This window comes from Neobacillus sp., from assembly GCF_031988165.1.
In the GTDB taxonomy this organism is placed as follows: Bacteria; Bacillota; Bacilli; order Bacillales; family Cytobacillaceae; genus Neobacillus; species Neobacillus rhizosphaerae.
On sequence record NZ_DALZYO010000035.1, the window covers coordinates 1 to 57671 of the forward strand.

At 40.1% G+C, this 57671-nt stretch carries 56 protein-coding genes, 1 other RNA gene and 1 other annotated feature (1 of these 58 running past the window's edge); of the genes, 7 read left to right on the plus strand and 50 right to left on the minus strand.

What is annotated here, in order from left to right; genetic code table 11:
• Window positions 1-579: 579 nt before the first annotated feature.
• Together RTR43_RS18950 and RTR43_RS18955 are read right to left on the minus strand one after the other, a co-directional pair.
• Window positions 580-1554, minus strand: a complete 975-nt coding sequence (locus tag RTR43_RS18950; RefSeq protein WP_312473907.1) for a F510_1955 family glycosylhydrolase — start codon at window positions 1552-1554, stop codon at window positions 580-582.
• A 43-nt stretch (window positions 1555-1597) separates the two neighbouring features.
• Window positions 1598-2278: a response regulator transcription factor gene (locus RTR43_RS18955; RefSeq protein WP_312473909.1), complete on the minus strand. Its 681-nt coding sequence runs from the start codon at window positions 2276-2278 to the stop codon at window positions 1598-1600.
• Between the two features lie 165 nt (window positions 2279-2443).
• On the opposite strand from RTR43_RS18955, the gene RTR43_RS18960 reads away from it, so the two are divergent.
• Both RTR43_RS18960 and RTR43_RS18965 read left to right on the plus strand, forming a co-directional pair.
• Window positions 2444-2605, plus strand: coding sequence for a hypothetical protein (locus tag RTR43_RS18960; protein WP_312473912.1), 162 nt, complete (start codon window positions 2444-2446; stop codon window positions 2603-2605).
• Window positions 2606-2728: 123 nt separating this feature from the next.
• Window positions 2729-4528 (plus strand): M3 family oligoendopeptidase, encoded by a 1800-nt coding sequence (locus RTR43_RS18965; protein ID WP_312473915.1) that lies wholly within the window; start codon window positions 2729-2731, stop codon window positions 4526-4528.
• A 481-nt stretch (window positions 4529-5009) separates the two neighbouring features.
• Here the strand turns inward: RTR43_RS18965 and RTR43_RS18970 are convergent, their stop codons facing one another.
• From RTR43_RS18970 to RTR43_RS19010, 9 genes are all read right to left on the minus strand, one after another.
• Entirely contained in the window at window positions 5010-5150 is a 141-nt protein-coding gene (locus tag RTR43_RS18970) for a YrzI family small protein (RefSeq protein ID WP_248735754.1), read from the minus strand.
• Between the two features lie 29 nt (window positions 5151-5179).
• Window positions 5180-5320 carry a YrzI family small protein gene (locus RTR43_RS18975; RefSeq protein ID WP_312473918.1) on the minus strand — a complete coding sequence of 47 codons (141 nt, stop codon included), beginning with the start codon at window positions 5318-5320 and terminating at the stop codon, window positions 5180-5182.
• Between the two features lie 30 nt (window positions 5321-5350).
• Window positions 5351-5491: a YrzI family small protein gene (locus RTR43_RS18980; RefSeq protein ID WP_312473920.1), complete on the minus strand. Its 141-nt coding sequence runs from the start codon at window positions 5489-5491 to the stop codon at window positions 5351-5353.
• A 30-nt stretch (window positions 5492-5521) separates the two neighbouring features.
• Window positions 5522-5662: a YrzI family small protein gene (locus tag RTR43_RS18985; protein WP_312473922.1), complete on the minus strand. Its 141-nt coding sequence runs from the start codon at window positions 5660-5662 to the stop codon at window positions 5522-5524.
• A 434-nt stretch (window positions 5663-6096) separates the two neighbouring features.
• Window positions 6097-6357 carry a YrhC family protein gene (locus RTR43_RS18990; RefSeq protein WP_312473924.1) on the minus strand — a complete coding sequence of 87 codons (261 nt, stop codon included), beginning with the start codon at window positions 6355-6357 and terminating at the stop codon, window positions 6097-6099.
• Between the two features lie 134 nt (window positions 6358-6491).
• Window positions 6492-7625 carry a bifunctional cystathionine gamma-lyase/homocysteine desulfhydrase gene (locus tag RTR43_RS18995; RefSeq protein WP_312473926.1) on the minus strand — a complete coding sequence of 378 codons (1134 nt, stop codon included), beginning with the start codon at window positions 7623-7625 and terminating at the stop codon, window positions 6492-6494.
• A gap of 1 nt (window position 7626) precedes the next feature.
• A complete protein-coding gene (locus RTR43_RS19000) occupies window positions 7627-8550 on the minus strand; it encodes a PLP-dependent cysteine synthase family protein (protein ID WP_312473928.1) in 924 nt (307 codons plus the stop codon).
• An 18-nt stretch (window positions 8551-8568) separates the two neighbouring features.
• Entirely contained in the window at window positions 8569-9264 is a 696-nt protein-coding gene (gene mtnN / locus RTR43_RS19005; protein ID WP_312473931.1) for a 5'-methylthioadenosine/S-adenosylhomocysteine nucleosidase, read from the minus strand.
• 203 nt (window positions 9265-9467) lie between these two features.
• A complete protein-coding gene (locus RTR43_RS19010) occupies window positions 9468-10106 on the minus strand; it encodes a class I SAM-dependent DNA methyltransferase (RefSeq protein WP_312474019.1) in 639 nt (212 codons plus the stop codon).
• 151 nt (window positions 10107-10257) lie between these two features.
• On the opposite strand from RTR43_RS19010, the gene RTR43_RS19015 reads away from it, so the two are divergent.
• Window positions 10258-10461, plus strand: a complete 204-nt coding sequence (locus RTR43_RS19015; protein ID WP_312473933.1) for a DUF2536 family protein — start codon at window positions 10258-10260, stop codon at window positions 10459-10461.
• Between the two features lie 101 nt (window positions 10462-10562).
• Here RTR43_RS19015 and RTR43_RS19020 read toward each other — a convergent pair whose 3' ends face one another.
• From RTR43_RS19020 to cymR, 21 genes are all read right to left on the minus strand, one after another.
• Window positions 10563-11228, minus strand: a complete 666-nt coding sequence (locus RTR43_RS19020) for a YrrS family protein (RefSeq protein WP_396954598.1) — start codon at window positions 11226-11228, stop codon at window positions 10563-10565.
• 206 nt (window positions 11229-11434) lie between these two features.
• Complete coding sequence (locus RTR43_RS19025; RefSeq protein WP_312473938.1) at window positions 11435-13198, minus strand: peptidoglycan D,D-transpeptidase FtsI family protein; 1764 nt, start codon at window positions 13196-13198, stop codon at window positions 11435-11437.
• A 76-nt stretch (window positions 13199-13274) separates the two neighbouring features.
• Window positions 13275-13751: a transcription elongation factor GreA gene (greA, locus tag RTR43_RS19030; protein WP_248737463.1), complete on the minus strand. Its 477-nt coding sequence runs from the start codon at window positions 13749-13751 to the stop codon at window positions 13275-13277.
• Window positions 13752-13907: 156 nt separating this feature from the next.
• Window positions 13908-14540: a uridine kinase gene (gene udk, locus RTR43_RS19035; RefSeq protein WP_248737462.1), complete on the minus strand. Its 633-nt coding sequence runs from the start codon at window positions 14538-14540 to the stop codon at window positions 13908-13910.
• Between the two features lie 4 nt (window positions 14541-14544).
• Window positions 14545-15786 carry a peptidase U32 family protein gene (locus RTR43_RS19040; protein WP_312474021.1) on the minus strand — a complete coding sequence of 414 codons (1242 nt, stop codon included), beginning with the start codon at window positions 15784-15786 and terminating at the stop codon, window positions 14545-14547.
• Window positions 15787-15833: 47 nt separating this feature from the next.
• A complete protein-coding gene (locus RTR43_RS19045; protein ID WP_312473941.1) occupies window positions 15834-16763 on the minus strand; it encodes a peptidase U32 family protein in 930 nt (309 codons plus the stop codon).
• The gene (locus RTR43_RS19050) at window positions 16760-17410 is read right to left on the minus strand and encodes an O-methyltransferase (RefSeq protein ID WP_312473943.1); all 651 of its coding nucleotides are present in this window, start codon (window positions 17408-17410) and stop codon (window positions 16760-16762) included. Before RTR43_RS19050 ends, RTR43_RS19045 begins: the two co-directional genes overlap by 4 nt.
• A 420-nt stretch (window positions 17411-17830) precedes the next feature.
• Window positions 17831-18967, minus strand: coding sequence for an endolytic transglycosylase MltG (gene mltG, locus RTR43_RS19055; protein ID WP_312473945.1), 1137 nt, complete (start codon window positions 18965-18967; stop codon window positions 17831-17833).
• A 196-nt stretch (window positions 18968-19163) separates the two neighbouring features.
• Window positions 19164-19469, minus strand: a complete 306-nt coding sequence (locus RTR43_RS19060) for a DUF1292 domain-containing protein (protein ID WP_248737457.1) — start codon at window positions 19467-19469, stop codon at window positions 19164-19166.
• Window positions 19470-19481: 12 nt separating this feature from the next.
• Window positions 19482-19898, minus strand: a complete 417-nt coding sequence (ruvX, locus tag RTR43_RS19065; protein WP_312473948.1) for a Holliday junction resolvase RuvX — start codon at window positions 19896-19898, stop codon at window positions 19482-19484.
• A 3-nt stretch (window positions 19899-19901) separates the two neighbouring features.
• The gene (locus RTR43_RS19070; RefSeq protein WP_248737455.1) at window positions 19902-20168 is read right to left on the minus strand and encodes an IreB family regulatory phosphoprotein; all 267 of its coding nucleotides are present in this window, start codon (window positions 20166-20168) and stop codon (window positions 19902-19904) included.
• 201 nt (window positions 20169-20369) lie between these two features.
• Entirely contained in the window at window positions 20370-23006 is a 2637-nt protein-coding gene (alaS, locus tag RTR43_RS19075) for an alanine--tRNA ligase (RefSeq protein WP_312473950.1), read from the minus strand.
• Between the two features lie 337 nt (window positions 23007-23343).
• Window positions 23344-24423, minus strand: a complete 1080-nt coding sequence (locus RTR43_RS19080; RefSeq protein ID WP_312473952.1) for an AI-2E family transporter — start codon at window positions 24421-24423, stop codon at window positions 23344-23346.
• 108 nt (window positions 24424-24531) lie between these two features.
• A complete protein-coding gene (locus RTR43_RS19085) occupies window positions 24532-24666 on the minus strand; it encodes a YrzQ family protein (protein WP_312473954.1) in 135 nt (44 codons plus the stop codon).
• Window positions 24667-24723: 57 nt separating this feature from the next.
• Entirely contained in the window at window positions 24724-24915 is a 192-nt protein-coding gene (locus RTR43_RS19090) for a hypothetical protein (protein ID WP_024029972.1), read from the minus strand.
• Between the two features lie 78 nt (window positions 24916-24993).
• Window positions 24994-25506 carry a PRC-barrel domain-containing protein gene (locus RTR43_RS19095; protein WP_312473956.1) on the minus strand — a complete coding sequence of 171 codons (513 nt, stop codon included), beginning with the start codon at window positions 25504-25506 and terminating at the stop codon, window positions 24994-24996.
• A 32-nt stretch (window positions 25507-25538) separates the two neighbouring features.
• On the minus strand, window positions 25539-27953 hold the full coding sequence (gene recD2, locus RTR43_RS19100) for an SF1B family DNA helicase RecD2 (RefSeq protein WP_312473958.1): 2415 nt from the start codon (window positions 27951-27953) through the stop codon (window positions 25539-25541).
• 33 nt (window positions 27954-27986) lie between these two features.
• Window positions 27987-28640, minus strand: a complete 654-nt coding sequence (locus RTR43_RS19105; protein WP_312473960.1) for a tetratricopeptide repeat protein — start codon at window positions 28638-28640, stop codon at window positions 27987-27989.
• 192 nt (window positions 28641-28832) lie between these two features.
• A complete protein-coding gene (gene mnmA, locus RTR43_RS19110; protein ID WP_312473962.1) occupies window positions 28833-29951 on the minus strand; it encodes a tRNA 2-thiouridine(34) synthase MnmA in 1119 nt (372 codons plus the stop codon).
• 39 nt (window positions 29952-29990) lie between these two features.
• Window positions 29991-31133 carry a cysteine desulfurase family protein gene (locus tag RTR43_RS19115; protein ID WP_312474023.1) on the minus strand — a complete coding sequence of 381 codons (1143 nt, stop codon included), beginning with the start codon at window positions 31131-31133 and terminating at the stop codon, window positions 29991-29993.
• A gap of 45 nt (window positions 31134-31178) precedes the next feature.
• Window positions 31179-31598, minus strand: coding sequence for a cysteine metabolism transcriptional regulator CymR (cymR, locus tag RTR43_RS19120; RefSeq protein ID WP_248737446.1), 420 nt, complete (start codon window positions 31596-31598; stop codon window positions 31179-31181).
• Between the two features lie 146 nt (window positions 31599-31744).
• On the opposite strand from cymR, the gene RTR43_RS19125 reads away from it, so the two are divergent.
• The gene (locus RTR43_RS19125) at window positions 31745-33019 is read left to right on the plus strand and encodes a replication-associated recombination protein A (protein ID WP_312473969.1); all 1275 of its coding nucleotides are present in this window, start codon (window positions 31745-31747) and stop codon (window positions 33017-33019) included.
• Window positions 33020-33089: 70 nt separating this feature from the next.
• Here RTR43_RS19125 and RTR43_RS19130 read toward each other — a convergent pair whose 3' ends face one another.
• The 7 genes from RTR43_RS19130 to RTR43_RS19160 form a co-directional block, all read right to left on the minus strand.
• The gene (locus RTR43_RS19130) at window positions 33090-34034 is read right to left on the minus strand and encodes an ABC transporter permease (protein ID WP_312473971.1); all 945 of its coding nucleotides are present in this window, start codon (window positions 34032-34034) and stop codon (window positions 33090-33092) included.
• Window positions 34027-34953 (minus strand): ABC transporter ATP-binding protein, encoded by a 927-nt coding sequence (locus RTR43_RS19135; RefSeq protein ID WP_312473973.1) that lies wholly within the window; start codon window positions 34951-34953, stop codon window positions 34027-34029. The genes RTR43_RS19130 and RTR43_RS19135 overlap by 8 nt, the downstream gene beginning before the upstream one ends.
• Before the next feature lie 290 nt (window positions 34954-35243).
• Window positions 35244-36011 carry a tRNA threonylcarbamoyladenosine dehydratase gene (locus RTR43_RS19140; RefSeq protein ID WP_248737442.1) on the minus strand — a complete coding sequence of 256 codons (768 nt, stop codon included), beginning with the start codon at window positions 36009-36011 and terminating at the stop codon, window positions 35244-35246.
• Between the two features lie 161 nt (window positions 36012-36172).
• Window positions 36173-36370: non-coding RNA, 6S RNA (gene ssrS / locus RTR43_RS19145), on the minus strand.
• A gap of 67 nt (window positions 36371-36437) precedes the next feature.
• Window positions 36438-38207, minus strand: a complete 1770-nt coding sequence (gene aspS, locus RTR43_RS19150) for an aspartate--tRNA ligase (RefSeq protein WP_312473976.1) — start codon at window positions 38205-38207, stop codon at window positions 36438-36440.
• A gap of 12 nt (window positions 38208-38219) precedes the next feature.
• Window positions 38220-39491: a histidine--tRNA ligase gene (gene hisS / locus RTR43_RS19155; protein WP_312473978.1), complete on the minus strand. Its 1272-nt coding sequence runs from the start codon at window positions 39489-39491 to the stop codon at window positions 38220-38222.
• An 80-nt stretch (window positions 39492-39571) separates the two neighbouring features.
• Window positions 39572-39816: a binding site (T-box leader), on the minus strand.
• 160 nt (window positions 39817-39976) lie between these two features.
• Window positions 39977-40153 (minus strand): hypothetical protein, encoded by a 177-nt coding sequence (locus RTR43_RS19160; protein WP_312473980.1) that lies wholly within the window; start codon window positions 40151-40153, stop codon window positions 39977-39979.
• 171 nt (window positions 40154-40324) lie between these two features.
• On the opposite strand from RTR43_RS19160, the gene RTR43_RS19165 reads away from it, so the two are divergent.
• Window positions 40325-42091 (plus strand): N-acetylmuramoyl-L-alanine amidase family protein, encoded by a 1767-nt coding sequence (locus RTR43_RS19165; protein ID WP_312473982.1) that lies wholly within the window; start codon window positions 40325-40327, stop codon window positions 42089-42091.
• Window positions 42092-42516: 425 nt separating this feature from the next.
• On the opposite strand, the gene dtd is transcribed toward RTR43_RS19165, so the two are convergent.
• From dtd to RTR43_RS19195, 6 genes are all read right to left on the minus strand, one after another.
• Entirely contained in the window at window positions 42517-42960 is a 444-nt protein-coding gene (dtd, locus tag RTR43_RS19170) for a D-aminoacyl-tRNA deacylase (protein ID WP_312473984.1), read from the minus strand.
• Window positions 42961-42971: 11 nt separating this feature from the next.
• Entirely contained in the window at window positions 42972-45167 is a 2196-nt protein-coding gene (locus RTR43_RS19175) for a RelA/SpoT family protein (protein ID WP_312473986.1), read from the minus strand.
• Between the two features lie 436 nt (window positions 45168-45603).
• Complete coding sequence (locus RTR43_RS19180) at window positions 45604-46116, minus strand: adenine phosphoribosyltransferase (RefSeq protein ID WP_312473988.1); 513 nt, start codon at window positions 46114-46116, stop codon at window positions 45604-45606.
• Entirely contained in the window at window positions 46107-48470 is a 2364-nt protein-coding gene (recJ, locus tag RTR43_RS19185; RefSeq protein ID WP_312473990.1) for a single-stranded-DNA-specific exonuclease RecJ, read from the minus strand. Before recJ ends, RTR43_RS19180 begins: the two co-directional genes overlap by 10 nt.
• A 95-nt stretch (window positions 48471-48565) precedes the next feature.
• Window positions 48566-50827 (minus strand): protein translocase subunit SecDF, encoded by a 2262-nt coding sequence (secDF, locus tag RTR43_RS19190; protein WP_312473992.1) that lies wholly within the window; start codon window positions 50825-50827, stop codon window positions 48566-48568.
• A 148-nt stretch (window positions 50828-50975) separates the two neighbouring features.
• A complete protein-coding gene (locus tag RTR43_RS19195) occupies window positions 50976-51272 on the minus strand; it encodes a post-transcriptional regulator (RefSeq protein ID WP_312473994.1) in 297 nt (98 codons plus the stop codon).
• Between the two features lie 139 nt (window positions 51273-51411).
• Here RTR43_RS19195 and spoVB point away from each other — a divergent pair, with 139 nt between their 5' ends.
• Window positions 51412-52956 (plus strand): stage V sporulation protein B, encoded by a 1545-nt coding sequence (spoVB, locus tag RTR43_RS19200; protein ID WP_312473996.1) that lies wholly within the window; start codon window positions 51412-51414, stop codon window positions 52954-52956.
• Between the two features lie 213 nt (window positions 52957-53169).
• Here the strand turns inward: spoVB and RTR43_RS19205 are convergent, their stop codons facing one another.
• Window positions 53170-53835, minus strand: a complete 666-nt coding sequence (locus RTR43_RS19205; protein ID WP_312473998.1) for a DUF421 domain-containing protein — start codon at window positions 53833-53835, stop codon at window positions 53170-53172.
• A gap of 230 nt (window positions 53836-54065) precedes the next feature.
• On the opposite strand from RTR43_RS19205, the gene RTR43_RS19210 reads away from it, so the two are divergent.
• Window positions 54066-54428, plus strand: a complete 363-nt coding sequence (locus RTR43_RS19210) for a TIGR04086 family membrane protein (protein WP_312474000.1) — start codon at window positions 54066-54068, stop codon at window positions 54426-54428.
• Between the two features lie 48 nt (window positions 54429-54476).
• Here the strand turns inward: RTR43_RS19210 and yajC are convergent, their stop codons facing one another.
• The 4 genes from yajC to ruvB all read right to left on the minus strand — a co-directional run.
• Window positions 54477-54767, minus strand: a complete 291-nt coding sequence (yajC, locus tag RTR43_RS19215; RefSeq protein ID WP_312474002.1) for a preprotein translocase subunit YajC — start codon at window positions 54765-54767, stop codon at window positions 54477-54479.
• A gap of 29 nt (window positions 54768-54796) precedes the next feature.
• Window positions 54797-55936 carry a tRNA guanosine(34) transglycosylase Tgt gene (tgt, locus tag RTR43_RS19220; protein WP_312474004.1) on the minus strand — a complete coding sequence of 380 codons (1140 nt, stop codon included), beginning with the start codon at window positions 55934-55936 and terminating at the stop codon, window positions 54797-54799.
• Window positions 55937-55964: 28 nt separating this feature from the next.
• Window positions 55965-56993, minus strand: coding sequence for a tRNA preQ1(34) S-adenosylmethionine ribosyltransferase-isomerase QueA (queA, locus tag RTR43_RS19225; protein ID WP_312474006.1), 1029 nt, complete (start codon window positions 56991-56993; stop codon window positions 55965-55967).
• 222 nt (window positions 56994-57215) lie between these two features.
• Window positions 57216-57671, minus strand: partial view of a Holliday junction branch migration DNA helicase RuvB gene (ruvB, locus tag RTR43_RS19230; RefSeq protein ID WP_312474008.1) — the 3' end only. The gene runs 546 nt beyond the window's last position; 456 of the gene's 1002 nt are visible here — the last part of the coding sequence; its start codon lies beyond the right edge, outside the window; it ends in the stop codon at window positions 57216-57218.

Genomic DNA, 57671 nt, shown 5'->3' on the forward strand with positions numbered 1-57671 from the left:
CAGTATTGACACTTCCTAACCATTTTCATTCTCTGTGGTGCAGCACTGATTTTGTAATACATGGATGGGTAACGGGTGCAATAGTTGAAGATCCAGCTTTCATTTAGGCGGCTTTTCTTATTGAAGTAACGGGGCAGATTACTTTAATCAGGATTATATTTAATTGGCTGGAAATTATTTTATGGAATATAATGCAAGTGAAAGAGGGTGTTTGTTTGACTGTAACTTGGTTTTTTATTATTTTTATTCTCGGCATTTTGGGATTTACTTTAATAATCGACTTAAGGCGTAAGAAAATCAATAACAACCCCCATATTCCAACCAATCCAAATTCTAAGCCTAGGGACAGTTCAAACTACATGATGGGTGATAATAGATATACTAATGGTGGGCAATAGTAACTATAGCTTTATTGAAGTAACAGGGGCTAGTCTTGAGGATGGAGTTGCAGCTGACAACTCCTTTTTTCGTTGTTCAACTAAAAGGGTAAGTTCAAACAAAAAGCACCGCAGGTTTGCGGTGCTTTTTGATAAGTTGTAAATTAACGTTTGGCTATAAGAAACGGAACCCGTTAAAAAATTATTTCATCTCTTTTTTTCCGTCTTTCATTAGGTTGTTCCAATTAGTACCACCATCAATTGATTCAAATAAATCATTTTTATAGGTGGTAAACGCTATTTGCTTGTCATTTTTCGGATTAATGGCTAAATACGTAATTGGATTATCATAATCCAAGAAGGGAAAAGTAATGTTCGTTTGTTCACCCGATGCAGGATTTAACGTCTTTAAAACTATTTGATCATTTTCAACACTTGAATATAAAATGGAATCCCCAGTAAACGTTAATGCTGTTACCATAAATGGATCAGTTATCAGCTTCATTGTATTCCCGTTATCGGTTGAATAATATATCCCTGACCTAGTAGACATTGCCATAATAGCACCGTTTTTCGGGTGGACAGCTATCATTCCAAGCGAGTCTGCATTAAAATCCTTGAACGCACTTTTTTTCCAAGTGCCTCCTCCATCTGTCGAGTAGTTCACGCCTAAACTTAAAGCATCATTCGGCTGTTCACTAATCACATATAACCCCTCGCCTGAAAAACTGGCTGCCGTGAAATGAAAATTCACTTTCCCATAGAAAGCTAATTTTTGAAGGGTTTCCCCTTTATCAACACTTTGCACCAACCCAAGCGGGTCCGTTAAGCCTGTCCCTTTTTGCGGATGCCCACTAGATAGAAAACCAGATTGTACCGCTTGAAATCCAATATAATCATGTTGATTCGTTGTTGTTTTGTACCACTTTCCATCTTTGTACATTTTTATGCCATCATTTGCAGCCACATAAAGGGCATTATCATTACCTGGATAGCCAATCCCACGAATATTTTTTACTTTAAAGGATTTTGCTTCCACTATCTCATATTTTGCTTTTGTTTCAGCCTGATTTTTAAGGTTGGTCTTTTTTGTATCCTCACTTTTGTTTGTGCAGCCTGAGACTACAAATAATATTCCTGTAAGAATAGCAAAAATCACTTTCATTTGAAGCTTCACTTTTTTTCCTCCTGAAACATTATCTAAATCTATTAGTATTCGTTTATGAATCCTTATCCATCCACTTATACCCCAGTCCCCATACGGTTGTCAAATATTCATCAACTGGAAAACCTGTTTTTCGCAATTTATCTCGTAGATTGCGTACATGTGAATCAATAGTGCGATCTTCTGTACCAACAGAATAACCCCAAATCGTCGTCAGTAGCTGATCCCTGGTAAATACCTTGTTCCTATTTAGTAGGAATAAGTTTAATAAGGAAAACTCCTTCGGGGTTACAGGCACTTGCTGATGGTTGTATGAAACATTAAAGGATTCTTCATTGAGGGAAAGACCATGAAATCCAATCGTTCCTCCATTTCCTTTTTTCCTTCTTAACATGGCTTCAATTCGAGCAATTAGCTCCTCTTCGTCAAAGGGCTTTGAAATGTAATCATCCGCACCTATCTTCAGCCCTCTTACGACATCCATTTTTTCGCTACGCGCTGTAAGCATGATAATCGGAATATCCCAATTTTTCCGGATTTCCTTGCAAGTCTCCCAACCGTCCATTTCCGGCATCATAACATCTAACAGAATAAGATCCGCTTTATCCTCTTCTAAAAAACGGATGGCTTCAAGAGCAGATGTCTTTTTAATACAGTTATACCCTTTCGGTGCTAAATAGAGGGAAAGTAAATCTAACATTCTTAGTTCATCGTCCACTAACAGAATTTTTTTCAATTGTTTTCCACTCCCGATTACTAAATCTAGGTTTAAATTATACTACAAATATATGAAAACAAATGTGAAATTTCAGTTAAAACGCACCTGGACATACACTTTGGCCTATACAAATATTTTAAAGGGCACATACCCTATTATTAAAGGATAAAGGGGGGAATCACGATGCCTTACGGTTATCCAAATTCTTTCGGTTACCCAGCGCCCTATCCTGATTATCCTGCACCTTATGCCAGCGGTGCTGGTGTATGGATTGCAGTCATAATCGTTCTATTTATTCTATTGTTTATCTTCGCGGCGTGGTGGTGGTACAGCTGTTTTTATTAAGGAACTCTTATTCGGCTTATGCACCTTTGCATGAGCCCTCTTTATTTCGAAAACCGTAAAACATAGAATTTTTCGAAAAGTTATTTTATAATGAAAAGATACATAATAAAGGGGGTAAATAGCATGACAGCCACTACATATTCAGATGTTTGGAACTTAGAAGTATTTTTTAATGGGGGCAGTGATTCCTCAGAATTCGCAGACCACCTTGAGCGAACTGGACAATTAATTGAACTTTTCGCGACAAAGGTAGACAACTGGACTCCACTCAATTCACTGGAGGATCGCCAGTTTCTTCAAGAGGTACTAGAAGATATAGAAAATGCAGTAGTAAAACTTATTCAAGCTGGAGCTTTCGTGGGCTGCCTACTAGCACAAAATACCGAAGATAAGAAAGCGTATACCCATGATGCGAAAGTAACCAGCTTGAGTGCGGCTTTCCAAACAGCACTTGGATCCTTCGATAACCTGCTAACAACAATTGACGATGAGGTTTGGCAGGAGTTATTAGCGAATGAGCCATTAGTGGAACTCTCCTTTGTGTTAACCGAAAGCCGCGAGCGGGCAAAGGAAAAGCTGTCAAAAGAAGAAGAAGCGCTAATCAGTGCACTTGAGGTTGACGGCTATCATAGCTGGGGCCAGTTATATGATTTAATTGTTAGTAAAATTAAAATCTCGATTAATGAAAACGGTGAGGAGAAGCAGCTTTCTGTCGGACAGGCTTCTAACAAATTCTCCAGTCCAGACCGCGACGAACGTGCAGTTATTTTTCAAAATTGGGAAAAGGCTTGGGGGGCTCAGGCAGATTTCCTGGCAAAAACCTTAAATCATCTCTCAGGCTTCCGTTTAAGTGTTTATGAAAAAAGAGGCTGGGAAGATGTGCTGAAGGAGCCGCTGAACATAAACCGGATGGAAAAAGAAACACTAGAAACGATGTGGGCAGTGATTTCCGAAAACAAACTTAAGCTTGTCGCCTATTTAGAACGGAAAGCCAAACTTCTTGGTGTTGAAAAACTAAGCTGGTATGATCTAGAAGCACCGTTTGGAACAACAGCCTCCAATCTTTCCTATCAAGAAGGTGCAAAATTTATTGAACAGAATTTTGCCGCTTTTGGTGAAAGAATGGCTACATTTGCCCGAGATGCATTTGAAGATCAATGGATTGAAGGCGAAGACCGCCCTGGTAAAGCACCAGGAGGATTTTGTACCTTCTTCCCTGAAAGTGAACAATCTCGTATCTTTATGACTTATTCTGGAACACCATCAAATGTATCAACACTCGCACATGAGCTTGGACATGGCTTCCATACGTTTGCCATGAGAGGAGTTCCACTCCTTAATCGCAATTATGCCATGAATGTGGCTGAAACAGCCTCAACCTTTGCGGAAATGATTGTCGCTGATGCTGCTGTAAAAAACGCAAAAGACATAGGAGAAAAACTGGCACTACTTGATGATAAAGTTCAAAGAACCGTAGCCCTGTTAATGAATATCCATGCCCGCTACTTATTTGAAACTCGTTTTTATGAAGAAAGAAAACAAGGCCCTGTTTCGGTAGAGAGATTAAATGAATTAATGTTAACTGCACAGAAAGATGCCTACTGCGATGCCTTAGAAGAATATCATCCATTATTTTGGGCTTCGAAGTTACACTTCTTTATCACAGATGTACCGTTCTATAACTTCCCATACACCTTCGGCTATCTTTTCTCACTTGGTATTTATGCTGAGGCCCTCGAGGAAGGTAAAGGATATGAGGATAAATATATTTCCTTGTTAAGGGACACTGCCTCAATGCCGGTCGAGGAACTGGCACAGAAACATTTACAAGTAGATTTAACCCAAAAGGATTTCTGGGAAAAAGCAGTTCACATCTGTATCGATGATATTGATGAGTTCTTAGAGTTAACGAAAGATATATAATTAGCATTTAAAAAGCATCGGCCGAACGAATGGCCGATGCTTCTAATTTTTTTGGTTTATTCCACACTTATTTCAGCAATAATTACGCAGCCAATCGCCCCAGTAATGACAATTGCCATCACAACCATGAACATATTCTCCACCCCTTAGATAGATCCTGCTATTTCTAATTTGAATTTATCATATTTTCACAGTACCTACCTTAGGGAAAAGTGAACATTTTGTTAACGAACATTTTGAGCTATTAGCAATTTGATTTATCTTTCCATGATTGGGTTATGAGTTGAAGCTCTTGTTTGTTTTCTTTGGTTTAAAGATAAGTGATAAGAATAAAATATGCAGCGGCATGTACATTACCTCCTATTTTTTGCTTCCTTAGCTAGGTGGTATCCTTCATATCCCATAGGCTAGCACCACGACCTTGCATTAGAAAAAACAACATTTAAAAAACCACCCTTCCATTCATCGATTTTTTTATTCCTTACATGAAGCGGTACATGGATACTTGACGATCTTTGTTTTTTTCATAAAGTCTTTCAACCATTTCTTGATGTACAGCTTCTTCGAGATTCATACTACGTTTATTAATGGTAATCGTTAAAAAGAATATATTCAGTGTCATTTTGATTCACTTCCTTTTTTAAAGCTTTCTTACATGAAATGAAGCATGGAAATTTGACGGTCTTTATTTTCCTCATAGAGTTTTTCAACCATTTCCTGTTGAACCGCTTCTTGGAGACTCACTTCACGTTTTTTAAATGTAATCGAGAAAAAGAATATATTTAATGTCATTTTGATTCACTTCCTTTATTTAAAGCAGTATTACATAAAATGATGCATGGAAATTTGACGGTCTCTATTTTGCTGATAAAGTTGTTCAACCATTTCCTGTTGAGCCGCCTCTTGAAGACTTATTTCACGTTTTTTAAATGTAATCGAGAAAAAGAATATATTTAATGTCATTTTGATTCACTTCCTTTATTTAAAGCAGTATTACATAAAATGATGCATGGAAATTTGACGGTCTTTATTTTGCTGATAAAGTTGTTCAACCATTTCCAGTTGAACCGCCTCTTGAAGACTTACTTCACGTTTTTTAAATGTAATCGAGAAAAAGAATATATTAAGAGTCATATTTACCACCTCCTTTTAAAAATATTTCAGTAAAGCTCAGCAACAACATTTCCAATTTATGCAACACATATCTAATTTGCGCGAAAAAAGGGCACAAAAAGGCCGCAAGAAAATTCTTCCTTGCGGCCAGCCTTTTTTAGACACAAAAATACCGCAAGGCGTCATTCTCCCTGCGGCATGGATATGTATTGTAACAAAAGGTTAAGCAATCCATTCCAGTCTGGTCGAATGCGTGATATTCAAATATACAGTTTTCATGCCAGTTAATACTAAACTCATCTTCTTCGACCTCCTTTGGAATTTTTTACTTTCTAGGGTAATTATATCCACGCAACTATACTTTGTAAACCTTTTTACTGAATTTTTTTAAAAAATAATTAAAAAGCCTTTATCATTCACAAAAAAAAATAAGCGTCCCTTTTTTTAGGGATCACCTATTTCTTCATGAAAAAATCCTCGTCAACTTCCATTTCCAGCAGCTTGAGCTGGCATTGCTTTGACTGAATAAACAATAATATCGATACAGCTAAGAAGGACATCGAGGAAAGAATCATAATATTTACATCCATTTCACTTTTCGCTTCAAATGGAATGATTATACCTAGAAAGAAAACGATACCGACAGCCAATAAGACAGTTCCGAAACGTTTATAATCAACCATTTTTTCAAACAGCACTTTCGTTTGTTGCTTCACTTCTTATCACCCGCTTTTCTTTTAGACTACTAAACTAGTTTACTACAGAAAAGAACGGTAAACAGTATGTAAATATTAGAAAAGGTGTCAGGCACCATGTGAAAAATTCACATGGTGCCTGACACCTTTTTCCACTATTTTAATGCCTGGGTTAAGTCCTCAATTAAGTCTTCGATGTCCTCAAGTCCTACGGATATACGAACCAAGCCGTCTGTGATGCCTAATTCAGCCCGTCGTTCTGCCGGAATCGAAGCATGGGTCATTCTTGCCGGAACAGAAATCAAGCTTTCTACTGCACCAAGGCTTTCAGCTAAAGTAAAATATTTTACTTTACTTAGTAATCGATCTGCATTTTCGGCACTTCCAACATCGAACGAAACCATACCGCCAAAGCCTCTTGCTTGTTTCTTAGCAATGGAATGATTAGGATGGGTTTCAATGCCAGGGTAAAATACCTTTTTCACCTGATCATGACCTTGTAAAAATTCAACAATTGCCTTAGTATTGGCTTCCGTTTCTTCCATTCGGATCCCTAATGTCTTAATACCCCTGATGAGTAGCCACGAATCCTGAGGCCCTAAAACCCCGCCAGTCGAGTTTTGCACGAAGTGAAGGTCCTCGGCTAACTTATCGCTGTTGACAACAACTAATCCCGCCACAACATCACTATGACCGCCGATGTATTTCGTCGCACTATGTAGGACGATATCGGCACCTAACTCAAGCGGATTTTGCCAGTATGGAGTCGAGAACGTGTTATCGACAATGGTTAAAAGCCCATGTTCTTTAGCAAGCTTGGCCGCCGCTTCAATATCAGTAATTTTTAAAAGTGGATTTGTCGGTGTTTCTAAATAAATCGCTTTTGTATTTGGTCTGATTTCACTCTTAATATTGTCCAAATTACTTGTATCAACAAATGTTGAATCAATTCCGAAACGATTCAACACCTTAGTCATGACTCGGAAAGTTCCACCGTAAACATCATCAGTTAAGATCACGTGATCGCCACTGTTAAATAGCATAATAACTGCGGTAATCGCAGCCATCCCCGAGCCAAAGGCAAATCCAGCTTTACCGCCCTCAATGTCTTTAATAAGCTCCTCAAGTGCATGCCTTGTTGGATTACCAGTGCGAGAATATTCGAAACCTTTATGGCCGCCGACACCCTCCTGTTTATACGTACTTACTTGATAAATAGGGAAAGACACAGCACCTGTTGCTGGATCTTCACTAATGCCGCCATGAATCAATTTCGTCTTTCTTCTCATCCTAAATCCCCCCCTCAAAGATTTTTTTGCTTAAATAACGTTCACTGCCATCTGGAAAAATAACTACGATGTTTGTACCCGCCGTTGCTGTTTCAGCCTCTTTGAGGGCCGCATAAAAGGCTGCACCAGAAGAACTGCCGACAAGCAACCCCTCTTTAGCGGCTAACTCTTTAACGAGGTGAAAGGCATCAGCATCCGCAATGGTGTGAATGGCATCAAAGTAGTCAGGTTCCATAAACGGCGGCAAAAATTCCATGCCGATCCCTTCTGTTTTATGGGGACCTGATGCACCGCCATTTAAAATAGATCCTTCAGGCTCAACAATAACTGTTTTTAGCTGTTTCTTTTGTTCTTTCAAATAACGGGCAGTTCCCATGAACGTACCGCCTGAACCTGCCCCTGCAACAAAAACATCTATGTCACCATCTAGTTGATCCCAGAGTTCTGGTCCTAGTGTTTTATAATAGGTAGCAGGATTAGCTGGATTAGCAAATTGCTGCGGACAATAGGAAGCGGGAATTTCTTTAAGCAGTTCCTCTGCTTTAGCAATCGCCCCCTTAATTCCTTGCTCCGTTGGTGTATGAACAATTTTTGCCCCAAGTGCTTTCATGATTTCCTGCTTTTCCATGCTGAACTTTTCAGGCACACAGAAAATCACCTGAACTCCTTTATTTATCGCAGCAAGCGCTAAACCAATCCCAGTATTTCCGGCAGTTGGCTCAATGATCGTCCCGCCTGGTCGAAGTTTCCCACTCGAAAATGCCTCACGTAACAGTTCCATTCCAAGCCTGTCTTTAACACTTCCCCCAGGATTCATGAACTCCAGTTTTGCAAAAATACGAACGCCACTGGGCAAGGGAAACTGCGTCAATTCAACGATTGGTGTGTGCCCAATTAATTCATGAACATTTTTGTAGACCTTCATTTCTCCACCCCTGTTAACCTAACGTATCGCTGCTACCATTTTCATAACTAAAGTAGCTGAATTTGTGGCTGCTTTGTCAATAAATTGATCAAATGAAATTTCTGATTCTTTTCCGGCGATGTCAGAAAGCGAACGAATAATGACAAAAGGAACTCCAAAGCGATGAGCCACTTGCGCGATAGCAGCAGCTTCCATTTCAACCGCCTGTAAATCTTTAAATTTCGACCGAACAAAATCGACACGGACTGGGTCTTCCATGAAAGAATCTCCCGTAACAATTAACCCCTTCACAATTTGGAATTTTTCTAGTTCGTTTGAAGCTGTTTCTGCAACTGCCATTAATTTCTCATCAGCTAAAAACGCAGCCGGAAGCTGTGGTACTTGACCATACTCATAACCAAAAGCGGTAACATCTACGTCATGATGGCGAACCTCAGTTGAAATAACGGCATCACCTACATTAAGTGAAGGATTAAAACCTCCCGCTGATCCGGTATTAATGATGTAATCAGGTTTATATTTCTCAAGCAGAATCGTGGTAGACATGGCCGCATTAACTTTACCAATCCCTGAACGAAGCAGAATTACATCCGCTCCATGCATTTTTCCAAACGTAAATTCGCAGCCTGCCACTTCTTCTTGGGTTCTGTCCTCGATATTGTTTCTTAGTAAAGTAACTTCTTCTTCCATTGCTCCGATGATAGCGATTTTCATTGATTTGACCTCTTTCTACTAATTTAAGAATTTAATCATTAAACTTCGATGACTGTCTAGCGCAAGCAGCCCAGCGACTAGTGTATTGGCCCTCTCCTCTTTACGATAAGTCAACATCGAATCGCTTGTGCTCTTCGTGTTTCCTTTATCTCATGTAGAGCGGTCCAATCCTGTCGTGCGCTAAACGGTCGCTTCCGCTTTTCTTACTGTTTTACGCCTTCCATTAACCAGACAAAATCGTTGAAGCGGGTAAAGGTAACGCTAAAACTATTTTCTTCCAAAGTATTTTTTAAAAACGGAATCGTTGTATAATATTCAGTTTCCAAATCTTTTGCCAGGTTAGGAAAGCCTTCATGTTTTGCTTTTACGATTTGCTGTTTATAATCTTCCGCGGATTCAAACATCGTATCCGCAAACACTATTTTACCACCTTTTGAAAGGTGCTTGCTATAGCAAGAAATAGCCTCCGCTTTTTCATCATCGGTTAAATGATGGAAAGCATACGTACTGACAAAGGTTTCTATATTTTTTACTTGTGGAAAAAGAAGAAAGTCCCCATCAAGAAGCACTGCTTTACCGCCAAGCTTTTCTTCGGCAATTTTTCTCATTGAAGGAGACGGCTCAATTCCCGTAACCCTTAAGCCGTTTGCTATCAGCTTATTCGTCAAATTTCCCGTACCGACACCAAATTCAACCACATGACCAATTGACCTGGCTGCTACAGCCTCTAATATTTGCTGATAATTTGAAAATACTTCTTTATATTCGATATCATGACCAACGACGGTCTCATCATATGAATCAGCCCACTCTTCAAAGATTTCAAGAAATTCTCTTCCCATCATTTCACTCCTCAAACATAAGTGTATAATTCCTATGAGTATACTATGGATTAAATCAAAATTATGTTATCATAGTTCAAACTTTTATTCAAATCCGTTGATAGTATAGAAGGAAATCACTAAAATGGAATTATGGAAAGGATGATATTAGATGAATTTTCAATTTGATTTGATTGAGGATAAAGTGGAGTTCTTTGAGGCCAATAATCTTAAAACATTACAAAAAAAGATTGAAACTCAAATTGATGAGAACAGAGCGATCTTGCTTGGAGTCCATTCCGTATCCCACCAAATGCATGTTAATGAAAATGGACAAACCTACTTTACGGCTGTTGTTCATTTTAAAAAGAAATAGGATCACTTTGACCAGGGGGGATCTATTGATACACTTATCAATGGCATGAAATCCCACTTGAAAAAATATGAGGATGGGCCATCTCTGACCCATCCTCTCATTTATTTCTGAAGTTCTGCAAGTTCTTCCACTTTTGTAGGCATCCAGCCCTGGCCATCCACCCATTTGATATAGACTTTATACTTTTGCTGTTTATCTTTAGAGTAGACTGTTCCAATAGCGGCATTCGTGGTAGATTTGTCACTGCCCAACCAAAAAACCGACATATTTCCTTGGTCAAGTCCGGTTGCATAGGAGATGGCATTCAGCATCTCATTCCAATCGACTCCATTATAAACAGGAGTATGATCACCAGTTTGAGTAGTACCAACAGGCTTCCAGCTCGGATTTTCGATGGTTTTTAACACATTCGAAGAACTGCCTCCAGTTGACTCCACTGCCTGTGAATCGTCAGCCTTTTGAGGAGTGGAAGCCTCTTCACTTGATTGGTGTTCCGAATTAGCAGCATTTGACGAGTTATCATCCTTTTTGACGTCCTCATTTTTTTTCTTATCCTGATCCTTTTTATGTACCGATTTCTTTTGCTCTGTTTTAGGATCTTGTTTCTTTGGTGCTGCCGTTTCATCACTGCCTGAAGCAAAAATATTGTATGCGACAAAAATAATTAATAGCAGCACAATAACGATTAAACCATTTAAGAAGAGATTCGTTTTTTTCCTTTTCGCACGGTATCCGGAACGAGAACTAGAATTAAAATCATTACTCAATTTCATATTCCTCCCTAACTAGAAATGCGGAAGCGCCTTGTTCAGGGGCTACCAGTATTAGACAAGTGCTGATAGAAGGCGTGCCTTTTGCCTTCCGAAGCCGATTGGCTTATGAGTCCAAGCTCCTAGGCAACTTGCGCTAGACAATAAATAATGCTCTCAATATTCTACCATGATTTTCAGAGAACTTGAAGGGAAAACCCTTTTTACTGTTCGGTCCCATGATAATTTCCATTCAGCATTTTAACCATATCAGCAAACAGTAAATTAACTCCACCCTCCGAATCTAACACATCCAAATTAACAGCCACTAACGCATATTTAGGATGTTGATAAGGAAAATAACCGGCAAACCATTTATTATGCAATTGCTTGCCATCTTCATATTTTCCCGTTTCTGCTGTACCTGATTTCCCTGCCACCTCGTATGGTAAATCCTTAAACCATCTACCCGTGCCATTTGGGTTTAGCACGACTTCACGCAGCAATTTCTGCAGTTTCATTGCGGTATAAGGAGAAATGGTCTCACCTTTTAAGCTTTGTTTGGGGAAATCAACCATCGTTGTCCCGTTTTTATACTCAATTTTCCCTACTGCACTGACCATTTCCTTTTTACCTCCTCTCGCAATCGTCGCCATCATATTGGCGACAGCTAAAGGAGTAGCCCGAACTTCATTCTGGCCAATTCCGGACATCGCCACAAAATTCGCATCCTTTCTCGCCTCATCAGATAAAAATACTCTGCCCTTATCTTCATCAGCGAGTTGCTTGAAATGGCTTGTATGATAGACATCCCCCTGCCAGCCATTAGTGCCGGTCAAAGATAATTTGCCGGCATAATCCTCTAAAAGGTGAGGGTCAATTCTTTGTATCTCTTTAGCCAGTTCTCCAAACGTACGATTGCAACTTCTCGCAAAGCTATTCGTAAAATCAAGCATCCCATAATCGTATTTTATTTCTGGTTTCCCGTTAATTTTTTTACTGCAATCAAAAAGTCGAGTAGGACTGTCAAGATTATGATCGATAGCAGCAGCGGCAACTACGGTTTTAAAAACCGATCCCATGATTTGCTGTTTCAACATTTTATTTGTAATTCCTGCCCCGCTGTATGGATCCTTTTTATTAATCGCTGGCCGTGAAACCATCGCCAGCACACTATTATCCTCAATATCAAGGAGTACTAACCCGCCCTTTTTTATTTGATATTGATCAACTAAATCCTCTGCTTTTTGCTGAATAGTTTTATCTATCGTTGTCCGAACATTCACAGGATAAAATGGATTGGCTGGGTCAATATACTTTACGTTGATTCCGAATAGTGGTGCACCAGAGCCATCTACATGGTAAACAAGCTTGGATTTCCCTTCAGGAAGTAAGAATTCATCAAAGCTTTCTTCAAGCCCAGAGACACCTAGAAGCGTTTTCTCCGAAAGTTCTTTATTCGGATAGCGTTTCTTTAATTCCTCCGGGTTTTCTCCGGTCAAGCCGAGTAACTGCTCAGCCGGCACCTCGGCACGTTCAAACTTTTTTTCAATCGCAAACACACCAGGTATTTTCAAGGCATTGATTCTTTCCATTTGTGATGTGGTCAATTCACGAGGTTCAGGGTCACCAAAAGCAAACGGCTTCTTTGTCGTGTCTACTGCCAATTGAAGTAAATGAACCGGTATCCCGGAAATATCAGACACCTTCTCAATATCCCAATCGATTTTTTTTAAAAATGGAAACAGGACAAGGACAGACACTTTCTTATGCGTCAGCATGTCCCCGTTTCGGTCAAGGAAATTCCCCCTGCCATTATCAATTACCAGCTCTTGGGTTCTTTGTTTGACACTTTCCTCGAGTAAATTCACATTATGCTTAGAAAAAGTCTCTGTCTCAATCAATTGGATTTGCATTAAACGTATTAAAAGCAACAGCAAACCTGTTATACAAATAAATAACCATGCAATGGCCCGTCTTCTCCACATAAAAAACACCTCGTCAAAAGTTTTGACGAGGTTTGCTAATTTCAAACAATGATTCAAATGAAATATATAAAGACAATTATTTAATATTAACGATTCGAACGCTCATTTCACCGCCAGGCGTTTGAACAGAGACTTGATCGCCTACTTTTTTACCTAACAGGCTTTTGGCAATCGGCGAGTCATTTGAAATCTTTCCTTCAAATGGATCTGCCTCGGCACTCCCAACGATCGTATACGTTTCTTCATCACCATCTGGCAGCTCAACAAAGGTAACGGATCTACCTAAAATAACAGAGTCACCGACAATCTCGCTTTCAGCAATAATTTTGGCATTGCGAACCATATTTTCTAAAGTTGTAATTCGGCCTTCAACAAATGCCTGCTCTTCTTTCGCGGAATCATACTCAGAGTTTTCAGATAAGTCACCGAAGCTTCGTGCGATTTTAATTCTTTCCACCACTTCTTTACGTTTCACTGATTTTAAATACTCAAGCTCTTGGACTAATTTGTCTTTTCCTGCTTGTGTCATTGGAAATACTTTTTCTGTAGCCAAAATCCTCACTCCTTCTAGTCTTCACAATCCTCGAATAGATTTGTGTATGTAGTATATGTAGGTATTAATGTCATTTGACATAAATACATAGCAGCGCGTCCTTGAATCAGGGCGCGCAATAAAATAATATTAAATAAGCTTTTCTTTGCTATTGTGTCACAAAAATGATTTTTGTTCAAGAATTGTTTGAATTTTTGTGACCATTATATCGATGGCAACATGGTTTTGGCCGCCCTCTGGAATAATCACATCAGCATAACGCTTCGTTGGTTCAATAAACTGATTATGCATTGGACGGACCACATTTAAATATTGGTCGATAACGGAATCAAACGTCCGACCGCGTTCGCTTATGTCACGCGTCATGCGACGGATGATTCTTAAATCGGCGTCGGTATCGACGTACAATTTAATGTCCATTAAATTGCGGAGACGCTCGTCCTCAAGTACTAAGATTCCTTCTAAAATAATTACATCCTGCGGTTCAATCGGAATGACTTTGTCTGAACGGGTATGGATGGCATAATCATAAACCGGTTTGTCAATTGCTTCATAACGTAAAAGCTTCTCAATATGTTCAATGAGTAAATCATTGTCAAATGCAAGTGGATGATCATAATTTGTTTTCAATCGTTCCTCGAAGGGTACATCATGCTGATCCTTATAATAATAATCCTGTTCAAGCACCAAAATGGAATGATCTTTCAAACTTTCATAAATAGCGTTTGTTACACTGGTTTTTCCGGAGCCTGAGCCACCCGTTACACCTATAACAACTGGTTTGCGCATCTTGCTAGTTCTCCTTTCGCATCATGTTGTTAGGGTATACCGGTTTGTCCAATTTAAATTGTACAATTTGAAGTGGATGTCTAGCTGCATCCAGTTCATTACCTTTTTCATCCCAAATTTTATCAATCACATGAGTAAAGTTTTGAATTTCCGGTCCGAAGAATTCCACTTCTTCTCCTGGTTTAAAATGGTTTCGCTGTTGCAGTGTTACCATTTGTGTTTCCTCATTATAATCCAAGACAAGACCGACAAATTCAAACTTTGTCTTCTTGCTATGATTACCAAACATTTGCTCTTTATACCCTGGAACCCCTTCAAAAAATGCCGGTGCTGTTTCCCGGTTGGCACATTTATCAAGTTCCTCTAACCATTCTTGCTTAATCACAAAATTCTCTGGATCCGCACAATAAGTGTCAATCACTTTACGATAAACACTTACGACCGTTGCGATGTAATGAATCGATTTCATTCGGCCTTCAATTTTTAAACTGTCAATGCCAAGCTCAATCATTTGCGGAATTGCCTTAATTAAATTAAGGTCCTTTGGACTCATCGCGAATGGATCATCCTTTTCATCGTGAAGAGCTACTTCCTTTTCGCTACCTTCTAATTGATAAAGGTCATAATCCCATCGGCACGACTGGCAACAGCCGCCTCGGTTTGAGTCCCTGGCAGTCATATGATTACTCAAGGTACAGCGACCAGAATAGGCAATACACATAGCTCCATGAATAAAGGTTTCAATTTCTATATCCACCTTTTCTTTCATTTCTCTGATTTCTTCTGCACTAACCTCACGTGCTAAAACCACACGTTCTGCCCCATCCTCTTTCCAAAATTGAGCAGCTTTCCAGTTTGACAGTGATTGCTGTGTACTTATATGGATTTCAATCTCTGGTGCGAGGCGACGACAAGTTTCAATAATTAGCGGGTCTGCGACAATAATTCCCGCTATCCCCGTCTCCTTTAAACCAAGGATATATTCCTCTAAGCCTTCGATATTTTCATTATGGGCAAAAATGTTGGTTGTAACATAAATCCTTGCACCGTAATCTTTGGCGAACCGTGCCCCTTCTTTCATTTCTTCAAATGTGAAGTTATCAGCATTTGAACGAAGGCCATATTCTTGACCGCCAATAAATACGGCATCTGCACCATATTGAACAGCGATTTTCAATTTTTCTAAATTGCCTGCTGGAGCAAGGAGTTCCGGCTTCTTGACAATGACACGTTTTCCGTCGATCATCTCAGAAATTTTATCTTTTACTGTATTCACGATTGAACTCCTCCCTCTTAATAAACTGTTTCTTTGAAAAAGAATCCCGTATCCAACGAGCGATTAGCTGGCTGAATTTCCTCGATGTTCGCTAACAGTTCGCCTTTTTTATCATCATAAGCGTCTGCATCTTCAAAAAATAAATCAATGGCCTCACGATACGCTTTTGTCACAGCTAAAATATATTCCGGGCTTTTTAAAATCCCATCAATTTTAAAAGAATCAACCCCGGCCTCTAACATATCTTGCAGCTCATCAATGATACAAATATCATTCGGACTCATGATATGGGTGCCATTTTCATCTTCGAAAATCGGATATTTGTTTTCACGTTCTTTATCGTGTAAGAACATATTTTTTTGCATCTTGCGATTTTCAATTTCCATGACTTTTCCTTGGTACTCATAATAGTTACCAAGCAATGAACGCTTTGATTGGAACATACAGCTCATACCGTGAACGAGCACTTCAATTTCTACTTCTGCATTTTCCTTTATTTCCACAATTGCATCCATATTAATTTCACGTGCTAGAACCGCTCTTTTTGCCCCTTTTCTGCCCCAATAGTTGCAAGTGTACCAGTTCGTTCCGGTTGTCTCAGTACTCCAATGAAGCCTCATATCAGGAGCCACTTCTTTTGCTATCATTAATACAGCCGGATCGCCAAAAATGATGGCATCCACCGAAGCCGCCGCTGCAAATTGAATATACTCACTCAATTCAGCGATTTTCTCATTATGAAAAATCGCATTCATGGCGAGATAAACTTTTTTTCCTTTGGAATGGGCCAGTTCAATTGACTTTTGGACATCTTCGCGGTTAAAGTCCCCTGCAAGCCGTAAACCATATCTCTGCTCACCAACGACAAACGCATCTGCACCCGCTTCTGCTAAAGGTAAAATATCATTTACTGTCAATGGTGTAACAAGTATTTCAGGCTTCTTCATTTCCTCCCACCTCTTCTTTTGCTGATTGCAACCCCGTCCCCAACAGGAAGAATCACGGAATCATAATCCGGATGATTCATTAACCAGCGGTTAAATTCATCAATTTTCTTCACTAGATTTCGGGTTCTCTTTGATTCAATTTCTGCTTCTGCAACAAGTCCTTTAAACAAAACATTGTCAGTAATAATCATTCCGTCTTCAGTAAGATATTTAGCATATATTTCAAAGAACTTTTTATATTGACCTTTAGCTGCATCAATAAAGATTGCATCATACGGGGCATATCCACTTACTGTTTCTTCAACCTCTAGCGCATCCCCTTCGATTAAGGCAATTTGCTCACCATTCCCGGATCGTTGGATAAATTCTTTGGCAAGGTTTATTCGTTCCTCGTCACGCTCAATTGTAACGATATGCGTTTCTGGAATTGCACTAGCCATTCTTAAAGCTGAATAACCAATCGCGGTTCCAACCTCAAGAATTTTTTTTGAACGGTGAATGCGCAGTAATTGCAGCATTGTTTCAATTCCTGCAAGCTCCATGATCGGGACATTATGCTTTTTTGCATAGCTCTCCATTTCCATAAACAATGGATTTCGAGCTGGAATTAAACCTTCAATATAAAAATGCAGCTTCTCATTTAACAAGCTGCCGTCACCTCAATCCTTTAAAAGCATCTTTCAAAAAAATGAAAATAGCGTTCCACCATCTATAATGGAAATCTTATCCCAAGGGCCAACCTAAATAATAAAGGTGGTGTGTGCAGAGCTTTAACTTCATCTATTCAGAGTAAAAAACATATATTTATCACTCAGTTTGGCTATTCTGATTCGTTTTTGCGGCGCTCCGCCCCTTTTCCATACAAAAAATGCTCTTTAAACATGAAAAAATAGCGTTCACAGATACGGACGTTACGAGCTGAATGAATTTCGACTCGGGTACGTTTCGAGCAGACGATGCCGCAAATTACCTTCCTGTGAGTTACGCTATAGATTACCTTTTAAAACACTTGTACCATTTTATCATAAATAAGAGGGGAATGCGAACTTTCCCCCCTTATTTATGTTTTATTTTTTATTGGAAATATGCTTTGCTTTTTCCTGATTATGTTCTTCTAATGTTTTGGTAAAAATAACCTCACCTTCAGCGGTTGCCAGGAAGTAATAATAATCTGTTTCCTCAGGTTTTAGTGCCGCTTCTATAGAAATCTTTCCAGCGTTGGCAATCGGTCCTGGAGGAAGACCGGTATGTTGATAAGTATTATAAGGGGAGCTCACTTCTAAATCCTTATATAGAACCTTTTCTTTATGCTTCCCTTGCGCATAAAGGACGGTTGGGTCCGTTTGCAGCGGCATTCCCTTCTTTATACGATTATAGAAAACGCTGGCAATTTTTTTACGGTCGGCCTTTCCGGTTGCTTCCTCTTCAATTAAAGAAGCCATGGTTAACAACTGATGGACTGACAGCTTTTTATCTTTGCTTTCGTCGGAGTAGTCCGCTAATACCGTACGGGTTTTGTCAAGCATTACCGTGACCATCTCTTCGACCGATGGGTTCGGCTTGTAAAATGGATATGTTGCCGGAAATAGGTACCCTTCTAGTGGATATTTTATGGAACCATTCAAGATTTCGTCAGTTAAGACATCAGGATATTTAATCATTAATGTTTTAATAAACACTTTATCATTTAATTTATTTAACACATCATCTTCCTTTTGATTTGTAGCCTTTGCCATGATGGCGGCAATTTCCCTAATCTGCTTCCCTTCTGGAATCGTGATTTTAAAACTTGCCTTTGCGAGAACCTTGCCCGTTTTTAAGCGACTGACAATTTCAGGAACATCCATGGATGGACTAAGCTGATATTCCCCTGCCATAAACCCGCCTTCATTTTTAAGCTTTACATAATATTTAAATACCTTTGCATTTTTTATAATTCCGTTTTGTGCTAAAGTTTGAGCAATTCCCGTCACTGTTGAGCCAATCGGAATGTCAACTGTTTTCTGACTCTTACTTTTTGAATCAAGTGGTTTAAGTGCTGATTGTATGTAGAGATAACCTCCGCCGCCAATAACGACTATGAATAATAGCATTAAAATCGAAATAATTAAAACAATCTTCCTGACAATTTTTGCTTCACTTTGATGTTCAAGCATTTTTTGCCGGATTACAGCTTTTTTTACGCCTTTTTCGTCAGTTGTCATTTTCTTCCCCTTCCCTCTGACCAATGTAACACGATATTTTGCACTAATTTCCCCAAAAAATTAACTAATTAGCGAAATTAGACATCGTAATTATTTCAGCATATAGTGAGAAAAATGTCAATTTAACCATGAATATGTCAATTTTTCCCTCCACAAAAAAAAGGAACCAGCCTCTTAAAAGCCGGTTCCCTTACTTCTATTCTTCCTCTTGGTCCTCATTGAAGGTATTAAAGACTTCTTCAACCATGTCCCATTCTTCGTCGGTTTCAATTTCCATTAACTCACCGAATCCGCCGTCCTCTGTAGGAATATATGCATACGTTAGAATGTCAATTTCCTCTTCTTCGTCTTCATTCGCTCCTACCGGATAAAAGAATACATAGGACTTTTCAAACTCATCTGAGTCAAATGTAAAAAGAATTTCAAATAATTGTTCATCGCCGTTTTCATCGATAAGTGTAATATAGCGTTCCTCATGATCATGTTCGTGCTCGTGTGTCATTTCTTCACCTCATTAATTTTTACTATCAAGATAACCTTGGAGAATCATCATTGCTGCCATCTTATCAATAACCTTCTTACGCTTCTTTCGGCTTACATCCGCCTCAAGTAAAACGCGTTCTGCCGCCATCGTTGTTAACCGCTCGTCCCATAAAACAGTAGGTACAGCAAATTTACTCTCAATTTCAGCTGCAAATTGCTGACTTGCCTCACCGCGTGGACCAATCGTCCCGTTCATATTTTTGGGAAGGCCGATGACCACCGTATCAACTTGATACTCTTTTATTATTTGACCAATTTCCTCAAAACCAAACTCATTCTTCTCTTCGTTGATTTTGAGGGTTTTTAGGCCCTGGGCTGTCCACCCAAGTTCATCACTTACGGCAACTCCGACAGTCTTTGAGCCTACATCTAAACCCATTATTCGCATTCCTTAACCCTCTCGCTGCTTTTTTAAATAGGATTTGACTAATTCCTCAATGATCTCATCCCGCTCCAGCTTACGAATAATGTTACGAGCATCGCGGTGACGTGGAATATAGGCAGGATCTCCAGATAATAGGTAGCCGACTATTTGATTTATCGGATTATACCCTTTTTCCTGCAGTGCTTCATAAACTTGAAGAAGAACGTCATTTACATCATGTTCAAAAGGCTCTTCAGGAAAATTAAAACGCATCGTTTTGTCAAATGAACTCATTTCACGCACCTCGCTTTTCTAATAGAGGAGAGAATTGTTATGTCTAGCTACAGCGCCTAGGAGCTCGGGGTCATAAGCCAATCCGTCAAGGAGGTTAAAGAACAACCTCCTCGCCGGCTCGTCTTATGCCTGTCGCCCCTGGGCAAGGCGCTTCCGCTTTCTAGAATCGTTACCTACATTTTACACTAATCTATCCTATTATCAAACCGATTTTACCCATTCCTCAACAAATTGAAGTGCTGAATCAAGTTTTTCAGGATCTTTCCCGCCAGCTTGGGCCATGTCAGGACGACCACCGCCTCCACCGCCGCATCGGGAGGCTACTTCTTTTATTAACTTCCCAGCATGATAGCCTTTTTCGATTAAATCCTTTGTCACTGCTGCAATTAAATTCACTTTTCCTTCATGGGAGCTACCCAATACAAGCACAACAGAACCAAGCTTTTGCTTTAAATCATCAGCCATATTTCTTAAGTTATTCATATCGGCAGCTTGAACCTTCGCTGCTAAGACGGTTACGCCATCAATTTCCTTTGCTTTAGAAACGAGACTCCCAGCTTCAATATTTCCAAGCTTTGAAGCAAGGGATTCATTTTCCCGTTGCAGCTGTTTCATTTCAACAAGTAAACTTTCGATACGGTTACCGATATCTTTTGGATTCGATTTTAGTTTTTCAGCAGCATCCTTTAACAAACCTACTTGCTCATTTAGTGACATGTACGCTGATTCACCTGTTACTGCTTCAATCCTTCTTGTCCCAGCACCGATTCCACCCTCTGAAACAATTTTAAATAAACCAATCACGGATGTATTTGGAACGTGACAGCCGCCGCAAAGCTCGAGGCTGTAATCACCAACCCTTACAACACGGACAATATCACCATATTTTTCACCGAAAAGCGCCATGGCGCCCAGTGCTTTTGCTTCAGCAATCGGTTTTAAGCTGATGTCAACTTCAATGTTTCTCCAGATTTTTTCGTTAACGATTCTTTCGATTTGTTCAAGTTCTTCAGGATTTATTTGACCAAAATGCGAAAAATCAAAACGAAGTCGATCAGGTCCGACAAGAGATCCTGCTTGGTTAACGTGCTCGCCAAGAACGTCTTTAAGCGCTTGATGGAGCAAATGGGTAGCTGTATGGTTTTTGATTATCTTCACCCGATTGGCAGCGTCGACCTTTGCTGTTACCTGCTGGTTTGTTTTCAAAATGCCGCTCTGCACAACCACTTGATGAAGATTCTGGCCATTTGGTGCCTTTTGGACATCCTTAACAGCTATGCTTGTACCTTCGCCTTCGATGACACCGAAGTCAGCAATTTGTCCACCACTCTCAGCATAAAATGGTGTCACATCAAGAATTAATTGGACTTCGTCCCCCATTGAAGCTTCATCAATTAATCCACCGTTTTTAATGATCGCTAATACGGTGGAGCTTGTTACAAGCTGATCGTAGCCGACAAACTTACTTTCAACAGTCACATCGCGCAGAACACCGCCTTGAACCTGCATCGAATCGACATCTTGCCGGGCTCTTCGTGCTCGTTCACGCTGCTGCTCCATTTCTTCTTCGAAGCCTTTATTATCAACCTTCATGCCCTCTTCTTCCGCATATTCTTCGGTTAATTCTACAGGGAAACCGTAGGTGTCATAAAGACGGAATACATCGGCACCAGTGATGGTATTACTGGCTTTTCCCTTTTCCTTCTTGATAACACTTGCTAAAATAGCTAAGCCTTCATGAAGGGTTTCATGGAAACGCTCTTCTTCATTCTTAATAACCTTTTGAATAAATTCAGTTTTGTCTTTTACTTCTGGATAGAAGTCATTCATGATTTCGCCTACGACAGGAACGAGTTCAAACATAAAAGGACGATTGATATTAATTTGTTTGGCGTAACGGACAGCACGGCGCAGCAAGCGGCGCAATACATAGCCACGGCCTTCATTTGATGGCAATGCCCCGTCTCCGACTGCAAAGGCTACCGTACGAATATGGTCGGCAATGACTTTGAAGGATACATCGAATTCTTTATTTGTGCCATATTTTTCTCCGGAAATTTCTTCTGTTGCCCGAATGATCGGGATAAATAAATCGGTATCAAAATTAGTGGGAACATTTTGAACGACAGACGCCATCCGCTCTAATCCCATTCCTGTATCTATATTCTTCTTAGGCAGCGGTGTATAGGTGCCATCAGGGTTATGGTTAAATTGTGAAAATACAAGGTTCCACACTTCTAGGTAACGTTCGTTTTCGCCCCCTGGGTAAAGCTCAGGATCTGATGAATCATCCCCATACTCTGGACCACGGTCATAGAAAATTTCAGTATTCGGGCCGCTTGGACCTTCGCCAATATCCCAGAAGTTTCCTTCAAGACGGATAATCCGTTCCTCTGGAAGACCAATGGTTTGATGCCAAATTTCATAGGCTTCATGATCCTCTGGGTGGACGGTAACGGACAAACGCTCTGGATCCCAGCCAATCCACTTTTCAGCGGTTAAAAACTCCCATGCCCACTCAATCGCTTCTTTTTTGAAATATTCTCCTATGGAAAAGTTACCAAGCATCTCAAAAAATGTATGATGGCGCGCTGTTTTGCCGACATTCTCGATATCATTCGTTCTGATTGATTTTTGCGCATTGGTGATTCTTGGATTGTCAGGAACGACACGGCCATCAAAATATTTCTTTAAGGTTGCCACTCCACTGTTAATCCACAATAACGATGGATCATCATGCGGGACCAGTGGTGCACTTGGTTCAATCGTGTGTCCTTTTTCTTCATTAAAAAATTGTAAAAACATCTTGCGAATTTGTGATCCAGTTAAATTTTTCATATGGTTTAACCTCCTTTATGTTTAAAAAAGCATACAAAAAAGCCCTCATCCCTATAGCAGGGACGAGAGCTTGTCTCGCGGTACCACCCTGATTATGGATACAAAAAAACTGTATCCATCTCTCAAAAATGCCATTAACGCTGGCAAACGGCAGTGGTTAGCTGCACTCCGGATTAGCTTTCTGTCATCCTTCATCTAGAGCTCCTTTCAGCCATGGAAGCTCCTCTCTTTTTCGCTTTGCGCGTTACAGATGGACTATAACATACTCAATCCTTCTTCGTGATCCAAATATTCTATATGACGAATTATAGCTACCAAAAAAACGTTTGTCAATTTCTTATGGTGATGATTCATTAGATTTCCCGTTCATGAAATGATTTTTTGCATGGAGGATCGCTACTTTAAGTATAACAAGGACTGGGACAGCCACTATCAACCCTAAAATTCCGCCAATCTCTCCACCAGCTGTTAACGCAATCATAATGATTAATGGGTGCATATGAAGACTTTTTCCCACGATATACGGGGATAATATATTCCCTTCTAGAAATTGCAGGCCAAAAACAATCACTAAGGTAATGATGACCAGTTTAACAGATGATGTTGCAGCGATGATTACGGCTGGCACTGCCCCGATGATCGGTCCAAAATAGGGGATTACATTTGTTGCCCCAACAATCAAACCTAATAGTAATGGATATCTTAAGTGAAAAATCCAAAATAACAGGGCTGAAATACTGCCGATAATGATACAAATTAATAGCTGCCCCCTGATATAGCTCCCCAGGGATTCATCTACATCCTTAAGAAAGAGTGTCCCCTTTTTACGCCATTTTTTGGGGGTTATGTACCAGGCAGCTCGTTTAATCAGTTGAAAGTCCTTTAACATATAGAAAGCAATAAATGGGATAATCATCATGATTAACGCCGAATTAAAAAACTTCATAAGAATGTTCACGAGGATCGTTAAAAGAGAGTCCAACTTTTTTTCAAAAGTGTCTATTCCATCATCTAATCTTGCTTGAAGACCATCAGGCCATGCTCTTGTCTGGGACTGCAGCTTATCAATCCATTCCCGGTATTGCTCGGCAAAAACCGGCGCACTTTCAGACAGATCTTTTAATTGGTCAATCATTGCTGGTATTCCTTTGTAAAGAGCGAAACCAATTCCGCCAAAAAAAATAATATAAATGAGAATGATGGCAAGTCCACGATGAAGCCCTTTTTCATGTAATTTTTCAACAATCGGATGAAGCAAATATGTAATAAATCCACCAATGATAAACGGAAGGATAATGATCACAGCTACTCGAAGGATTGGCATCCACACGAAATTGATTTTCAGAAAAACATAAATTGCGATCAATAAAAGGAGCAAAAAGCCGATTCGGTAATACCATTTCATTCGAATATCCACGTCCATGCCTCCTTTTGATTAGTTTTGGAGACAGATGGTGGATTTATACATTTTGACCGGTTTCAATTCAAAATCCCCCTCGGATCATGAGGGGGATTCAGGCATAATTTACATTATCGCTCGTTTTACTCTTCGTTGTATTCTTTTCATATTGCGGGCAGACATCATATTATTTCGCTGGGCAATATTATATGCTGCCATCCCTGCACCCAAAACAATCATCGACGTCATCAATTTATTCATACGTCTCACCTCTTATTTAAATTGTCAAGCGCTAGCACGTGCGGCCGCTCTTTTAATCTATAGGGTGTAACGACGCTCTTCTTCTTCAAACAAATCATCTAAAGAACTAAGTGACCCGTCTTCTTCGACTTGATGGGTGTTGATTATTCCTTCAGAAACCGAGAGCTCAATAAAACAGTTCCAGCAATAATATTGGTTGATGCCAATTTTGCCGATATCCTTGCTTTGACAATTGGGACACTTAAACATGAAAGGACACCTCTCGTATCATTTAGCCATACAGAATTTATCTTGATAAATTCTGATACGCATAAATTCAACCGCACCTTAAGACCTACCCTTTAAGGGCACTCGGCCAGTCGGCGAGATTTCATTTACATCTACGATAATGGCATCCTTTCCGATCGCTAAGGGCTTCCCGGATTGAATGACTTGTTTACCTTCCGTGATATCCGAAAAGAAGCCATCCGTGATTTCGTACCCTACGATTGTGCCCACTTCTTCATGAAAATATACATCTTTTAGCAAACCAAGAGAATCCCCATTCTTCGAGAGCATCAACATCCCGTCTATGGAATGTTGATGCTTAAGCGTATATTCCGAATGCTCTTTCAGCTTTTCCAAACATAAGGGATTCTCAATCATAACCCCATCCCAGCCAAAAGAAGTCACTTTTTGTATATCCAGAAAGAATGATTGTTTGAAGAAAACGCCTTTTTTAACCAAGAGACCTTTTACCTGACCATTGCTTGAAATACATAGGTCACTTATCTCACCGATTTTAGTCCCATTTCTCGTTTCAAAAATAGGTTGTCCTTTCAATAAAGAAAATGTTCGCAAAGAGTGTCCCACCTCCTCGAACATTTATAGTTTCAGTCATTTACCATAAAATCATAAGGTGAAACGTTTTCCATTCCTACCAGTGGATGGACTTGCATGAATTCATCCTCATAGGACAATCCATTTGCCGAAATTTCAGGAGCTGCAGAACTAATGACATTAATCAAAATACTTTCCTGAAGTTTTTGACAAAGAGTCGTCTGTCTCGAGAGCTCGTCCGCTCGTTGGACACCCATTCTGAGCGCCTCTTCTTCCCCACATATGATTAACGATTGTTTACTTCTCGTAATGGCCGTATAAATTAAATTTCGCTGTAACATCCGGTAGTAACTTCTTGTAATCGGAAGAATAACAATCGGAAATTCGCTGCCCTGAGATTTATGAACAGAACAGCAATATGCATGTGTGATTTGATTTAAGTCCTGCTTTGTATACTCCACTTCATTTCCTTCAAAGGAAATATAAATCATGTCTTGCTTTTCAGTGTTTTCTTTTGCATAAATGATTGAGATAATTTCTCCAATATCACCGTTAAAGACATTGCTTTCCGGTTGATTGACGAGTTGAAGGACCTTATCACCGATGCGGTATTTCACATCACCAAAAGCAATTTCCTTGCGCTTGCCGTCAGGGTTTGGATTAAAGATTTCCTGCAGCAATACATTGAGGCGGTCAATCCCGGCTGGACCTCTATACATTGGCGCCAGCACTTGAATATCCCTAGCAGAATAGCCTTTATTTTTTGCATTTAAGGCCACTTTTTCTACCACTTGAGCAACCTGTGTGGTTGAACATTTGATAAATGAACGGTCAGCTTGTTTCGTGGTAACATCTGGAGGCAGATACCCCTTTTTAATATCATGGGCCAGTTCAATGATGGAAGAACCTTCTGCCTGGCGATATATATCTGTTAATCGAACGGTCGGAATCCGTTCAGATTGAAGCAAATCCTTTAAAACCTGCCCAGGGCCAACAGACGGAAGCTGATCCTCATCCCCAACAAGGATGACTTGAATATTTTCCGGAAGTGCCTTAAACAATTGATTGGCAAGCCAGATATCGAGCATCGATGTCTCATCCACAATTAAAATTTTTCCCTCTAATGGACTTGCATCGTCGCGGTCAAATCCTTCCGTTCCGTTAAATCCGAGCAGCCGGTGAATGGTCACCGCCGGAAGGCCTGTCGATTCGCTCATCCTTTTGGCTGCTCTCCCTGTTGGTGCCGCCAGCAAAAATGGAAAAGGTTCATCCTTTTTATGATAATCCTTCAGTTCTAATGAACAACCGTGCAATTCCGCATATAATTCAACAATCCCTTTAATGACCGTTGTTTTCCCAGTTCCAGGGCCACCGGTTAAAATAAGCATTGGTGACATTAGCGCTGTTTGAATCGCTTCTTTTTGTGTTGGAGCATAATGTACCCCTAGCCGGTCCTCTAAACTTCCTAATGCCAGTAAAAATTCAGACTCTGGAAATTGGTCCTTGTATTCCGTTTGTTTGACTATTCGATTAATGCTCGTAACTAGGCCTTTTTCCGCGAAAAATAAGGAAGGCAAATAAACGCGTTTTTCTTCACCAATTATTTTCCCCTCTTCTTCAAGTTTAATGACTTCATTGGATATGTCACTGTAGTCAATTTGATCGCGTTTGTTTTCTTCGAGGAGTACCTTTACCTGCTCAAGCAAGTTCTCAGCATTTATGTATACATGACCCGTCTGCATACTTTCGTTTTCCAGTGTATATAGTAGGGCTGCTTTTACCCGGTCGGGATGGCTTCCAGAGATCCCTAACTGGTAGCCTAGCTCATCGGCCCGACCAAAACCGATTCCTTCGATATCCTCAACAAGCTTATAGGGGTTTTTTTGAATAGTATTGAGTGTTTCCTCTTTATAAGCTTGATAAATCCGCATCGAAATTTGCGGTCCAAAGCCATATTGATTTAGGGCCACCATTACCTGCTCGAGCCCTTGATGCTCCATCAGTGTATCGTAAAGCAATTTTGCCTTTTCAGGAGGAAGCTTGGGAATGGAATCCAGCAAGGACGGCTGATTCAGAATTTTGGAGATGGCGTTCTCACCTAAAGTTTCCACGATATTCTCTGCGGTTTTCTTTCCAATCCCCTTAAACATTTCACCTGATAAATAGGCAACAACGCCTTGTTTTGTTTGTGGCATGTCCTTTCGGAAATGATTCGTGTGAAATTGAACACCAAACTTCGGATGATCCTTAAACTCCCCGAAAAAGACATAGGTTTCCTGTTCATGAATTTTTGGAAAATAACCGGTAATAACTGCTTCCTTGTCATCGTATTGATCATTTGTTTCATCAACGCGAATCCTCAATACCGTGTATAGATTCTGTTCATTATGAAAAATCGTCACAATCGGCCGTCCTTTGACGAACTTTCCCTGCTCGGCAAATAAATCAAGTGAGTCCTGTTTTTCCATTTTGTGCTCCCTCCTTTCGGCTAAAAAATGATATTAATGAATATTCTCAATGAGTTTTTTCGCGTGACCTGCAAGCAGATGATCCGGTTGAATGTCGAGGGCTTTATTAAACATTTCAACTGCCTTTTGGGAATTTTCTTTAAATGCATAGGAAACCCCGAGATTATAATAAGCATCAGAATGCGTGCGGTCTAGCTCGATACATTTTTCTAATTGAAGGATTGCTTGATCGATAAGTTCGAGCTGTGCCAGACATAATCCAAATTGAAAGCGTGCTTCCGGATCATTTTCGTTCAGTTCAACGCTTCGTTGTAAATAGGGAAGGGCAAATCGCCCTTGATTAAGCTGTACTAGTGTGAGGCCCAACATAAAATAATTGTCGCTTGTGTTGAGCCCATTTTTCATAGCTGTTTCAAACATTGCTTTAGCTTGATCAAATTGATCATTACTGAAATAGATATTTCCGGCGCTATAGTAAGCAGCTGCTGCCTTTTCATCCAATTGAATAGCTTTTTCATAAAATTTCAATGCTTTTTCGTCGTCTCCGACAGCAGAAAGTACGTTTCCAAAGTTAATATAGGCAATAGGATCTTGGGGATTTTCTTCAATTACTTCATTAAAAAGCTTTGCTGCCTCTTCCCATTTACCTTCTTGCATGTATTTAACACCTAATTGGTTTTTATCCATTGTTTCCACTCCAATCCTAAGAAAAAGTATACCATATTTTATTTTAAAATTACTTTAAGAGCTTGATTAGGTTCCCGCACAGTTTGGGGTTGCCGTTCTTAGGGGAATTCCGCCAACTTCCCAATTTATTCCGCCAAACAGCAATTTCTTCACAAAAAAACCTGACTCCAGAACTGGAATCAGGGTCAAATTTTAACCTACATACGTTAGACGCTCTCCATTTTTAAAAACTTCGTCGATAGTTCCACCGCCTAGACATTCATCGCCATTATAAAAAACAGCAGCTTGTCCAGGAGTGATGGCACGAATCGGATCGTGGAAAACAACCTCAACTTTATCTCCATCAAAAAGACGAACGGTTACTTTATGATCTTCTTGGCGGTAGCGGAATTTAGCCGTACATTCAAATTCCTTTGGCTTTTCCTGATTGGATACCCAGCTCACCCCAACAGCGGTAATCGAGTCAGAATATAGTTTTTCATGGTGAAAGCCTTGTCCGACATAAAGGACGTTCCTTTTTAAATCCTTACCGATGGCAAACCAAGGCTCACCAGAACCACCGATTCCAAGACCGTGGCGTTGGCCAATCGTATGATACATTAAGCCTTCATGCTTGCCTTTTACCTCGCCGTCAAATGTCTCCATGTTTCCTGGTTGCGCAGGTAGGTATTGACCTAAGAACTCTTTAAAATTCCGTTCCCCAATAAAGCAAATTCCAGTACTGTCCTTTTTCGTCGCGGTGGCAAGCTCCGCTTCCCGAGCAATTTCCCGAACTCTTGATATTTCAAGATCTCCAATTGGGAACATGACCTTACTTAGCTGTTCCTGTGTCAATTGATTTAAGAAATACGTTTGGTCCTTATTTTCATCTAAACCGCGAAGCATTTTGTATTCACCGTCACGGTACTCAACTTGTGCATAGTGACCAGTCGCTAAATAATCTGCTCCCAGATTCACGGCATGCTCCAAAAACGCCTTGAATTTAATTTCTTTATTGCACATGACATCAGGATTAGGAGTCCTGCCCGCTTTATATTCCTCAAGGAAATAGGTAAACACCTTGTCCCAATATTGTTTTTCAAAATTAACCGCATAATAGGGAATACCAATTTGATTGCAGACACGAATGACATCCTCATAGTCTTCCGTTGCCGTACAAAAACCATTATCATCGGTATCATCCCAATTTTTCATAAAAATACCGATGACATCATAGCCTTGCTGTTTTAATAAAAGCGCAGCTACAGATGAATCTACACCGCCTGACATCCCAACAACAACACGTGTGTTTTGTGGATCTTTTCTTTCCATTGATATTCACCTCTCTCTTGCTAAAACTTCTTCAAGCATTTATTTTTTCAGACGCGAAACAATCCTTGCCGTTTCTTCGGCTGCCTTTATGATTTCTTCTTTTGTCGTGTTAAAACCGAAACTAAAACGTACCGAATTTATCAATCGCTCTGATTGTTTACCAAACATTGCCACAAGGACGTGGGAAGGCTCAATTGAACCTGCAGTACAGGCCGATCCGCTCGAAACAGCAATTCCTGCCAAATCAAGATTTACGAGCATCGCCTCCACACTTGTCCCCGGAAAGCTTAAGTTTAATACATGTGGCAGTGAATATTCAAGCGTTCCGTTTACCTTGAAATCAACTTCTCGTTCACGTAGCTTTTCTTGAAAAATTTCTTTAAATTCAAAGAATTTTTCTCTTTTTGCAGAGCGTTCTTCATTGGCAATTATTACTGCTTGATGGAATCCCGCAATTGATGCGACATTTTCAGTCCCTGCCCGCCTTTTTCTTTCTTGCTCACCACCGAAGGAACGTGGTGCAAGCTTCACAGTTGACCGGGCATAGAGAAAGCCAGTTCCTTTCGGGCCATTAATTTTATGAGCGGTTACCGATAATAAATCGATGAAGCTCTCATTGACGTCTATTCTTTCAGATCCATAGGCCTGAACAGCATCGGTATGGAAAACGGCTTGATGATTTTTTAACAGCTGCCCAATTTCCGTAATTGGTTGAATGGTGCCAACCTCGTTATTTCCATACATGATAGAAACTAAAATAGTATCCTCTCGTAAAGCCTCATTTAACTCTGAAAGAGAAATTAGCCCCGTTTCATCAACAGGCAAATAGGTGACCTCAAAACCTAATTTTTCTAATTTTTCGCAAGCATGAAGCACTGCATGATGTTCAATTTGAGTGGTAATAATGTGTTTGCCTTGATGCTGATAGCTTTCGGCAGCCCCAAATAAAGCCAGATTATCCGCTTCTGTTCCCCCGCTTGTAAAAATAATCTCGTTTTCCTTTGCGCCAATACTCCTAGCTAATTCCGCACGGGCTAAATCAATACGATGACGAGCTTCCCTTCCATATGAATGGATACTCGAAGGGTTTCCAAAAGATAAATTCATGACTTCCATTATTTTTTCAATTACCCTTGGATGCATCGGAGTCGTCGCTGCATGGTCAAGATAGATTCGTTCCATCATTACACCTTCAATCAAAATAATTCACTATTATTACCTTTTACATTAAATATAAAACATATAACCCTCATGCTCATTGTCTTCACTATGACTAGCTAAATCTTCGAGTGTCGTATTGTCGAGAACATCCTTGATGGCATCGCGAATGCGAATCCACAGCTCGCGCTTTGCTGGCTCTTCATCTTCTATTCCCTCAACAGGAGTAATCGGGCCTTCAAGGACACGAATTACATCGCCTGCGGTAATTTTGGATGGTTCATTAGTCAGAATATACCCTCCGTATGCTCCTCGAATGCTTTTAACTAATCCAGCATTCCGTAATGGGGCAATCAATTGCTCTAAATAATGTTCAGATAGGTCATTTGCCTGGGCAATCGCTTTTAAAGAAGTAGGACCCTCACCATGTTTTTTGGCAAGCTCAATCATAATCGTTAGACCATATCGTCCTTTAGTAGAAATTTTCATAACCTGCACCTCTGTTCTAATCTATATAAAAATATTCTCAGTAATTTGATAGGCATTAGAATTATATCATATTCTTCTTTAATATGCTTTTTGTAAGGAAAATGATATTGTAAGATAAAGAACGAATTTTGTTTGGAGAGATGACTATGCAGCAAAAGCCTTTAGCCTTTCGGATGCGTCCAAGAACGATTGAAGAAGTCGCAGGCCAAGAGCATCTGGTTGGTGATGGAAGGATTATTGCCAGAATGGTAAAAGCAAAACAGCTGACATCCATGATTTTATATGGACCACCGGGCATTGGAAAAACCTCGATTGCCAGTGCAATTGCCGGGAGCACAAAATACGCCTTTCGGACGCTGAACGCCGTTACAAACAATAAAAAAGATATGGAAATAGTCGCTGCAGAGGCGAAAATGTCTGGGAAAGTGATTCTGCTTCTTGATGAAGTCCATCGGTTAGATAAAGCAAAGCAGGATTTTTTACTGCCTTATTTAGAAAATGGGATGATTGTATTAATTGGGGCCACCACAAGTAATCCCTATCATGCCATTAACCCAGCGATTCGTAGTCGCTGTCAAATTTTCGAATTGAAGCCGTTAACACCTGATGAAGTGAAACAAACGTTAACCCGCGCTCTAGAAGATGAAGATCGGGGATTTGGACGGCAGAAAATTGAGATTTCTGAGGATGCTTTACAACATTTTGCCCAAGGCTCGAACGGGGATGTACGAAGCTCCTTAAATGCCCTGGAATTAGCGGTACTTTCCACCGATAAAGATGCCAATGACATGATCCAAATCGATGTGAAAACAGCGGAGGAATGTTTGCAAAAGAAAAGTTTAGTTGCAGATAAAGATGGTGACGAGCACTACGATGTCCTGTCGGCTTTTCAAAAATCGATTCGTGGTAGTGACGTCAATGCCGCTCTCCACTATCTCGGAAGATTAATTGAAGCTGGAGACCTGCCAAGTATTAGCCGTCGTATGATTGTGATCGCTTATGAAGATATTGGACTTGCCAATCCACAAGCTGGCGCTCGTACGTTGGCTGCGATTGAAACCGCAGAGAGAATTGGATTTCCAGAGGCAAGAATACCACTTGCCAATGCCGCTATAGAATTATGCCTTTCACCTAAGTCTAATTCTGCCGTCTTAGCCATTCAGGCAGCACTTGATGATATTCAAAAAGGGATGGTCGGTGAAGTTCCAGATCATTTACGTGATGCCCACTACAAAGGGGCAAAAGAGCTTGGCAGAGGAATTGGCTACTTATATCCTCACGATTATGAAAATGGCTGGGTCCCGCAGCAATATTTACCGAACAAATTAAAAAACAAACAATACTATCAACCAAAGAAAACCGGAAAATTTGAGCAGGCACTTGCCACTGTTTATGAAAAATTAACTCGCTCGAAAAAATAAATAGAGGTGTCAGGCACCATGTGAAATTTTCACATGGTGCCTGACACCTTTTTTTAATTTATGGAAACTACTAAGCGGCAACGTCTCGTTTTTTGAAGACGTAGAAGGCGAAAAATTGGAATACAGCAAAGTAAATCAGCAGCATGATGACTGAAAATGTCATTGTCATTCCTTCTACCATTGGCGTACCTTCAAAGTATTGTGATAAATTCGTATTGGCAAACAAGATATATTTTGCCCAGCTATATTTTAATGACAACAAGGTAGTAAATTGGGCCCCGGTAAACAATAAAAACAGTGATAAGCCGATTGCCAGGGAGCTGTTCCGGAAAACGGACGAAATCATGAACGCCATAGTCGCAAGCATAATCATGTCGATTGAACTATACCCGTAATAAACCAACAGGTGAGTTACAATATTTTGCTCGGTTACGACTCCATTAGAATAATTTAAGTATGGAACGGCTTGTTCAGGCATTCCAAAAAGGATGCTACCAAGTGCGGTTGAGAAACCAAACAGAATAGCCAGCATCAACAGCCCAAACAATAATACAGTCAAATATTTCGATGCTAAGATTTTGGTACGATTGATTGGCCGTATTAATAACAGTTTAATCGTTCCCCAGTTAAATTCACTCGCGACAATCCCTGCAGAAATGATAATAGTAAATAATCCCGCTAAGATAATAAGTTGTGAAGCATCCTTAACAAATGACCAAACATTATATTTTTCATTTGGTGGAAGATTATGCTTAATTCGATAGTCATTGATGGCGATTTCTTTTTTAAAAAATTGCTTTTCCATCTTCGTCCGACTTTGGGCCATCTGTTGATTTAATGCTTTATTTTCCTCTTGTAATGTTTGCTCCCATTTTTTATCAAGAACAAACGCCTTTTCTTGATACTTAGAAAACGTACCGACAATCGAAATAATAACAATAAGTATTGCAATCATGACATAGGTTCCTGGGCGTTTAAAAATTTTCATCCATTCATTTTTGATTAAATTAAGCACGTGCTGCCGCCTCCTTTTCCGACGTCACTTCAAGGAAGCGATCTTCTAATGTTTTCGCCACTTCTTTTATCCCAAAAACTTGAATATCTGCGGTAACTAACTTTTTAACTAGATTCGGGATTTCCTCTTTAGAAAGTTCAACGGATATACCATTCCTTGAGCTGTTCGCTCTAACATCTGGATAGTTGATTTCTATTAGTGACAAAGCTTTATCACTCGGAACTACCTCTAATTCAAACGTCACTTCAGTGCCCTGGACAAATTCCTGGACAAGCTGCACATCGATCAACTTGCCTTTTTGAATGATCCCGATTCTGTCACACATCATTTCCATTTCAGAAAGCAAGTGACTGGAAACGATAACAGCCATATTTTTTTCACGTGCTAAGAGGCGGACATAGTCACGAATTTCTCTTATTCCTGCAGGGTCAAGGCCATTCGTTGGCTCATCTAGAATCAACACGTCTGGGTCATGCAAAAGACACTGTGCTAATCCCAACCTCTGTCTCATTCCAAGTGAGTAGGTTTTCACTTTGTCATTGATTCGATCCGTTAGACCGACGAGTTCAACGGTTTCAGCAATTTTTTCCTTTGTGATGCCTTTTGACATTCTTGCATAATGAACCAGATTTTGATATCCAGACAAAAATTTATACATCTCCGGATTCTCAACAATGGCACCAACATGGCTTACAGCATTTTCAAACTTGTCTTTAATACTCGCCCCGCCAATGGTGATGTCTCCTGAAGTAATCCCCATCAAGCCGACAATCATCCGGATGGTCGTTGTTTTCCCGGCACCATTTGGACCTAGAAACCCAAATACCTCACCCTTATTCACTTGGAAGCTGATATGATCAATAATCGTTCTTCCTTTAATCACTTTTGTTACGTCTTTTAGTTCAACGATTGTTTCCAAATTCTCTCTCCTCTCTATTAGTCACAAATAAGTTTACCTTATTTCGGCAAAATTTTCCTAACTAATATTCCTTTTATATTATAACCATACAAATCCTTTTTCTAATAACGTCTGTGGATGGAATCAATTCTAGGGCTAAAGTCTGATAATTAATCATGTTAACAAAATATTCAAATCTTTTTTTCAATTGTACACTTTTCCACTTTTCGGTTTCTAAAAGCCCGTCGGTATTACCCACCTTGAAAACAGAATAAAAAAACCCTAAACTCCAAAAGTTTAGGGCTCAACAATTATTTTTCATCTGAAACACGTTGGATTTTGATATCTTTTAGTAATTCTCTCACAACATAGCTTGCCATAATTAAACCGGCTGCAGATGGGACGAAGGCATTTGACGCAGGCGGCATTTGAGCTTTACGGATAGGGGCATTTTCATTTCCTACCTCTTTTTTAATGTCCTCACGAATGACAATCGGGCTTTCATCAGAAAAAACAACTGGTATGCCCTTATGAATTCTTTCCTTACGAAGTTTCGTGCGGATGACTTTTGCAATTGGATCCGTATGAGTCTTGGAAATATCAGCAATTTGGAACCGGGTTGGGTCCATTTTATTAGCGGCCCCCATGCTCGAAATAATCGGAATCTTTCTTTTTAAACATTCTTTCATCAAATGAATTTTATAAATAATCGTATCAGAGGCATCCACGACAAAATCTAAGTTGTAGCCAAAAATCTCCTCATAAGTATCCTCTGTGTAAAACATCTTCAGTGCAATCACTTCGCAATCAGGATTAATATCCTTAATTCGCTCCTGCATGATGTCTACTTTTGGTCTACCCACGGTTGAAAGAAGCGCAATAAGTTGACGGTTAATGTTTGTAATATCAACATCGTCTTTATCGATTAAAATTAACCGACCAACACCAGAGCGTGCAAGGGCCTCGGCAGCAAATGAACCGACACCGCCAATTCCTAAAACAGCGACCGTGCTATTTTTCATGATATTAAGTCCTTCTTTACCGATAGCAAGCTCATTTCGCGAAAATTGATGTAGCATTTATATTCACTCCAAATTTAAATTCAATTAACTATTATTTTTTCACCATAAAAATATATCATACCCGCTTATAAAAACAAGTATTTTTATAGGAATTAGGAAGATAAACAGCAAAATAAAACCTCTTGCCGTAGCAAGAGGTTGATTTTTGTAAAAAGGAAAAGAGTCCCAATGGTGCCGTTGCTTCTTCATCCTTAGTTTTGATCCCGCACTCAGCAGGGGGGTGTCCTGTTCCCGGTATTGTAAGTCCCCTTACCTGTCAATAGGTGGGGCATTTACGCAATCAGAAAACTCCAGACTCCCGAATAAATAATGTTCGGTCAAAACTTCAGGTCACACAACGTACATTTCAGGACTCTTCTTTAATTGCTTATATAATACCATATTATGATACTTCATTCAAGGTTTCATGAAAGCGAATTCTTGTTATTTTTTAACATTTAATGACAAACTTAGCTCTAACAATTGCGCCTCAGAAACTTCGCCTGGTGCATTTGTTAACAAGCAGCTTGCACTCGCTGTTTTTGGAAAGGCAATCGTATCTCTTAGATTGGTGCTTCCGGCAAGTAGCATCACCAAGCGGTCTAGTCCAAGAGCAATGCCGCCATGTGGAGGAGTCCCATATTCAAAAGCATTCATTAAGAAGCCAAACTGTTCCTTTGCTTCTTCTGGTGAAAATCCAAGTACACTAAACATTTTTTCTTGGATTGGTCGCTCAAAAATCCGAAGTGAACCGCCGCCAAGCTCATATCCATTCAGAACAAGGTCATAGGCTTGGGCACGTACCTTCCCAGGATCAGAATCCAAATATTCAAGGTCTTCCCTAAATGGCATTGTAAATGGATGGTGAGCAGCGTAATAACGCCCTTCCTCTTCATCGTATTCCAATAACGGCCAGTCTGTCACCCATAAGAAATGGAACAAGCTTTGATCGATTAATCCCAATTCTTTTCCTAGCTTAAGTCTTAGTGCGCCAAGGGAATCAGCCACTACACTTTTCTTATCAGCTACAAATAGGAGCAAATCCCCTGCATTGGCCTCTAGTGTGACTTTCAGTGCCTGTGCGTCCTCTTCAGAGAAGAATTTCGCAATTGGTCCCTTTAAGCCTTCAGAATCAACTTTTAACCAAGCAAGACCCTTGGCACCATAAACGGCAACAAACTCAGTTAAGGCATCGATATCTTTACGTGAATACTTGTCTGCTGCACCTTTAACGTTTATCGCTTTAACTTGACCGCCACTCGCAACCGCGGCGGCAAACACCTTAAAGCCGGATTCCTTGACGATTTCGGAGAGGTCAACAAGCTCTAGCCCAAAACGAGTATCCGGTTTGTCGGAACCATAGCGGCTCATCGCTTCATCATAAGTCATTTGCGGGAAAGCCTCAGGAACTTCCACACCTTTTACTTCCTTCATCAACTGTGACATCATTTTTTCCATCATGACTATAATGTCCTTTTGGCTTAAGAAGCTTGTTTCTATATCTATTTGCGTGAATTCAGGCTGCCGGTCTGCACGTAAGTCCTCGTCGCGGAAACAGCGGGCAATTTGGTAATACCGTTCAATTCCACCCACCATCAACAATTGCTTAAACAACTGCGGCGATTGTGGCAGCGCGTAGAATTCACCGGGGTGGACACGGCTTGGGACTAAATAATCACGCGCCCCTTCTGGAGTGCTTTTTGTTAAAATTGGTGTTTCGATATCTAGGAAGCCTTCGCCGTCAAGGAAATCCCTAATTTGTTTCGTCACCTGATGACGCATTTTTAAGGTTTCAAAAATAACCGGACGACGGAAATCTAAATAACGATATTTCAAACGCACATCTTCTGAAGCATCTGTTTTATCAGAAATTGTAAACGGAGGAGTTTTCGCTTCATTGATAATCGTTACGGTTTCCGCTTGAACCTCAATTTTACCCGTTTTTAGATTTTCATTAATGGTTCCAGGTTCACGGGCAACGACAGTTCCCACAACATCAAGAACAAATTCGTTGCGGATTTTTTCTGCCGTTTTGAGTGCTTCCTTTGATAAATCAGGATTAAATACTACTTGGACTATTCCTGAACGGTCGCGCAAATCGATAAAGATTAATCCGCCAAGGTCGCGTCGTTTTTGAACCCAGCCTTTTAATGTTACCTTTTCCCCTACTACTGATTCTGGTACTTCACCACAAAAATAAGATCTGCCAAACATGTTAATCCCCCTTTATCCTCGTAACCCTTGAAAATAGTCAACCAAAGAACCAAGCTCCACTTCTACTTGTTCACCTGTAGCCATATTTTTCACATTGATATGGTTGTTTTTAAGCTCTTCATCACCGAGAACGGCCACATATTTTGCTTTTAAGCGGTCGGCCGCTTTAAATTGCGCCTTAATTTTTCGATCTAAATAATCTCTTTCTGCTGAAAAACCAGCCATCCGAAGTTGTTGCAACAGGCCAACGGTGTAATCCTTCGCTTCCTCCCCAAGTGAGGCCAGATAACAATCAATCCCTTGATCCGTATCAAGCTCGATACCTTCTGCATTAAGGGCTGCAATAAACCGTTCAATGCTTAAAGCAAAGCCGATACCAGGAGTTTCCGGCCCGCCAATTTCTTCTGCTAAACCATTATAACGGCCGCCGCCGCATAATGTGGTGATGGCCCCAAATCCCTCAGCGTTGCTCATAATCTCAAAGGCAGTGTGATTATAATAATCCAAACCTCGCACCAAGTTGGCATCGACTTCAAAGGGAATATCTAATTGGGTTAAATACTGCTGTAATTTTTCAAAATAAGTTTTTGAATAATCGTTTAAAAACTCTAGAATGGACGGTGCAGATTTCATTAATTCATGATCACGATCCTGTTTGCAATCCAAAATTCTCAACGGATTCTTTTCCAAGCGGTTCTGACAATCATGACAAAACTCGCCGATTCTTGGTTTAAAGTGATTCACCAACGCCTCGCGATGAGCGTTTCGGCTTTCCTTATCACCAAGGCTATTAATAATCAACTTAAGCTGTGTAAGACCCATTTCTCTGTACAGGTTCATCGCTAGGGAGATAACCTCCGCATCAATCGCTGGATCATTACTGCCTAATGCTTCGACTCCAAATTGAACAAACTGGCGGAAACGACCTGCCTGAGGACGTTCATAACGGAACATCGGCCCCATATAATAAAGCTTTACAGGCTGGTTGGCATAACCAAACATTTTTTTCTCGACAAATGAGCGAACGACCGCCGCAGTTCCTTCAGGTCTAAGTGTAATACTGCGTTTCCCCCGGTCTTCAAATGTGTACATTTCTTTTTGAACAATATCAGTAGTGTCACCAACGCCTCTTGAAAATAGTTCAGTTGATTCAAAAATGGGGGTGCGAATTTCCTGGTATTGATATTTCTCACAAAGTTCTCTCGCTTTTTTTTCAATCAGCTGCCACTTCTCTACTTCTCCTGGCAATATATCCTGCGTGCCTCTCGGAATGCTAATAGACATAGCGGAAACCTCCTTTTTTTCATATTTTTATGTAAATAGATTTTTAGTGAAAATAAAAAAACTCCCATCCCTTGTATAATACAAGGGACGAGAGTTAATAATCCCGCGGTGCCACCCTAGTTGAATAGCCTTAAAAATTAAATAGCTATTCCTCTTTAACAGTTAACGCCTGCTACGTTCTTCTCCTACTAAAGCTGAAGCTTTTTCAGAGAGAAGCCTACGGAGTGTTCATTCGTTAAGACACATGTGGAAATGCTTTCAGCCTAGGCATCTCCTCTCTTTTCATGGGTTAGCTTAACTACTATGCTCCATCAAATGGTTATATCCGTATATTACATTTTACTTCGCTAATCAGAATTTACTATCGTATAATTCTGAAGGCATAAATTCAACTGAGCCTCGAGAACTGCCATTTAGTGCTGGCCAGTCAGCAAGTTACCATTTATATAATAATAAGGAGCATCCCTGCTATTGTCAAGTGTGTTTTACGATCTCTCCAAATGTTTTTTTAACTTTCTGACATCCCCTATTGATAAGCCGAATTCAGAGGCAAGTTCAAACGATGTTGCCTGCTGCTCTTTTTGAATAAAATCATGAAAATCAACGCCGAATAAGCGTCCATCCATTGACTGTACGTTCATTCCTTTTTCACTCGATCTCATATTTAATCACCTCAACCCTTTCTTCGATAAACTTATTATTTCCACCAATGGTGAAAAACTTGCATGGAAGATGAGGATTTCGTTGATTTATTGGTCATTTTTAGTAATTTAGGAATGATTTTCAGCTTCTTTTACGTTAAAATAGTAGATAAATGACAATGGAGGGTGTTAATGGGCAAAAAGTTTACTCTACTGCTATTATCTATCATACTTATTTTTGGAGCCTTCCTACCGCTGGGAAAAAGTATCGCAGCAACCCGTTCAATTACCATTTCCACCGATACTATCAACGTTCGCGGCGGCCCAGGCTTAAGCTATCCCCTTGTAAAAGTAGCTAATCGTGGCGAAAAGTATTCGATTGTAAATGAACAAGGTGAGTGGATCAAGATTCAGCTATCGTCTGGCAAAACAGGCTGGGTGGTCAATTGGCTGGTCACCAAAGAGAATGAGACTAAAACAGCCAAATCCTCGACATCTGCCGGTGCAAAAAGTACGATCGCCACCGCTAACACCGACCAATTAAGGGTTCGATCCGGACCTGGGACAAGCTTTCGAGTCGTCGGTTTTTTGAATAAAGGACAAGACGTTATGGTGGTTGAGCAAAATGAAAACTGGTATAAAATCAGTTCAACCTTCGGTGACGGTTGGGTTGCCAGAGATTTTTTGGAGTTGAAAACTGGTAAACAGGAGAACAAACCAACGGGGCCGTCCTCGAATACCACAAGTACTGGCGTAGTGAATGGTGATACTTTAAATCTTAGAAAGGAGCCATCCACAACAGGCGCTGTGATTGGAAAACTGACAAGGGGCACAACCGTAACGATTTATTCGAAACAAAATAATTGGATAGAGGTTGGTTTTTCAAATCTTAAAGGCTGGGTAAGTGCTAAGTTTATTGACGAATCGACGAGTCCATCAAAGGACACCCCTAAGAAAGAATCTAGCGATATAAAGGGAATGGTAACTGCGAGCAGTCTAAGTGTCCGCTCAAGCTCATCACTAAATTCGAACATCATCGGTTCTGTGTCAAAAGGGCAAAGATTTACCATTTTAGAAGAATATAATAGTTGGGCAAAAATAGAATTTGAGACTGGTAGTTTTGGCTGGGTTGCAAGCTGGTATCTTGATAAATCAACTGCACAGACCAATACCGGACAAGCCGTAAAGGAAAATACCGTTACCATCTTACATAATGGAACAAATATCCGAAAAGCACCGGATGTTCAGTCAGATGTTGCGCAACTGGCTGATGAGGGAGATACCTTTTCTGTAAAAAGTTTAGCAAATGACTGGTATGAAATTACCCTGAAGAATGGAAAATCAGGCTGGGTAGCCGGCTGGATTGTTTCGGTAAACGGTGCTAAACAGCAGATTGAGAAGTCTGGTGCTGAAGGCTATCTAAAAAATAAAACCATTGTTCTCGACCCTGGACATGGCGGCGGGGATAACGGAACGACAGGTGCTTCCGGAACATTAGAAAAAGACTTAACACTTCGAACAGCCCTGCTTTTGTATGATAAATTAAGAGCTGCCGGTGCAAATGTTTACTTAACTAGAAATAATGATTCTTACCTTTCGCTTCCGTTACGAGTAAATACGGCAGGTGCTTACCGTGCTGATGCCTTTATTAGCCTGCATTATGACAGCAATGTAGATCGGTCTGTTCGTGGTATGACTGGCTATTACTATCATTCCTTTCAGCAGTCATTTGCCGAAACGCTTTATGCCTCAATGGTAGGACAGACGAAATTAAAAAATCGTGGAGTGCGATTAGGGGATTTCCACGTGATTCGAGAAAATAGTCAAAAAGCTGTCTTGATGGAGCTTGGCTATTTGAGTAACCCAGAAGAAGAACTGACCCTAAATTCAGGTCAGTTCCAGGAAAATGCTGCTTCAGGTTTGTTTGATGGATTAGCAAGATATTTTAAAAAGAACTAAGTTGAGCTCTAGACGGTTTCTACAAACCTCTAGGGCTCATTTTTCGAGGGTGCACTTGTTTTAACTTAGTTCAAAGGCTTAAAAAGTCATAGCTTAAAATAAAAATACACTTTATCAGTGATTTTTAATGATTTATCATCGGATTTTGGCGTTTTATCAGCGAATTCAAGTTAGCAACAATCTTGTAGAAAAGAGCGATAAAAAACTATCATGAGCCTCAACTCCCAACCCTACCATGGATATAAATTTAGAGAACAAGACGTAGTCACCTAATAAAGGCGGTGAGAGCAGAGCTAGACTTCACATCTTTCGTCTAGTGAAATGGATATTTCACTTTAACTGGTAAAAGTGATTCATTTTTGCGGCGCTCCGCCCCTTTTCCACAGAATAAAAGGCTCGGCACTTAAATCCAAGTGCCAAGCCTTTTACACTTTATTTTCCAAAATTAACGTAACAGGACCGTCATTGGTCAATTCAACATCCATCATGGCGCCGAAAATACCGGTTTCAACCTGGATGCCTTTCTCACGAAGCAGCCTATTAAAAGCATCGTAAAGCTCCAGAGCCTGTTCGGGTTTAGCCGCATCCATAAAGTTAGGTCTTCTCCCTTTTCGACAATCGCCGTAAAGGGTGAACTGGGAAACAGATAGAATTTCTCCGCCAACGTCCAATAAAGATAAATTCATCTTTTCATCCGCATCTTCAAAAATCCTTAAATTAGCAATCTTATCCGCTAAGTATGCGGCATCCTCTTCCTTGTCTTCATGGGTCACACCTACAAGCAAAACAAGTCCTTTGCTAATTTGCCCTGTTACTTCACCATTAACGGTAACCTTGGCTCCTTTACTCCTTTGAACAACTACACGCATCTTAAAGCTCCTTAATTCATAATCCGGCGAACCGAATAAATATCTGGGATTTGTTTAATTCGTTCGACGACCTTTTGCAGATGGCTAACATTGTGAATCGCAATCGACATGCTGATGGTAGCCATTTTATTACGGTCAGACTTTCCGGTAACAGCCGAAATATTTGTTTTCGTCTCATTTACCGCTTGAAGAACTTCATTTAGCAGTCCTCGACGATCATAACCGTTGATTTCGATATCGACGTTATATTCCTTCCGATCATTTAAGGAAGATTCCCACTCGACAGGAATCAATCTTGACTGGGCATCATTCGAATCAATGTTGGTGCAATCAGAGCGGTGAACAGAGACACCGCGCCCCTTCGTAATAAAACCGACAATTTCATCGCCTGGGACTGGATTACAGCACCTGGATAAGCGAATTAACAGGTTATCAATTCCTTGAACACGGACGCCAGATTCACGTTTCTTATTTGCTGGAAAGGATTTTATATCCGAAATCACATTGGTAATGCTCGCTGACTGTTCTTGGTCGCGTTTTTTGCGCCATTTCTCAGTTAAGCGGTTAGCAACCTGTAAGGCTGTTACACCATTATAGCCAACTGCGGCGTACATATCTTCTTCATTGGAAAAATTAAATTTATCCGCAACCTTCTTCAAGTTGTCTGATGTTAAAATTTCTTTAAGCTCGAACTCCATATTACGGATTTCTTTTTCGACTAGCTCTTTCCCTTTAACAACATTCTCATCACGGCGTTGCTTTTTAAAGAAGGCGCGAATCTTGTTTTTCGCTTGGGATGTTTGTGCAAGCTTCAACCAATCCTGACTTGGTCCGTATGAATGTTTAGAGGTTAAGATTTCAATAATGTCACCAGTTTTGAGACGATAGTCAAGTGTGACCATTTTGCCGTTCACTTTGGCCCCAATTGTTTTATTGCCGATCTCTGAATGGATTCGATAAGCAAAATCGATTGGAACAGAACCGGACGGCAGTTCAATCACATCGCCTTTTGGCGTAAACACAAACACCATATCTGAGAACAGGTCAATTTTCAATGACTCCATAAACTCTTCAGCATTAGCTGTATCGTTTTGGAACTCAAGAATCTCTCTAAACCAGGTTAGTTTTTGTTCAAAAGAAGAGCTGTCACTAAGGGCTTTTCCTTCTTTATATGCCCAGTGGGCTGCGACCCCGAATTCAGCAATCCGGTGCATCTCATAGGTTCTAATTTGTACCTCAAGCGGGTCGCCCTTTGGTCCAATAACCGTTGTATGCAGAGATTGGTACATATTCGGCTTTGGCATCGCAATATAATCCTTGAAGCGGCCAGGCATCGGCTTCCAACAAGTGTGAATTATTCCTAAAACAGCATAGCAATCTTTAATACTGTTGACCACGATTCGGACAGCTAGTAAATCATAAATCTCACTGAATTGCTTATTTTGTAACGCCATTTTCCGGTAAATACTGTAGATATGCTTTGGACGGCCTGAAAGTTCAGCCTTAATGGAAACCTCATTCATCCGACTCTTAACTTCTACGATGACATCCTCTAAATATTGCTCCCGTTCCGCACGTTTCTTTTTCATTAAGTTAACAATCCTGTAGTATTGCTGCGGATTTAAATATCTTAATGCGGTATCTTCTAGCTCCCATTTAATCTTTGAGATACCAAGACGATGTGCTAAAGGGGCAAAAATTTCAAGTGTTTCATTTGAAATCCGGCGCTGTTTTTCAATAGGCAGATGTTTCAATGTCCGCATATTATGCAAACGATCAGCAAGCTTAATCAGAATAACGCGGATGTCCTGTGCCATTGCCACAAACATTTTCCGGTGGTTCTCCGCCTGCTGTTCCTCGTGCGATTTATATTTAAATTTTCCTAGTTTAGTTACCCCATCGACAAGCATGGCCACTTCATCGTTAAAAGCTAACTCTATATCCTTTAAGGATATATTCGTATCTTCAACGACATCGTGAAGAAAACCAGCTGCAACCGTAGCCGGATCCATCTCAAGGTCTGCTAGTATCCCCGCCACCTGGATAGGATGAATAATATACGGCTCACCCGATTTTCTATATTGTTCACGATGAGCATGTTTAGCAAATTCATACGCTTTTTTCACTAATTCAACATGCTCTTCATTTAAGTAGCTCCGAGTCTTGTCGATGACCTGGTCGGCTGTTAACACTTGATCATTCGCCATGAAATCACCTTTATTTTCATCTCATTTTATTATCAAGAAAAACTTTGCCATGAACTACCGATAAAGGTCCTTGCCCTTCACCGAGTTTTCTATATACAATGTCATTCGTAAAAAAATCGTTCCTAAATTAGAATGATTGTTACTATTATCGAAAAAAAAAGCACAGATGTAAAGTAATTATGAAGTTTTTTCTGCAAATTACGAAATTTGTGTCGAAAAATTAGAAAAGCGCAAGTGCCCTGTTCAGCAACGTAAGGGCTGGACTGAACCGACTGAGATAAAGGAAACACGGTAAACGAAGTGAACCGATGTTGACTTATCGTAGGGAAAAGGGCGAAGTATACTGGGCGCTGAAGCTAGACAGTTTTCAAATTCCAAAGATAATATTTCTAATATTATAAAGAGAGCACTCTTCAGGAGTGCCCTCTAGCATCATTTAATAGTGCATTAGTGTTAAAATATCATAGCCGTTAAGCTTTTTCCGGCCTTCTAAATAACTTAACTCAACTAAGAAAGCGATACCAGCGACAACACCGCCAAGTTGTTCAACTAATTGAATGGTTGCTTCAATCGTACCGCCTGTAGCTAACAGATCATCAGTAACTAAAACACGTTGTCCCGGTTTAATCGCATCCTTATGGATAGTTAAAACATCTTTTCCATATTCCAGGCCGTATCCTACTTTAATGGTTTCACGTGGGAGCTTTCCATCCTTACGGACAGGAGCAAAGCCCACTCCAAGCGAATAAGCAACGGGACAGCCAATAATGAATCCACGAGCTTCAGGTCCAACAATAAGATCAATATGTTTCTCTTTTGCATAAGAAACGATTTGATCTGTTGCATATTTGTATGCTTCACCATCATTCATTAAAGGGGTAATATCTTTAAATTTAATTCCAGGCTTCGGCCAATCGGGTACGATTGTAATAAATTGCTTTAAATCCATTCTGTTATTGCCTCCTCAGTTTCAACCGACTCTTGAATGACTTGATCAAACCAGTCCTTTAATTCCTGAAAGGACGAAAACAATAAATCCCGTTCAAGAGAATATTGCTTCTGTTTGGATTGATAGGTTCTAGAGTCACTTAAATCACGCTTTTGCGCTTGATTATTCAAAGTAATAAATCCATTGTTTATTGTAACAAAATCCAGTTCAGAAAACACCTTTGACATAAAGTTAATCGTTTCCTGTGACCAGCCGCGATGTTTGGCGATATCTTCTCCATACCGTTTAAGGTCAATTGGACCTTTTTTTAGTAAAAAGGCATAGAACCATTTAAAATGGTCACGGTTTGGAACGGTGCTAAAGAAATCACTGGATTCCTTATAAAAATAAGCATAAACCCTTGCCGGCTGTTTCCCCTTTATTAAACCTTCAAGAATTTCCTTTGATGGCGGGAAATCAACTAAAACAATATTTTCTAGGTAACCATTGAATGCTTTTGCCTCTTCAAGATTTTGAATAAAAACTGTCTCATACCCATTTGCAGAGTTAAACTTTTCAAGATAGTTTTCGTTAAAAATAATGAATTTCATGTTTTCAACAGGTACCGATTGAGCAATACTGTTAATTCGTTTCTGCCCGCGATAGTCAAATAACTGCCAAGAATCTACCGCAATATCTTGGATAAAAATTTGTGGTTTCCGCATATTATTCCATTCATTTATAGATAATTCTCCAATGAATGAAATTTTTGATGCAGGTGAAATCTGGTCCACTAAATGTCCCAACCCAAAACCTATTCCATCAAGGTTTGTTCCAGCTTCATTTACTAAAACCTTGAGATGGTTTTGTCCACTGCCAATTTTTCTCATATTGGCAATTTCAACATTATTTATTAAAACCTTTGGTTTAGGGTTGTCCATACCAAAAGGAGAAAGCTGACTCATTTCATCTAATGACGATAAACTGATGTCTTCCAGACGGATTTCCTCGTCAAGATAGGTAACGGGAATCAAATCCTCATCCGTTAGTTGTTCTTCACAAAGTTTATTTAATCTTGTCCGCAGCTCTGAAACATCCTCAATCTTCAAGGTCATCCCTGCAGCCATAGGATGACCGCCAAAATGGGGCAGTATGTCCCGGCAGGTCGATAAATTTTTAAAAAGGTCAAAACCAGCAATACTACGAGCAGAGCCCTTTGCCACACCTTTTTCTGGATCAAAATTTAAAACGATTGTTGGCCGATAGTATTTCTCAACAAGTCTGGAAGCAACGATGCCAATAACACCGGCATTCCATCCTTCCTTGCCAATAACCAAAACCTTATTGGTCGCAATCGGATAATTCTTTTCGACTTCTTCGATTGCCTCGTTAGTTATTGAATTGACTATCGCTTGCCTTGTCTTATTTAATGCATCCATTTCTCCCGCTAATTGCAGGGCTTCCTCTGGGTCTTCTGTCAGGATAAGCTCTACAGCTAGGTCTGCATCTTTTAATCGACCCACGGCGTTGATCCGGGGTGCAAGTGTAAATCCAATGGTTTCTTCATTAATTGACAACGGATCAACTCCAGCCAATTTTAAAATGGCTTTAAGGCCAATATTTTTGGTAACTTTCAGCTTTTCAAGCCCTTTTTTGGCAATCAGACGATTTTCACCTTTTAATGAAACTAAGTCAGCAATCGTCCCAATTACGGCAATTTCAAGTAAATGCTCAGGAACTTCACCATATAGGGCATGGGCAAGTTTAAAGGCCACTCCTACTCCTGCCAGTTCCCGAAACGGATAGGTGCTATCAGGAAGCTTCGGGTGAATAATTGCAAGTGCTTCTGGTAAGATTGGCCCAGGTTCATGATGGTCTGTAATAATTAGGTCAATTCCGAGCTCTTTCGCAAGGGATGCTTCATGAATAGCGGATATTCCAGTATCCACCGTTATTATCAAATTGATTCCATTTTCTGCTGCTTGACGGAAGGCAGGTTCATTTGGCCCATAGCCTTCTGTAAAACGATTAGGGATGTAAAATTGTACATTTGCGCCCAGTTCAAGCAGAGTGATCATTAACACTGCGGTGCTGCTTACTCCATCAGCGTCATAATCACCAAAAATGAGAATCGGTTCTTGCGTTTCGATGGCTTCACGAATTCTCTTTACCGCAATATCCATCCCTTTTAACAAATAAGGGTCGTGGAATTCATCCGTTCCAAATAAAAAATACCGTGCAGATTCTACGGTATCTAAGCCACGGTTGACAAGCAATGACGCAACTAGAGGTGTAATTTTCAATTCATTTTCCAGCATTTTCACTAGATTGTGATCAGAACTGGGAACAATCCATCTTGATTTTGACTTTAGCATTTGTTTGTTCACCCCTCAGACTTTCTTATTATACAGGAGTGTGAAACGTCTTTCAATCAAAAGAAAAAACCGCAGGGTTCTGCGGTTTTTTAAAATTACACCTGTGGTTGATCAGAATATTTTCTCTTTACTTTCTCCGTTTTAATAACACCTTTCTTCTTCAACTCTTTACATTTCATGACATACCATAAAGAGCCTGCGATAAAGACGGAGGAATATACACCGACAATTAATCCTACGAACAAGGCAATAGAGAAATTTCGGATTGATGGGCTTCCAAAAATCATTAAGCATGCAGTCGTAACTAAAACTGTTAATACTGTATTGACCGAACGAGTTAATGTTTGACGAATACTAACGTTTACCACTTCAGCAATATCCTGAACCGTTTTGAGACGCTTTTTCTTATACATATTTTCACGAATCCTGTCAAAGGTAACGATCGTATCGTGGTTCGAATAACCAACAATCGTCAAGATTGCCGCGATATAGGTTAAATCGACTTCAAGTCGAGTAATACTGAAAATAGCAATCATAAAGAACGCATCGTGAAGGATTGAAGCAACGGCTGCGATGGCCATATACATTTCAAATCGCAATGAAACGTAAAGAATAATACCTATCGATGCAAACAAAACTGAGTAAAAGGCATTTTTCGCCAGCTCTTTCCCTACTGTTGGAGAAACCGTGCTGACATTTGGCTCAGAGCCGAATTCCTTATTTAACTCTGCTTTTAAGTCGGCAATTTCATTTTTAGACAAAACACCAACCATACGAACAGCACCCGTTTTTTTATCACTAGAAATGACAACATCATCTGGTTTTAGATCAAGTTTGATAAAGGCATTTTTAACCTGTTCAGTTGTTAAAGGGGTGTTCGATGAAACATCTACACGCGTTCCGCTTGAGAAATCTATACCTAAATTCAAACGGAAAATAGAAATAATCACAGTACCAACTACAATAAGGGTTGCTGATAAAAGGAATATTTTTTTCCTTAGTTTTACAAAATCAATTTTATCAAATCTAGTTGGTAGATCAATTGTATCAACGTTTTCGGAAATAGCTTTAATTTTGGACGGGTGTACACCAAACCAGCTCGGTTTGTTTTTAAATAAACCGCTGTGAACCCATAGCCCTAACAAAAGTCTGGAAAAGTAAACATTAGTGAGAAAACTCATCAAGACACTCACAATTAACATGGTCGCAAAACCTTTTACAGAGCTTGTCCCGTAATAGAATAATACAGCAGCTGTTAAGATTGTGGTTAAGTTAGAGTCAAGAATGGCTGTAAAAGCATGTTTCTCACCAGCTTCGAACGCTGCTTTAATGTTTTTACCCACTTTTAGTTCTTCTTTGATCCGTTCATAGGTGATGATATTGGCATCGACAGCCATACCGACCCCGAGAATAATCGCGGCGATACCCGGCAAGGTCAGGACACCATTCATCCAATCAAAAATTAATAACACGAGATAAATATAAATCGATAATGTAACGGTTGCAATGAAGCCAGGAAAACGATAATAGAAAAGCATGAACAGATAAATGAGGACTACGCCGATGATACCAGCAAGTACTGTCTCATTTAAGGCTTGTTCTCCAAATTTAGCTCCTACAGAAGTGGAATATTTTTCTTTAAGCTTTACAGGTAGCGCCCCTGCGTTTAAAAGCGAAGATAAGGTTTGCGCTTCTTTCACAGTGAAGTTTCCGACAATGGAAACAGTATTTTGGTTAAAAACTTGATTTACTGTTGGTGCTGATAAATATTTCGGTTTTGGCTTTGTCACTTCATTTTTAAAAGAGTCTTTTCCCTTTTCGAAATCGAGCCAAATAACAAGAACATTATTTGGTGCCATTTTAACAATATCTTGAGTGACCGTTTTAAACTTATCCGAGTTCTTTAATGTTAAAGAGACACTTGGAGCTCCTTTTTCATCAAAGGTTTGCTTTGCTCCCCCTTGTTTTAAGTCCGTTCCATCCATCTTAACCACGTCATTGGCATCACGGAAGGTTAGATTTGCTTGAGTAGACAGAATTTCCCGTGCTTTTGCTTGATCTGTAACACCCGCAAGCTGGACGCGAATCCGATTATTCCCTTCGATTTGAATACTCGGTTCACTAACCCCAAGGACGTTAATACGCTTATCAAGCGCTTCAGCCGTACTAGCCATTACATTCTTGTCAATCTTTTGACCCTTTTTAGCTGGCTGAACCTCGTACAAAACTTCAAATCCACCTTGAAGATCAAGTCCAAGCTTCAAATTGTTTAAGATGTTCTTTGTCGTTGCTCCCATTGTGCTCCCTACAATTAGAACCACAAGAAAGAAAGCAATAATTCTACTGCGCTTTACCATTATGTATTGTTCCTCCTTAGTGCCTGTGCGTTAGCACTTTTACATACAAGCCTTATATAAAAATAATAAAAAAGTCACTGCCTCCATTATGGAATAAGATAGATTAGCTGTCAATTTCAATAAAATGAAAATTTAAATAACATTGGGACTACTTTAAAAGCTCTTTCATTTCGTTTTCATCATCAAAAGAAAATTCAGCCGTTTTATATGTCTCAATGGTTGCAAAGCTGATATAATCACTAACTTTAACAGAGAGTATTTCTTGGATAATTTCGTATAGCTTTAATTCATCTTTTACCTTTTTCCACTTTTTCTTTATTAAGAATTCCCAAAGCCCTTGTTCCGTTACAGAATCAATCCCTAGCAATCGAAACTCCTCGAGTTTACTTGCTAATGCCGGTTGAACCTGGGTACGAAAATGGTCGTTTACACTGCTATTATCCATCCAATCTGCCCCCCTGGGGATGACCCCTTAAAGTTAATTGTCTTTTAAAAAGCTCTTACAACATGTCATGCTTTGTCCACCATGAAGCATATAGTTAATTGTATATGAATTCTTCTTTTTTGAGAAGGTGGGAATCAGCATGTCGAAGTTTTTAAAGGGGACTTTTATCCTATTAATTGCCGGATTAATTACAAGGGTCCTTGGTTTTATTTATCGGATTGTCCTAGCAAGAAGCATTGGCGAAGAAGGCGTTGGCTTATATATGATGGCATATCCAACCTTTATTCTTGTGGTAACAATCACGCAGCTAGGTCTACCGGTAGCTATTTCAAAAAATATTGCCGAGGCTGAGGCACGAAAAGATTATGCTGAAATTAAAAAAATCCTTGTTGTTTCCCTGGCAACTACGATTAGCTTATCCATCATTATTACGCCGGCTATTATCCTGCTGGCACCGATTCTTTCAACGACGCTGTTTACCGATCAAAGGACTTTTTATCCTTTAATTGCCATCGCGCCAGCTATTCCAATTATTGCCGTTTCTTCTGTTTTACGAGGCTATTTCCAAGGAAGACAAAATATGCGTCCGTCAGCCATTTCGCAGATTTTGGAGCAGCTTGTCAGAATTACCTTAATTGCCGTGATGACGAAGGCATTTCTTCCGTATGGAGTTGAATATGCAGCTGCTGCTGCAATGGCGGCATCGGTTATTGGTGAACTGGTTTCACTCGGTTACTTAATGACCACTTTCAAATTAAAAAAACGTTTTCCGCTTAGAAAGAATTTCTTTCAATTCGCCCAGCAAGGGAAACAGACATTCCATGATTTAATGGAAATTGCTTTACCCACAATGGGAAGCAGAATGATTGGTTCGGTTTCTTGGTTTTTTGAACCAATCGTCGTTGTCCACAGCTTAGCCATCGCAGGCGTTGTTGCGGTTAATGCCACGAAACAATATGGATCCTTAACCGGCTACGCGATGCCGCTGCTAATGCTGCCATCTTTTGTCACCTTTTCATTAGCAACATCGTTGGTTCCTGCCATCAGCGAGGCCAATTCACGAAATAACCACAAGTTAATTGCCTATCGGCTGCAGCAAGCATTACGTTTGACCTTTTTAACAGGTGGACTTGCCGTCATTGTCCTATATGTATTGGCAGACCCTCTCATGCAGCTAATGTATGGGTCAACAAAAGGGGGATATTTTATTCGCTTAATGGCTCCATTCTTTTTATTTTATTACTATCAAGGTCCATTACAGGCGGTCCTGCAAGCGTTAAATCTTGCACGAGCTGCGATGATAAATAGTCTAATTGGGGCCGTCGTCAAAACAGCTGTTATCTTTTTACTCGCCTCACAAGCCTCCTTTGGCATAACTGGGGCTGCGCTCGGGATTATCGTCGGCTTTGTGTTAGTAACGATTCTTCATTTTGCTACTGTATTAAAAAAGATTTCCTTCCCGTTTAACATGCGAGATTATTTAAAAGGCTTTCTAGTTATGGGGGCATCCGGCTGGTTAGGATTTTGGTTGTTTGAAAATATCCTCTTAAAAGAACATTTAGTGATGAGGGTATTAACCTCGATTACGGGGATGGGGATTTCCTATTTAGTCCTTCTGCTATTATTCGGGCTGATTAAAAAGGATGAGCTACACCGATTTCCTTGGATTGGTAAATTTTTTTAAATCAATACCAAGCCTATCTAGAAAATAGCTAGGCTATGAGTAGTTACAATAACCTAATAAAGGCGCTGTGAGCAGAGCAGAACTTCAACGGTTCAAAGTAAAAATGTTTTTCGCTTAGATTTAGATAAACTGATTTTTTTGCGGCACTCCTCTCCTTTTCCATACCTGAAAGACACGCTTTCTTTAGATTGGCGTGTCTCTTTTCAGCTAAGTTCAATCCTGCATATCAATGAAAAACTTGCCGTTTTCATAACTGCAGAAAGAAATTTTCTTAATATCCCGGTACCCCTTCTTTTTAAGTTCTTGCCGCAGCCACAGATTGGTTTTATTAATCCTTTTTAGGCTCTCTTCCTCAATAGTTCCATCTATAATTAATGGAATGGTAATGTCACCATTCTTGGATGGAGTTTTAGGTTTCTTTGGCTCCTCTATTTTTTCTAAAACAGATAATTTACCCGATGTTTCTAAAATGGCAAATTCAACATCTGTAATACTTCTAATGTCTTTTTCTCGTAATTGTGTCATTAAATCATCAAAATTATAACGCAGCTTTTTCATCTCTGCCTCATCAATTTTCCCGCGATTGATGATTATACTTGGCTTTCCATCGATAAGATCACGAAATTTCTTGTTTTTTAATGAAAGAATCGCAAGCGTAACTTGAATACACATCAGCAGCACCATTGGTATAACCGTGTGTAATAGCGGATCCTTCGTATCTTCAATAGCAATTACGGCCATCTCACCAATCATGATAAAAACAACGAGATCCAGAATACTTAATTCCCCAATCTCCCTCTTCCCCATTACCCTGAAAATAATTAGCATGACTACATATAAAAAAATCGTTCGAAAAATGATACTCAAGTATACTTCCACTTCCGAATCGCCCCTTTTTTTCCATTCAGTCCTATTGTTCGCAGTTATGGGCTTATCATTCGTTTTCTTTTTGAAAAGCGGGCATCTTTTAATTCTAATTTCCAGCCTTAACGAATACGCTTGTACTAGGAAAGAAACTGTAATCTAGGGCACTACAGAAAATAAAGAAAAATTCTGGCGGCCTGAAGGGGGAGAGTAAAATCGAATCAAAAAGCTTTGGTACCTCGATTTTGTATGGATTATTTTTTGTCTTTGCTTTTGCCGTGATATGCAGCCTTATTTTCGCGTTTATTCTTAGGTTTACATCCGCTCGTGAAGGATCAGTTCAATATGTCATTACGGCTCTATCATTTATTGGACTATTCGGAGGTGGTTTTCTATCTGGAGGGAAGCGTAAAGAAAAAGGCTGGCTTATAGGAGGACTAACAGGGCTCATTTACTCACTTGTTGTATTTTTGTTTCAATACTTAGGCTATGATCGACTGTTTGACGCCGAGCAAGTAATCTATCATACCTGCTATACATTAATTGCCATGATGGGTGGGATTTTAGGAGTTAACATTGCAACCAATAATTCTAGACGGTCAATTTAAAAGTAAAAGGAAGCCATTATATTTGTGGCTTCCTTTTACTTTTTATGATTATTTTGAAAGGTTTACGCTTTCTCCGCTATCTTCAGTGACTTCACGAATCGCAGAACGGTCAAATGTAAGACGGCTACCGTCTCCACATTTAATTACAGCTTTACTATCATCAATAGAGTCTACAAAACCGTGTAGTCCACCAATCGTGACAACTTTATCACCCTTCTTTAAATCGCGCTGCATTTGCTGAACCGCTTTTTGGCGTTTTTGCTGCGGGCGAATTAATAGGAAATAAAATAATACAAACATTAATATTAATGGAATGATTGTACCCATAGTACCTTGCATCTTGTTTCCCTCCTTTCAAAAAGCATCTATTAGAAATTTTTCGCGTTTGGCTTATTGAAGCCATAACGTTCAAAAAATTCTTCGCGGAAATCACCAAGCCGGTCTTCCATGATGGCTTGTCTGACTTTCTCCATTAATCTTAACAGAAAATAAAGATTATGGTAAGACGTTAAACGAATTCCGAATGTTTCATCACATTTAATTAAGTGACGAATATAGGCTCTACTATAGTTTCGGCATGTATAGCAATCGCAATTTTCATCAAGCGGTCCAAAATCTCGGGCAAACTTTGCATTCTTCACAACAAGACGACCATTGCTAGTCATTAACGTACCATTTCTGGCAATCCGTGTTGGCAACACACAGTCAAACATATCAACCCCACGAATCGAGCCATCAATTAAAGAATCCGGCGATCCTACTCCCATTAAATAACGAGGTTTATTGGACGGTAATAGCGGTGTTGTGTATTCAAGCATCCGATTCATTATGTCTTTTGGTTCACCCACCGATAATCCCCCAATAGCATAGCCAGGAAAGTCTAACGATACAAGGTCTTTCGCGCTCTGTTTACGGAGCTCCTCATATTCTCCCCCTTGCACGATACCAAATAAACCTTGGTCTTCAGGACGCTGATGGGCACTTAAACAACGTTCCGCCCATCTCGATGTCCGCTCCACTGATTTCTTCATATATTCAAAAGTCGCCGGGTATGGCGGACACTCATCAAAAGCCATCATGATATCGGAACCAAGGGCATTCTGGATTTCCATCGCTTTTTCCGGAGATAAAAATAACTTTTCTCCGCTCATATGATTGCGGAAGTGTACGCCTTCTTCTTCGATTTTACGGAATTCACTTAAACTGAACACCTGGAAACCACCAGAATCCGTTAAAATCGCGCGGTCCCAGTTCATAAATTTATGCAGACCGCCTGCTTCTTTAATGATTTCATGGCCAGGGCGGAGCCATAAATGATAGGTGTTGCTTAAAATAATCCCGGCACCCATTTCTTTTAAATCTTCTGGGGACATCGTTTTCACGGTCGCAAGTGTCCCAACCGGCATAAAAGCAGGTGTATCAAAAGATCCGTGAGGTGTATGGACGCGGCCAAGCCGGGCCCCCGTTTGCTTACATGTTTTGATTAATTCGTAACGAATTGCAGTCAAATTCTTTGTCTCCTTCCTCGTGCTTCCCTTAGATGATAAACATAGCATCGCCAAAGCTGAAGAATCGATATTCGTCCTCTACAGCAGTCTTGTAGGCGTGCAAAATATTTTCTCTACTTGCCAATGCACTAACAAGCATTATTAAGGTTGATTTTGGTAAATGGAAATTGGTAATCATTCCATCAATGGCTTTAAATTGGTAGCCTGGATAAATAAATATATTGGTCCAGCCGCTGCCTTCGACAAATTGTCCATCATTGGCGGAGGCAATCGTCTCCAGTGTCCTTGTCGAGGTCGTCCCAACGGTAATAATTCTGCCGCCATTATTCCTTACCTTGTTAAGCAATTGGGCTGTCCCCTCTGATACCATATAAAATTCCGAATGCATATCATGCTCCAATACATCATCGACACTTACCGGTCTAAATGTACCAAGGCCCACATGGAGGGTAATAAACGTAACATGGACACCTTTATCTTTAATCTCATCCAATAGTGCTTCGGTAAAATGAAGGCCTGCCGTCGGCGCTGCCGCGGAACCAGGTTCGCGGGCAAACACAGTCTGATATCGGTCCCGATCATCAAGCTGCTCTTTTATGTATGGTGGCAGTGGCATTTCACCTAATTGATCAAGTACCTCATAAAAAATACCCTCATATTTGAAATCCAGGATTCTTCCACCATGGTCAGATGTGCCAGTACAAACGGCTGTTAGAAGACCCTCACCAAAATCGATTTCGGTCCCTTCCTTCACCCTTTTTGCCGGCTTCACAAGCGTTTCCCACTGATCGCCTTCAAGCTGTTTCAAAAGTAGGACTTCAATTTTGGCTCCCGTATCTTTTTTGACACCAAAAAGGCGTGCTGGCAATACCTTTGTGTCATTTAAGACAAGGCAATCCCCTTCACGCAAATACTCAGTAATATTTTTAAAAACTTCGTGCTTGATATCGCCTGTTTCCTTATCTAATACCATTAATCTGCTGTCAGTCCGATTTTTCAGTGGAACTTGAGCAATTAATTCTTCAGGCAAATGAAAATCAAATAAATCTACTTTCATATTATGACATCCTAATCATTATAAAATAAGAAAAGCGGAAGTGCTTGTTTATCAATGTATGAATTGGAGCGCTCCGACTGAGTTAAGGAAACACGAAGAGCGTTAGCAATTCGATGTTGACTTATCGTAGGGAGGGAGCGATGTACACTAGTTGCTGTGCGTTGGAGTAGCCAATTCTCAAAGTCGAAATTTTATTCTACCTTGTCTTATAACATAAACCAATCATGGAGCAGGAATCTCCAGCCCAAAATGGTGATAAACAGCTCCGGTGACCACTCGTCCTCGAGGTGTTCGTTGTAAGAAGCCGATTTGCAGTAAATACGGCTCATACACATCTTCTATCGTTTCTGACTCTTCCCCAATGGAGGCAGCAATCGTATCAAGACCAACAGGGCCGCCACGGAATTTTTCAATAATTCCTTTTAATAATTTATGATCAATGTGATCGAGACCAAGTCGGTCTACCTGGAGAAGTTCTAATGCTTCTCGTGCGAGGGAAAGGTCAATTGTACCATTTCCTTTTACCTGAGCAAAGTCCCGAACCCTACGGAGAAGTCGATTGGCAATCCTCGGGGTTCCCCTTGCTCTTCTAGCAATTTCCGCTGCCGAAGGCTCGTCAATTTCCGTATCGAACAATTCTGCCGTTCGGATTACAATACTTTTTAATTGATCTTCCTT

Excerpts from the sequence above, each read along its gene's own strand:
- mltG (WP_312473945.1), bottom strand. The coding sequence starts at position 18,967 with ATGACAACTGACGAAAAAGGCGTAAAAAAAGCTGTAATCCGGCAAAAA.
- RTR43_RS18965 (WP_312473915.1), top strand. The coding sequence starts at position 2,729 with ATGACAGCCACTACATATTCAGATGTTTGGAACTTAGAAGTATTTTTT.
- RTR43_RS18995 (WP_312473926.1), bottom strand. The coding sequence starts at position 7,625 with ATGAGAAGAAAGACGAAATTGATTCATGGCGGCATTAGTGAAGATCCA.
- RTR43_RS19085 (WP_312473954.1), bottom strand. The coding sequence starts at position 24,666 with ATGAATAAATTGATGACGTCGATGATTGTTTTGGGTGCAGGGATGGCA.
- RTR43_RS18960 (WP_312473912.1), top strand. The coding sequence starts at position 2,444 with ATGCCTTACGGTTATCCAAATTCTTTCGGTTACCCAGCGCCCTATCCT.
- ruvX (WP_312473948.1), bottom strand. The coding sequence starts at position 19,898 with ATGCGAATAATGGGTTTAGATGTAGGCTCAAAGACTGTCGGAGTTGCC.
- RTR43_RS19180 (WP_312473988.1), bottom strand. The coding sequence starts at position 46,116 with ATGGATTTAAAGCAATTTATTACAATCGTACCCGATTGGCCGAAGCCT.
- RTR43_RS19125 (WP_312473969.1), top strand. The coding sequence starts at position 31,745 with ATGCAGCAAAAGCCTTTAGCCTTTCGGATGCGTCCAAGAACGATTGAA.
- RTR43_RS18975 (WP_312473918.1), bottom strand. The coding sequence starts at position 5,320 with ATGACATTAAATATATTCTTTTTCTCGATTACATTTAAAAAACGTGAA.
- RTR43_RS19090 (WP_024029972.1), bottom strand. The coding sequence starts at position 24,915 with ATGTTTAAGTGTCCCAATTGTCAAAGCAAGGATATCGGCAAAATTGGC.
- secDF (WP_312473992.1), bottom strand. The coding sequence starts at position 50,827 with ATGGTAAAGCGCAGTAGAATTATTGCTTTCTTTCTTGTGGTTCTAATT.
- RTR43_RS19160 (WP_312473980.1), bottom strand. The coding sequence starts at position 40,153 with ATGAGATCGAGTGAAAAAGGAATGAACGTACAGTCAATGGATGGACGC.
- spoVB (WP_312473996.1), top strand. The coding sequence starts at position 51,412 with ATGTCGAAGTTTTTAAAGGGGACTTTTATCCTATTAATTGCCGGATTA.
- RTR43_RS19175 (WP_312473986.1), bottom strand. The coding sequence starts at position 45,167 with ATGGCGAATGATCAAGTGTTAACAGCCGACCAGGTCATCGACAAGACT.
- mtnN (WP_312473931.1), bottom strand. The coding sequence starts at position 9,264 with ATGAAAATCGCTATCATCGGAGCAATGGAAGAAGAAGTTACTTTACTA.
- hisS (WP_312473978.1), bottom strand. The coding sequence starts at position 39,491 with ATGTCTATTAGCATTCCGAGAGGCACGCAGGATATATTGCCAGGAGAA.
- RTR43_RS19115 (WP_312474023.1), bottom strand. The coding sequence starts at position 31,133 with ATGGAACGAATCTATCTTGACCATGCAGCGACGACTCCGATGCATCCA.
- recJ (WP_312473990.1), bottom strand. The coding sequence starts at position 48,470 with ATGCTAAAGTCAAAATCAAGATGGATTGTTCCCAGTTCTGATCACAAT.
- cymR (WP_248737446.1), bottom strand. The coding sequence starts at position 31,598 with ATGAAAATTTCTACTAAAGGACGATATGGTCTAACGATTATGATTGAG.
- RTR43_RS19010 (WP_312474019.1), bottom strand. The coding sequence starts at position 10,106 with ATGGGAAGAGAATTTCTTGAAATCTTTGAAGAGTGGGCTGATTCATAT.
- RTR43_RS19040 (WP_312474021.1), bottom strand. The coding sequence starts at position 15,786 with ATGATCGACGGAAAACGTGTCATTGTCAAGAAGCCGGAACTCCTTGCT.
- mnmA (WP_312473962.1), bottom strand. The coding sequence starts at position 29,951 with ATGGAAAGAAAAGATCCACAAAACACACGTGTTGTTGTTGGGATGTCA.
- alaS (WP_312473950.1), bottom strand. The coding sequence starts at position 23,006 with ATGAAAAATTTAACTGGATCACAAATTCGCAAGATGTTTTTACAATTT.
- aspS (WP_312473976.1), bottom strand. The coding sequence starts at position 38,207 with ATGTTTGGCAGATCTTATTTTTGTGGTGAAGTACCAGAATCAGTAGTA.
- recD2 (WP_312473958.1), bottom strand. The coding sequence starts at position 27,953 with ATGGAAAAACAGGACTCACTTGATTTATTTGCCGAGCAGGGAAAGTTC.
- udk (WP_248737462.1), bottom strand. The coding sequence starts at position 14,540 with ATGCGCAAACCAGTTGTTATAGGTGTAACGGGTGGCTCAGGCTCCGGA.
- RTR43_RS19015 (WP_312473933.1), top strand. The coding sequence starts at position 10,258 with ATGAATTTTCAATTTGATTTGATTGAGGATAAAGTGGAGTTCTTTGAG.
- yajC (WP_312474002.1), bottom strand. The coding sequence starts at position 54,767 with ATGCAAGGTACTATGGGTACAATCATTCCATTAATATTAATGTTTGTA.
- RTR43_RS18985 (WP_312473922.1), bottom strand. The coding sequence starts at position 5,662 with ATGACTCTTAATATATTCTTTTTCTCGATTACATTTAAAAAACGTGAA.
- RTR43_RS19195 (WP_312473994.1), bottom strand. The coding sequence starts at position 51,272 with ATGGATAATAGCAGTGTAAACGACCATTTTCGTACCCAGGTTCAACCG.
- RTR43_RS18970 (WP_248735754.1), bottom strand. The coding sequence starts at position 5,150 with ATGACACTGAATATATTCTTTTTAACGATTACCATTAATAAACGTAGT.
- RTR43_RS19165 (WP_312473982.1), top strand. The coding sequence starts at position 40,325 with ATGGGCAAAAAGTTTACTCTACTGCTATTATCTATCATACTTATTTTT.
- RTR43_RS19025 (WP_312473938.1), bottom strand. The coding sequence starts at position 13,198 with ATGTGGAGAAGACGGGCCATTGCATGGTTATTTATTTGTATAACAGGT.
- RTR43_RS19070 (WP_248737455.1), bottom strand. The coding sequence starts at position 20,168 with ATGAGTTCATTTGACAAAACGATGCGTTTTAATTTTCCTGAAGAGCCT.
- RTR43_RS19105 (WP_312473960.1), bottom strand. The coding sequence starts at position 28,640 with ATGGATAAAAACCAATTAGGTGTTAAATACATGCAAGAAGGTAAATGG.
- RTR43_RS18980 (WP_312473920.1), bottom strand. The coding sequence starts at position 5,491 with ATGACATTAAATATATTCTTTTTCTCGATTACATTTAAAAAACGTGAA.
- dtd (WP_312473984.1), bottom strand. The coding sequence starts at position 42,960 with ATGCGTGTAGTTGTTCAAAGGAGTAAAGGAGCCAAGGTTACCGTTAAT.
- RTR43_RS19060 (WP_248737457.1), bottom strand. The coding sequence starts at position 19,469 with ATGACACACGAGCACGAACATGATCATGAGGAACGCTATATTACACTT.
- RTR43_RS19140 (WP_248737442.1), bottom strand. The coding sequence starts at position 36,011 with ATGCTACATCAATTTTCGCGAAATGAGCTTGCTATCGGTAAAGAAGGA.
- RTR43_RS19000 (WP_312473928.1), bottom strand. The coding sequence starts at position 8,550 with ATGAAGGTCTACAAAAATGTTCATGAATTAATTGGGCACACACCAATC.
- queA (WP_312474006.1), bottom strand. The coding sequence starts at position 56,993 with ATGAAAGTAGATTTATTTGATTTTCATTTGCCTGAAGAATTAATTGCT.
- RTR43_RS19045 (WP_312473941.1), bottom strand. The coding sequence starts at position 16,763 with ATGAAGAAGCCTGAAATACTTGTTACACCATTGACAGTAAATGATATT.